This is a genomic window from Mesorhizobium sp. B2-3-10, from assembly GCF_006442275.1.
Taxonomy (GTDB): Bacteria; Pseudomonadota; Alphaproteobacteria; order Rhizobiales; family Rhizobiaceae; genus Mesorhizobium; species Mesorhizobium australicum.
In genome coordinates this window covers 1-57,671 of sequence record NZ_VFVT01000013.1, presented here as the reverse complement: position 1 = coordinate 57,671, position 57,671 = coordinate 1, and the positions used below count along the sequence as shown (strand labels likewise).

The 57,671-nt window shown below is 63.2% G+C and carries 47 protein-coding genes; 16 read left to right on the top strand and 31 right to left on the bottom strand.

Translation table 11 applies throughout. From position 1 onward, the window contains the following. Positions 1-2 precede the first annotated feature (2 nt). Positions 3-554 carry a hypothetical protein gene (locus FJ943_RS28230; RefSeq protein ID WP_015317684.1) on the top strand — a complete coding sequence of 184 codons (552 nt, stop codon included), beginning with the start codon at positions 3-5 and terminating at the stop codon, positions 552-554. A gap of 133 nt (positions 555-687) precedes the next feature. On the opposite strand, the gene FJ943_RS28225 is transcribed toward FJ943_RS28230, so the two are convergent. From FJ943_RS28225 to FJ943_RS28215, 3 genes are all read right to left on the bottom strand, one after another. Further along, complete coding sequence (locus FJ943_RS28225; RefSeq protein ID WP_015317683.1) at positions 688-954, bottom strand: hypothetical protein; 267 nt, start codon at positions 952-954, stop codon at positions 688-690. A 172-nt stretch (positions 955-1,126) separates the two neighbouring features. Continuing rightward, on the bottom strand, positions 1,127-2,335 hold the full coding sequence (locus FJ943_RS28220; RefSeq protein WP_140726821.1) for an MFS transporter: 1,209 nt from the start codon (positions 2,333-2,335) through the stop codon (positions 1,127-1,129). A gap of 59 nt (positions 2,336-2,394) precedes the next feature. Further along, complete coding sequence (locus FJ943_RS28215; RefSeq protein ID WP_181174665.1) at positions 2,395-3,384, bottom strand: AraC family transcriptional regulator; 990 nt, start codon at positions 3,382-3,384, stop codon at positions 2,395-2,397. A gap of 159 nt (positions 3,385-3,543) precedes the next feature. Between FJ943_RS28215 and FJ943_RS28210 the strand changes: the two genes are divergently transcribed. Next, positions 3,544-5,379, top strand: a complete 1,836-nt coding sequence (locus FJ943_RS28210; protein WP_140726815.1) for a monovalent cation:proton antiporter-2 (CPA2) family protein — start codon at positions 3,544-3,546, stop codon at positions 5,377-5,379. Positions 5,380-5,390: 11 nt separating this feature from the next. Beyond that, positions 5,391-5,936 (top strand): DUF924 family protein, encoded by a 546-nt coding sequence (locus tag FJ943_RS28205; protein WP_140716840.1) that lies wholly within the window; start codon positions 5,391-5,393, stop codon positions 5,934-5,936. Positions 5,937-5,944: 8 nt separating this feature from the next. On the opposite strand, the gene folK is transcribed toward FJ943_RS28205, so the two are convergent. Genes folK through folP form a run of 3 tightly spaced genes read right to left on the bottom strand, consistent with a single transcriptional unit; the run spans position 5,945 to position 7,652 of the window. Then, positions 5,945-6,457: a 2-amino-4-hydroxy-6-hydroxymethyldihydropteridine diphosphokinase gene (gene folK, locus FJ943_RS28200; RefSeq protein ID WP_140726813.1), complete on the bottom strand. Its 513-nt coding sequence runs from the start codon at positions 6,455-6,457 to the stop codon at positions 5,945-5,947. After that, entirely contained in the window at positions 6,441-6,800 is a 360-nt protein-coding gene (gene folB / locus FJ943_RS28195; protein ID WP_140616272.1) for a dihydroneopterin aldolase, read from the bottom strand. The genes folK and folB overlap by 17 nt, the downstream gene beginning before the upstream one ends. A 3-nt stretch (positions 6,801-6,803) precedes the next feature. Continuing rightward, complete coding sequence (gene folP, locus FJ943_RS28190) at positions 6,804-7,652, bottom strand: dihydropteroate synthase (RefSeq protein WP_140726810.1); 849 nt, start codon at positions 7,650-7,652, stop codon at positions 6,804-6,806. Between the two features lie 114 nt (positions 7,653-7,766). On the opposite strand from folP, the gene FJ943_RS28185 reads away from it, so the two are divergent. Together FJ943_RS28185 and FJ943_RS28180 are read left to right on the top strand one after the other, a co-directional pair. After that, positions 7,767-8,387 (top strand): DUF922 domain-containing protein, encoded by a 621-nt coding sequence (locus tag FJ943_RS28185; protein ID WP_140616268.1) that lies wholly within the window; start codon positions 7,767-7,769, stop codon positions 8,385-8,387. A gap of 231 nt (positions 8,388-8,618) precedes the next feature. Beyond that, complete coding sequence (locus FJ943_RS28180) at positions 8,619-10,100, top strand: MDR family MFS transporter (RefSeq protein WP_140726807.1); 1,482 nt, start codon at positions 8,619-8,621, stop codon at positions 10,098-10,100. Here the strand turns inward: FJ943_RS28180 and FJ943_RS28175 are convergent, their stop codons facing one another. The 3 genes from FJ943_RS28175 to FJ943_RS28165 all read right to left on the bottom strand — a co-directional run bounded on the left by FJ943_RS28175 (position 10,101) and on the right by FJ943_RS28165 (position 12,053). Beyond that, on the bottom strand, positions 10,101-11,132 hold the full coding sequence (locus tag FJ943_RS28175; RefSeq protein ID WP_140726804.1) for an NAD(P)/FAD-dependent oxidoreductase: 1,032 nt from the start codon (positions 11,130-11,132) through the stop codon (positions 10,101-10,103). Positions 11,133-11,220: 88 nt separating this feature from the next. Beyond that, complete coding sequence (locus FJ943_RS28170; protein ID WP_015317672.1) at positions 11,221-11,541, bottom strand: 2Fe-2S iron-sulfur cluster-binding protein; 321 nt, start codon at positions 11,539-11,541, stop codon at positions 11,221-11,223. Positions 11,542-11,684: 143 nt separating this feature from the next. Beyond that, on the bottom strand, positions 11,685-12,053 hold the full coding sequence (locus FJ943_RS28165) for an Hpt domain-containing protein (protein ID WP_015317671.1): 369 nt from the start codon (positions 12,051-12,053) through the stop codon (positions 11,685-11,687). Positions 12,054-12,327: 274 nt separating this feature from the next. On the opposite strand from FJ943_RS28165, the gene FJ943_RS28160 reads away from it, so the two are divergent. After that, positions 12,328-18,681, top strand: a complete 6,354-nt coding sequence (locus tag FJ943_RS28160; protein ID WP_140726801.1) for a kinesin — start codon at positions 12,328-12,330, stop codon at positions 18,679-18,681. A 263-nt stretch (positions 18,682-18,944) separates the two neighbouring features. Beyond that, entirely contained in the window at positions 18,945-19,418 is a 474-nt protein-coding gene (locus FJ943_RS28155) for an exonuclease (RefSeq protein WP_224599053.1), read from the top strand. 37 nt (positions 19,419-19,455) lie between these two features. On the opposite strand, the gene FJ943_RS28150 is transcribed toward FJ943_RS28155, so the two are convergent. The 4 genes from FJ943_RS28150 to FJ943_RS28135 form a co-directional block, all read right to left on the bottom strand. Continuing rightward, positions 19,456-20,034, bottom strand: a complete 579-nt coding sequence (locus FJ943_RS28150) for an ABC-type transport auxiliary lipoprotein family protein (RefSeq protein WP_181174664.1) — start codon at positions 20,032-20,034, stop codon at positions 19,456-19,458. A 110-nt stretch (positions 20,035-20,144) separates the two neighbouring features. Then, positions 20,145-21,518: an MlaD family protein gene (locus FJ943_RS28145; protein WP_140716826.1), complete on the bottom strand. Its 1,374-nt coding sequence runs from the start codon at positions 21,516-21,518 to the stop codon at positions 20,145-20,147. 14 nt (positions 21,519-21,532) lie between these two features. Beyond that, positions 21,533-22,342, bottom strand: a complete 810-nt coding sequence (locus tag FJ943_RS28140) for an ABC transporter ATP-binding protein (protein WP_023783273.1) — start codon at positions 22,340-22,342, stop codon at positions 21,533-21,535. 4 nt (positions 22,343-22,346) lie between these two features. Next, the gene (locus FJ943_RS28135) at positions 22,347-23,534 is read right to left on the bottom strand and encodes an ABC transporter permease (RefSeq protein WP_015317665.1); all 1,188 of its coding nucleotides are present in this window, start codon (positions 23,532-23,534) and stop codon (positions 22,347-22,349) included. 77 nt (positions 23,535-23,611) lie between these two features. On the opposite strand from FJ943_RS28135, the gene dgcA reads away from it, so the two are divergent. Further along, on the top strand, positions 23,612-24,595 hold the full coding sequence (dgcA, locus tag FJ943_RS28130; protein ID WP_140726797.1) for an N-acetyl-D-Glu racemase DgcA: 984 nt from the start codon (positions 23,612-23,614) through the stop codon (positions 24,593-24,595). On the opposite strand, the gene FJ943_RS28125 is transcribed toward dgcA, so the two are convergent. Continuing rightward, a complete protein-coding gene (locus FJ943_RS28125; RefSeq protein ID WP_140726794.1) occupies positions 24,566-25,780 on the bottom strand; it encodes an MFS transporter in 1,215 nt (404 codons plus the stop codon). The two genes, dgcA and FJ943_RS28125, sit on opposite strands and share 30 nt — an antisense overlap. A gap of 130 nt (positions 25,781-25,910) precedes the next feature. Continuing rightward, positions 25,911-26,693: a UDP-2,3-diacylglucosamine diphosphatase gene (locus FJ943_RS28120; RefSeq protein WP_181174663.1), complete on the bottom strand. Its 783-nt coding sequence runs from the start codon at positions 26,691-26,693 to the stop codon at positions 25,911-25,913. A gap of 153 nt (positions 26,694-26,846) precedes the next feature. Here FJ943_RS28120 and FJ943_RS28115 point away from each other — a divergent pair, with 153 nt between their 5' ends. From FJ943_RS28115 to FJ943_RS28100, 4 genes are all read left to right on the top strand, one after another. Continuing rightward, positions 26,847-27,626: an SDR family oxidoreductase gene (locus FJ943_RS28115; protein WP_140726788.1), complete on the top strand. Its 780-nt coding sequence runs from the start codon at positions 26,847-26,849 to the stop codon at positions 27,624-27,626. Between the two features lie 175 nt (positions 27,627-27,801). Then, positions 27,802-30,126, top strand: coding sequence for an NADP-dependent malic enzyme (locus tag FJ943_RS28110; protein ID WP_015317660.1), 2,325 nt, complete (start codon positions 27,802-27,804; stop codon positions 30,124-30,126). A gap of 193 nt (positions 30,127-30,319) precedes the next feature. Further along, on the top strand, positions 30,320-30,997 hold the full coding sequence (locus FJ943_RS28105; protein WP_140726785.1) for an outer membrane protein: 678 nt from the start codon (positions 30,320-30,322) through the stop codon (positions 30,995-30,997). A gap of 140 nt (positions 30,998-31,137) precedes the next feature. Continuing rightward, entirely contained in the window at positions 31,138-32,337 is a 1,200-nt protein-coding gene (locus tag FJ943_RS28100) for a DUF2865 domain-containing protein (protein ID WP_140726782.1), read from the top strand. Here the strand turns inward: FJ943_RS28100 and FJ943_RS28095 are convergent. The 6 genes from FJ943_RS28095 to FJ943_RS28070 all read right to left on the bottom strand — a co-directional run bounded on the left by FJ943_RS28095 (position 32,255) and on the right by FJ943_RS28070 (position 40,297). Next, positions 32,255-33,628 (bottom strand): glutamate--tRNA ligase, encoded by a 1,374-nt coding sequence (locus FJ943_RS28095; RefSeq protein WP_140726780.1) that lies wholly within the window; start codon positions 33,626-33,628, stop codon positions 32,255-32,257. The two genes, FJ943_RS28100 and FJ943_RS28095, sit on opposite strands and share 83 nt — an antisense overlap. 177 nt (positions 33,629-33,805) lie before the next feature. Then, entirely contained in the window at positions 33,806-35,116 is a 1,311-nt protein-coding gene (locus FJ943_RS28090; protein ID WP_246671952.1) for a hypothetical protein, read from the bottom strand. Between the two features lie 63 nt (positions 35,117-35,179). Next, the gene (locus tag FJ943_RS28085) at positions 35,180-36,985 is read right to left on the bottom strand and encodes an ABC transporter ATP-binding protein (RefSeq protein ID WP_140726777.1); all 1,806 of its coding nucleotides are present in this window, start codon (positions 36,983-36,985) and stop codon (positions 35,180-35,182) included. A 382-nt stretch (positions 36,986-37,367) separates the two neighbouring features. Next, positions 37,368-37,784 (bottom strand): GNAT family N-acetyltransferase, encoded by a 417-nt coding sequence (locus FJ943_RS28080; RefSeq protein WP_015317654.1) that lies wholly within the window; start codon positions 37,782-37,784, stop codon positions 37,368-37,370. A 56-nt stretch (positions 37,785-37,840) separates the two neighbouring features. Next, positions 37,841-39,517, bottom strand: a complete 1,677-nt coding sequence (locus FJ943_RS28075) for an NAD+ synthase (RefSeq protein WP_015317653.1) — start codon at positions 39,515-39,517, stop codon at positions 37,841-37,843. A gap of 63 nt (positions 39,518-39,580) precedes the next feature. Then, positions 39,581-40,297: a DNA-3-methyladenine glycosylase I gene (locus FJ943_RS28070; RefSeq protein ID WP_140664293.1), complete on the bottom strand. Its 717-nt coding sequence runs from the start codon at positions 40,295-40,297 to the stop codon at positions 39,581-39,583. Between the two features lie 190 nt (positions 40,298-40,487). Here FJ943_RS28070 and FJ943_RS28065 point away from each other — a divergent pair, with 190 nt between their 5' ends. Next, positions 40,488-41,048, top strand: coding sequence for a DUF1003 domain-containing protein (locus FJ943_RS28065; protein ID WP_140726774.1), 561 nt, complete (start codon positions 40,488-40,490; stop codon positions 41,046-41,048). Next, positions 41,045-41,632: a DedA family protein gene (locus FJ943_RS28060; protein WP_140726771.1), complete on the top strand. Its 588-nt coding sequence runs from the start codon at positions 41,045-41,047 to the stop codon at positions 41,630-41,632. The genes FJ943_RS28065 and FJ943_RS28060 overlap by 4 nt, the downstream gene beginning before the upstream one ends. A gap of 3 nt (positions 41,633-41,635) precedes the next feature. Here the strand turns inward: FJ943_RS28060 and FJ943_RS28055 are convergent, their stop codons facing one another. The 3 genes from FJ943_RS28055 to FJ943_RS28045 all read right to left on the bottom strand — a co-directional run bounded on the left by FJ943_RS28055 (position 41,636) and on the right by FJ943_RS28045 (position 43,118). Then, positions 41,636-42,223, bottom strand: coding sequence for a hemerythrin domain-containing protein (locus FJ943_RS28055; protein ID WP_140716800.1), 588 nt, complete (start codon positions 42,221-42,223; stop codon positions 41,636-41,638). Positions 42,224-42,263: 40 nt separating this feature from the next. After that, positions 42,264-42,623, bottom strand: coding sequence for a diacylglycerol kinase (locus FJ943_RS28050; RefSeq protein ID WP_015317648.1), 360 nt, complete (start codon positions 42,621-42,623; stop codon positions 42,264-42,266). Positions 42,624-42,701: 78 nt separating this feature from the next. Then, complete coding sequence (locus FJ943_RS28045) at positions 42,702-43,118, bottom strand: GFA family protein (protein WP_015317647.1); 417 nt, start codon at positions 43,116-43,118, stop codon at positions 42,702-42,704. A 397-nt stretch (positions 43,119-43,515) separates the two neighbouring features. Between FJ943_RS28045 and FJ943_RS28040 the strand changes: the two genes are divergently transcribed. Beyond that, positions 43,516-44,586 carry a diguanylate cyclase gene (locus FJ943_RS28040; RefSeq protein WP_140726768.1) on the top strand — a complete coding sequence of 357 codons (1,071 nt, stop codon included), beginning with the start codon at positions 43,516-43,518 and terminating at the stop codon, positions 44,584-44,586. A 114-nt stretch (positions 44,587-44,700) separates the two neighbouring features. On the opposite strand, the gene FJ943_RS28035 is transcribed toward FJ943_RS28040, so the two are convergent. The 3 genes from FJ943_RS28035 to FJ943_RS28025 all read right to left on the bottom strand — a co-directional run bounded on the left by FJ943_RS28035 (position 44,701) and on the right by FJ943_RS28025 (position 50,089). Beyond that, positions 44,701-46,074: a 3-deoxy-7-phosphoheptulonate synthase class II gene (locus FJ943_RS28035; protein ID WP_015317645.1), complete on the bottom strand. Its 1,374-nt coding sequence runs from the start codon at positions 46,072-46,074 to the stop codon at positions 44,701-44,703. A 158-nt stretch (positions 46,075-46,232) separates the two neighbouring features. Further along, positions 46,233-49,730: a transcription-repair coupling factor gene (gene mfd / locus FJ943_RS28030; RefSeq protein ID WP_140726766.1), complete on the bottom strand. Its 3,498-nt coding sequence runs from the start codon at positions 49,728-49,730 to the stop codon at positions 46,233-46,235. A 71-nt stretch (positions 49,731-49,801) separates the two neighbouring features. Beyond that, positions 49,802-50,089, bottom strand: coding sequence for a succinate dehydrogenase assembly factor 2 (locus FJ943_RS28025; protein ID WP_140616224.1), 288 nt, complete (start codon positions 50,087-50,089; stop codon positions 49,802-49,804). Between the two features lie 92 nt (positions 50,090-50,181). Between FJ943_RS28025 and recG the strand changes: the two genes are divergently transcribed. Next, entirely contained in the window at positions 50,182-52,290 is a 2,109-nt protein-coding gene (recG, locus tag FJ943_RS28020; protein ID WP_140726763.1) for an ATP-dependent DNA helicase RecG, read from the top strand. Here the strand turns inward: recG and FJ943_RS28015 are convergent. From FJ943_RS28015 to FJ943_RS28000, 4 genes are all read right to left on the bottom strand, one after another. Further along, on the bottom strand, positions 52,242-52,994 hold the full coding sequence (locus FJ943_RS28015; RefSeq protein ID WP_031240956.1) for a DUF502 domain-containing protein: 753 nt from the start codon (positions 52,992-52,994) through the stop codon (positions 52,242-52,244). The two genes, recG and FJ943_RS28015, sit on opposite strands and share 49 nt — an antisense overlap. Before the next feature lie 94 nt (positions 52,995-53,088). Beyond that, complete coding sequence (gene glmS / locus FJ943_RS28010) at positions 53,089-54,912, bottom strand: glutamine--fructose-6-phosphate transaminase (isomerizing) (protein WP_140726760.1); 1,824 nt, start codon at positions 54,910-54,912, stop codon at positions 53,089-53,091. Positions 54,913-55,114: 202 nt separating this feature from the next. After that, on the bottom strand, positions 55,115-56,491 hold the full coding sequence (glmU, locus tag FJ943_RS28005) for a bifunctional UDP-N-acetylglucosamine diphosphorylase/glucosamine-1-phosphate N-acetyltransferase GlmU (RefSeq protein ID WP_140726758.1): 1,377 nt from the start codon (positions 56,489-56,491) through the stop codon (positions 55,115-55,117). Between the two features lie 158 nt (positions 56,492-56,649). After that, positions 56,650-57,396 carry a cytochrome c biogenesis CcdA family protein gene (locus FJ943_RS28000; RefSeq protein ID WP_140726755.1) on the bottom strand — a complete coding sequence of 249 codons (747 nt, stop codon included), beginning with the start codon at positions 57,394-57,396 and terminating at the stop codon, positions 56,650-56,652. Positions 57,397-57,671: the final 275 nt, after the last annotated feature.

Genomic DNA, 57,671 nt, shown 5'->3' with positions numbered 1-57,671 from the left:
CGATGAAAAGCGTAATTCTGTCCAGCGTCCTGCCCCTGGCGGCGGTGATCACAGCTGTCGTCGGCATTGCCTCGGCGGCCTCTGCCACGGAACCGGACAAGCAGTTTTTCCAGTCGGCCGAAGGCAAATGGGTTGGCCCGGGCGAAATCGTCGCCGGCAAATACAAGGGCACGAAATTCAACTGCAGCTTCACCGGCTCCACGCCGGACGGCAAGATGGGCATGACACTGGACGGCGGTTGCCGGGTCGGCATGTTCACCCAGCCCATGTCGGCCAAGATCGAGCGCAAGGGCCGCGACTACAAGGGTTCCTTCATGGGTGGCGCTGCCGGCGCCGGCCTCGACATCATCGGCGGCAACGTCGTCGACGCCCACAAGGTGGTCTTCACCATCAACCGCAACCAATTGCGCGGTGTGATGCAGGCCCGCATTCCCGACGACAATTCCATGACCGTAACGGTTGCCGTGCGCGTTCAGGACCAGTTGGTGCCCGTCATCGGCATGAGCCTGAAGCGCGTCGATGCCGTGGAAGTCGGCTCCATCGCGCCGAACTGAGCGCACCTCACCTCTATTCTTTACGAATTCCGGACGGAAAAACACTTCTCCTGGGATTACTCGAATACACCCCACGAAACAAAGAGGCGGCGGCCCATCGCCACCGCCTCCTTGGAAACGGACGAACCAGGCGTTAGCCCTTGATCGCCTTGGTCAGCTCGTCATACGCCTTGCAGGCATCGGCCAGGGTCGTGGAACCCTGATACTTGGTTGTCACCGCCTGAACCTTGGCGGTCAGGTCAGCCGCCTTGGACGGATCCTTGGTGATCGCCTCCTGCAGCGCGGCGGCCATGTCCTGCGCCTTCTTGGTCGCGATCTCGGTCGTGCATTCCGGCGCCTTCGAACAGGCCGAGCCGGCAAGCACCGCCAGCCCGGCGGCAACGAGCAAAAACTTCTTCATGTCAGTCATCTCCTCAAAAGGGTGCGACTTGATCGCCGCTCACCCCCAATGGCCGAAGCCGAGCGTGCTTAGCCTTCGATTGCGGCAACAAGCAACGCGCCTATGGCGTAAACTTGTGTAAAGAGCCTGCAACATTGCGGCGGTTCGAGTTCGATGTCAGCTGGAGCAAAGTTCAGCCGCGAGGCTGCAGCAGAGCGAGCACAGCTGTCGATGCAGCAAGGATGACCGTAACGGTCAACGGCGCCGTGGCACCATAGGTGTCCACGACATAGCCACCGACAACCGCGCCGATCGTGATGGCAACCTGGAAAGAGACGACCATCAGGCTGCCCGCTGCTTCCAGCGCGTCAGGTGCCGCACGCGAGAGATTGGTTGGCAGCACCACCGGCCCCATGCCGAAGGCGAAGCCCCAAAGCGCGACGAACCCGAAGGCAACGCCAATGTGCACGCCCCAAAGCACCAAGGCGAGCGCCGCAACCGCCATTAACGCCGCGGTGACCACGAGAGCCATGTGAATATTGGCATCGGCCATGCGGCCGCCGGCAATGTTCCCGATCACAGCGGCGATGCCAAACCCAAGCAGAGCCAGGGCGATTGGACCGGTTGCAAGCAGCGTGACGTGTTCGAGGAAGGGGCGCACATAGACAGAACCAGCAAAATGCCCCGTCATCAGCAAGACAATAGCCAGCATGCCGATTTGAATGCCGCGCCGCCGTGTAAGCCGAAACACGTCTGCAAGACTGTTGCTTGCTGTCGCCGGCAAGGTCGGCAGGCTGAACAGCTGCGCCAACATGGCCAAAACGGCCAGCCCCGCTGTCATGGCCATGGCGCTGCGCCATCCCAGCCAGTCGCTGATCAACGCCCCCATGGACGGCGCGGCAATGGTAGCGAGCGAGACACCGAGGGTAACGATAGCCATGCCACGGCCTGTCGCTTTGGCGCCAACCAGCCTCGCCACGACGGCAACCGAAAGTGCCCAGAAAGCGCTGAGAGCGATCCCCAGCCCGGCGCGGCCTAACAACAACAGCCAGAAATTGGGTGCCAGCGCCGCAAGGATATTGGAAGCCACCGCCAAGGCCATGAGACCGACCAGCACCGTCTTGCGGTTCAGTCGGCCGATGAGAACATTGCTTAACATGGCCGTCACGGCGCCGACGGAAGCGGTGGCGGTGACGACCTGTCCGGCCGTTCCCTCACTGATACCGAGATCGCGCGCCATTGGCGTCAGCAGGCCTGCGGGCAGGAATTCGGCTGACACCAGGGCAAAGCTGGTGGCCGCCAGTGAAATGACCGCAAACCAGGTGGCTGCGCTCCACGCGGCCGGCGTGTCGGCATCAAGGCCAATCGCGGCGTCTTCAAGCTGTAATGTTGTGTCTGTCACGGAAAGATCTCCAAAGTTTGGAGATCTTGATAGACGAGTTCTGTCGGATGATATGTATCTTAAAATCCGAAATTCATGTCTATTCGTCCGGAATTTGTGCGACGCACAATTCCCGGCGAGACATTGGTGATGCGCTTGAACGCGCGAGCGAAGGATGCCTCGGAATCATAGCCCAAACGAGTAGCGACCTCGGCAACCGACAAACCGCTCTGCCCCAACAACTCGCGGGCAAGCTGCATGCGCAGGCGAGCGAGATAGCGTGCGGCACCCTCGCCCAATACAGCGCTGAAACGCGCGGCGAAAATCGATCGCGATTGGCCTGCCACGCTCGCAAGGCTTCCCAGCGTCCAGTCGTGGCCGGGGTCTCGATGCATGGCCGCCAGGGCGCGGCCGATATGGGGATCCCGGATGGCTGCGAGCCAACCTGTGGTCGAGGCTCCGTTGCAATTGACCCAACAGCGGATGAGCCGGGCTGTCAGCAAATCCGCCATACGCGACAAGATGGTGGCGCTGCCCATCTGCGGTTGCGCGGCCTCCGTCGTCATGGCCGCCAGCAAAGGACCAACGACCGGGTCATTGCCGGCCACGTCGCAACCCTTGATGACAGCCGGCATCAACGTGATCAATGGATTGAGCGCACAGGAGTCCAAGGCCATGGAGCCGCAGAAAAGGGTGCTTGTCGCGCCCGTTCCTTCCCGCACCACTTCGCAGACATTGCCCCCCAACTTGATCACCTGGCAGCCCTCGAGCGAGTCGCCCACCACGTCCGGCGCACTCGCCAGCCGATGGGCGATGCCCTGCGGCAGCAGCACCAGATCGCCATCGCGCAACTCTTGCCAGCCCTGCGCTTCGGTGTGAATCCAGCACGGACCCTGGCCGACAAAGTGAAAACGAAGCAGCGATTGTCGCGGAAATTCTATGCTCCATGGATGTCGGAGCTCGCAGCGGCCATAGTTGACGCCACTCAGGCGAAAATCTTGCAGGACCTCGCTGAGCGCATCCATCGGGATATGGGACGGCGAAGACGGCTGGGACGAACGGTCAAGCATGTAGCCGATATATACGCCGAACGTCCCGCAGACAAGGGGAGACCGTTGTTCCTCCGGGGGAGTCGCACCGACAGCACCCTACCTTTCCTGGCAGGCTTCCCGCCCTTGCCTCCCGCTCCCACTGCATGCAAGGAGTGCTATACGACAAAGGGACGGATCATGGCGGCAGAGGCAGCGGGCAGCGATCTCATTCAGGTGGTGGCATTGCTGGCGGCGGGCGTGGTGGCCGTCCCGATCTTCAAGCGCATGGGTCTCGGTTCGATTCTCGGTTACCTGGCCGCCGGCGTGGTGATCGGTCCGTTCGGCCTCGGCGTCTTTTCCGAATCGGGAGCCATCCTCCATGTCGCCGAACTCGGCGTGGTCATGTTCCTGTTCATCATCGGCCTGGAAATGCAGCCGTCGCGGCTTTGGGGCCTGCGCCTCGAGATCTTTGGGCTGGGCGCGCTTCAAGTCGGCGTCTGCGCGGTGCTCTTGACTGGTGTCGGCATGGCCGGAGGGTTTCCGATCGCGCAATCCTTCGTCGCCGGCGCCGGTTTCGTGCTGACCTCGACGGCCATCGTCATGCAGCTTCTGGAGGAGCGCGGCGAAATCGCCGCGCCCAAGGGCCAGCGCATCGTCTCCATCCTGCTGCTGGAGGACCTGGCCATCGTGCCGCTGCTCGCCTTGATCGCCTTCCTGGCGCCGGGCGGTGCCGGTACCAGCCTGTCGGAGCGGCTGACCGAGGTCGGCATCGGCCTCGCCGCGATCATCGGCCTGGTGGTGGCGGGACGCTACCTCCTCAACCCCTTCTTCCGCATCCTGGCGGATGCCCGTGCGCGCGAAGTGATGACGGCTGCGGCTCTGCTGGTCGTGCTCGGATCGGCGCTTGCCATGCAGCTCAGCGGCCTGTCGATGGCGATGGGCGCGTTCCTGGCCGGCGTGCTGCTCTCGGAATCGACCTTCCGCCATCAGCTTGAAGCCGACATCGAGCCGTTCCGCGGCATCCTGCTCGGCCTGTTCTTCCTGGCGGTCGGCATGTCGCTCGATCTGCATGTGGTGGCCGCGAACTGGAAGCTGATCGCCGTCTACGTCGTGGCCTACATGGTGATGAAGGCTTTCGGCATCTACATTGTCGCCCGCATCCTGAAATCAGGCCACCGCGAGGCACTGGAGCGCGCGGTCTTCATGGCGCAAGGCGGTGAATTCGCCTTTGTGCTCTATTCCGCGGCCGCCGCCGTCGGCATCATCGACGGCCAGGCAAACGCAACGCTGACCGCGATAGTCATCATCTCCATGGTGCTGACGCCGCTGGCGATCATCGCCTTGCGCTATTTCACGCCACGGGACGAGCAGTCGCTGGACGGCGTCGAAGTCGCCGACGGCCTGTCCGGCAGCGTGCTGATCATCGGCTTTGGCCGCTTCGGCCAGATCGCCAGCCAACCCCTGCTCTTGCGCGGCATCGACGTCTCGATCATCGACAACGATGTCGAGATGATCCAGGCGGCCGCCGATTTCGGCTTCAAGGTCTATTATGGCGACGGCACGCGGCTGGACATCCTGCACGCGGCCGGGGCCGGCCGGGCGCGGGCCGTGCTCATTTGTGTCGACAAGCCCGACGCCGCCATCCGCATCGCCGAACTCGTCAAGGCTGAGTTCCCCTTGCTTACGGTGCTGGCCCGTGCGTTCGACCGCGGCACGGCGCTGCAGCTCATTCGCGCCGGCGTCGATTATCAGCTGCGCGAAACCTTCGAATCGGCGCTCGTCTTTGGTGGCTCGACCCTCGAGGCGCTGGGCGTCGATCCCGAGGACGTCGCCGAAACGATCGAGGACGTCAGGCGCCGCGACACGGCCCGGTTCGAGACCCAGCTCGCCGAAGGCATCCGCTCGGGACAGCGTTTCCTGAAAGGCAATATCGGTACGCCGATCCCGACCCCGCTCTCCACGCCCCGCCGTCCTGGCCAGGCGCTCAACGAGGAAACGGCCGGCGTCCTGCATAAATCCGAATCGGCGGATTGAGGGAGTTAGGCATGGAATTGGACAGCAGAGCCCTGTCGATCACCAAATTCTGGCGCGACGCCGGCGAGGATGCTTGGTTCGAGAAGAACGACGCTTTCGATGCCGATTTCCGCGACCGCTTCCTCGATCTCCACTACGCCGCAGCGCGCCGTGAATGCGATGTCTGGTCAAGCCATGCCGAGGGCTCGCTGGCGCTGATGATCCTGCTCGACCAGTTCCCGCGCAATTGCTTTCGCGGCACCGGCCACATGTTTGCGACCGACCCACTGGCAAAGCATTTTGCGCAAAAAGCGGTCGATGCCGGCCACGATCTGGCATTGGAACCGGAAGTGCGTGTGTTCCTCTATTTGCCGTTCGAACATTCGGAAAATCTTGCGGACCAGGAGCGGTCGGTCGAACTTCATACCGCCAGGGCCGAGTTCAATCTGAAATACGCGCTGGAGCACCGCGACATCATCCAGCGCTTCGGCCGCTTTCCGCACCGCAACCGGATGCTTGGCCGCGAGACCACGGCTGAGGAAAAAGCATTCCTGGATGACGGTGGTTTCTCCGGCTGATCCGCGATTTAGCGCCGCCACCAGTCGCGGCCTGATGGCAGCCGCTCGATGCCGGCCGCATCGACCGCGCTCAGGCGATCGGCCACGCGTTTGCCGCCGACGGCAAGATCCGGCGCGATTTCGGCCAGCGGCGCCAGCACGAAGGCGCGCTCCAGCATGCGCGGGTGCGGCACTTCCAGGCCCATTTCATGGATGATGCGGTCGCCGAACACCAGGATGTCGATGTCGATGAGGCGCGGCCCCCACCTCTCCTCGCGCACGCGTTTGAGCTTTCGCTCGGCATCGAGGCAGAGGTCGAGCAATGCCCGCGGCGACAGCCGCGTCGACAATTCGGCGGCCGCGTTGAGGAAATCCGGCTGGTCGAGCTTGCCCCAGGGCGGTGTCCGGTAGAGCGAGGAGACGGCGGCCATGTCGGTATCGGGATCGGCGTCGAGGAGGCGCAACGCCGCTCCCATCGACGCCGCCGGATCGCCCAGATTGCCGCCGAGGCTCAGATAGACGGTGTTACTCGGGCCAGACAACGGTCACCTCGACGTAATCGAGCACGCCAGGCACCGGCGCATTGGGCTTGCGAACGGTGACCTCGGCTTTCCGGATCTGGGGAAAGCGCCCGGTGAGAGCCTTCGCGACTTCCAGGGCCAGCGCCTCGATCAGGCAGCGCCGGTGTCCCGTGATGATCTCCTCGATGACGGTGAAGGCGACGCCGTAATTGACGGTTTCCCCGATGGCGTCATCGACGAGCGCGCGTCCCGGCTCGACGGTGAGCGAGGCATCGACGTAGAAGCGCTGCCCCAGCGCTTCTTCCTCGTCCAGCACGCCGTGCCGGGCAAAGAAGGCGCAATTCTTCATGCGGATGACATACATGGCTCAGCGTTCCGATCCGGTTTCCCGCGCCAGCATAGCATCCGCCACCGCCAGCGCGTCCACGTTGATTGCGATATCATGGACGCGAAACAGATGCGCGCCCTTGAGCCGGAGAATGACGCTGGTCGCCGCCGTGCCGGCCGCCCGATCAGCGGCGTCGCGGCCGGTGACGGTGCCGATGAAACGCTTTCGCGACGTACCGGCCATCAGCGGGAAGCCGAGCGCGCCAAGCTCGGCAAACCGTGCCATCAGATCGAGGTTTTCCTCCGCCGTCTCCTTGGCGAAGCCGAAGCCGGGATCGAGCACGATATGGCCGTCGGCGACACCTTGCCCGCGCCCGATCTCAAGCGATTTTCCCAGGAACGCCAGCTGGTCGGCGATCACATCGGGCAGCTTGTCGCGATCCCGTCCAGTATGCATGATGACAAGCCCGGCGCCGGTTTCGGCCGCCACCCGCGCAATGTCGGGCTCACGCTGCAGACCCCAGACATCGTTGACGATATGCGCACCGGCCTTGACGGCGAGCCGCGCGGTGTCGGCACGATAGGTGTCGACGGAAATCAGCACGTCGCCGACCTGCGCCAACGCCTCGATCACGGGCAGGATACGGGCCTGCTCCTCGCTGGCCGATATCGCGGCGGCGCCCGGGCGCGTCGATTCTCCGCCGACATCGATGACGGCGGCTCCTTCCCCGATCATGCGGCGCGCCTGGACGAGCGCGGGTTCAGGAGCATCAAACAAGCCGCCATCGGAGAAGCTGTCGGGTGTGACATTGAGGATGCCGACGACCACGGCCTTGCCGCCAAGCTCGAGATGGCGTCCATGCGCCAATTGCCATCGCCCCGCCGTCATTGCGCTTCAACCATGGGCTCATCAACCAAGATGCCATCAACGATGTGTGATCCGCATTGGATCAATTCCGTTGCGCCGGCGAAGGCCGTAAAGCAAGGTGATTGAAGAGGCAACATGATGATACGATCCCTGCTCTGCGCACTGCTGCTTACCGCCGCCGTTCCGGCGAATGCGGCCAATCTGGTGAAGACATACAGCTATTTCGCCATTGGCGGCAGAACGCTGGAGGATATCGAGCAGCAACTTGCCAAACACGGGCCCCAGGTCAAAAGCACGGGGTCGCGCCACCCTGGCGCCACCCAGATGGCTTTCACGACACGCATCAGCTACGCCAGCCAGCCGGGCTCCTGCCGGATCGCCGACGCGGTCGTCACCGTCAAGGTCAAGGTGATCCTTCCGGAATGGCGCCGCCCGCGCAAAGCCGACGCCGATGTGCGGCTGTTCTGGGATACCTTGTCCGCCGACATCAAGCGCCATGAAGACCGCCATGTCGAGATCGCCCAGAACCACGGCCGCGCGCTGGAAGACGCCCTGAAGGCAGCTTATCCGCAGAAGGATTGCGATGCCGCAAAGGCCAAGGCCGCCGCGATCACTGCGGCCGAGCTTGCCAAACACGACAGGGACCAGGTGCGGTTCGACCGTGTCGAAGGCGCCAATTTCGAAAGCCGCATCCTGCGGCTGCTGCGTTACCGGATGGAGCGCATCGAGAGCGGCCAGTTGCGGCCGCCGGCCTGAATCTCCCCGCCGCCTCCGTTCGCCTGGATGCAAGCCAGCCGGGCGGAAGCGTAGTGCCAGCTTGGAATTTTTTTTCGAGCAACCGTCGAAATCGGCCTATACGGAACGACATATCCAGGGTTGCCAAGGGCACAATCCAGAAGCACGGGCATCACGATCGATCACGCCGCGGATGCACCAGACAAGCCCAATGGTGATGCGGCAGCGCAAAGCGCATGGACGAGAAGATTTATGGACCAGGCTGTCGACAAGCAGGCCGTGGCGGCCGTGAGCGCGCCGCTGAGCGAAAGCGAAAAGAACGCCATTATTGGCGGCGTTCTCCTGTCGATGCTGCTGGCAGCCCTCGACCAGACCATCGTCGCGCCCGCCATGCCGACCATCGGGCGCTTGCTCGGCCGTGCCGAATACCTGCCATGGATCGTCACCGGCTACCTCTTGACCGCAACCGCCGTGGCACCGCTCTACGGCAAGATTTCCGACGTCTATGGGCGTCGGCCAACCGTCTACGCGGCAATCCTCATCTTCCTTGCTGGATCGCTGGTCAGCGCACTGGCCCCCAACATGTTCGTCCTCATCCTGGGTCGCGCGATCCAGGGGGCCGGTGGCGGCGGTCTTTTCGCGCTGACGCAGACCGTGGTCGGAGACCTCGTCCCGCCGCGCGAGCGGGCGCGCTATGCGGCGTGGTTTTCCGGTACCTGGGCCGTTGCCAGCGTCGCCGGGCCGCTGCTGGGCGGCACCTTCGCTGAGCATCTGCACTGGTCTCTCATTTTCTGGATCAATATCCCGCTGGGCTTTCTTGCCATGGCGATCATCAACAAGCCGCTCAAGAAGCTGCCCATCGCGGCCAAGAACCACAGCATCGATGGCCTCGGCGCATTGCTGCTGATCGTGGCAACGGCGCTGTTGCTGCTGGCACTGAACTGGGGCGGCAGTGCCTATCCCTGGTTATCGCCGGAAGTCATCGGCGTCCTGGCGTGCTCCGCGCTGTTCTGGGGCGCCTTTGCCTTGCGGCTAATGCGGGCGGCCGAACCGCTCATCTCGCTCGAGGTGCTGGGCAACCCGATCGTCCTGGCCGGCACCCTGTCGATGTTCCTGCTCCAGGCCTCCAGCGTCGGCCTTGCCGTGTATCTGCCGGTCTATCTGCAGTCGATACTCGGCCTCACGGCCAGCGAGTCGGGCATTGCAATGCTTGGTCTTCTGCTTGGAACCGTGGGCGGCGCCGCTTCCAGCGGCCGCCTGATACCACGCTTCACCCACTACAAGCGCATCGCCATGGTCGGCGTCGTCTTCGCCATCCTGTGCACGGGCCTGCTGGCTTTTGTCGCCGGCCATGCATCGCTGCTTGTCGTCGAAGCCCTGACCATCTGTATCGGGCTGGGAACCGGCACGACATTTCCGGTAACCACCGTGTCCGTGCAGAACGCCGTCGACCGCATGCATCTTGGCGTGGCGACGGGGGTGCTTACCTTTCTGCGTTCGCTGGGCAGTGCATTGGGGGTGGCGATGCTCGGCGCGGTCGCCCTTGGCTTTGGGTTGCCGCTGGCCGGCGAAGGCGTTCAGGTGGCTGGACATGTCGTATCGGCCCAACCCTTCGTGATGATCTTTCTCGTCGCGGCCGGCACTCTGGGATTAGGCCTCGTCACGCTGACGCTGATGCCCGAGAAAGAACTTCGGGGCCACGTCGATGATCCGGCGCCGATCCTGGCGGAATAACTAGCCGGAAACGCCGAGCTTCTTTTGCAGGCTGGTGGACGAGGTCGTGTACTGGAACACGATACGCTCGCCGGGGCTGACGATGCGCTTGGCGGCCTGCGCCATCAGCGCCACCTCGTGAAAGCCCGATAGGATCAGCTTCAGCTTGCCCGGGTAACAGTTGATGTCGCCCACCGCGAAGATGCCGGGCACCGAGGTCTGGAACTTCTCGGTATCGACCGGGATCAGGTTCTCGTGGAGATTGAGCCCCCATTCCGCGATCGGGCCGAGCTTCATGGTCAGTCCGAAGAACGGCAGCATGCGGGTGCAAGGCACCTCGATGTCGCCATCCGGGCCGCCCTTGATGGTGGCCGATGACAACTGGCCATCGGCTCCGGTGAGCCCGGTCACCTGACCGACCCTGAATTCCAGCTGCTTCATCTCCTGCATGGCGTACATCTTGTTGACGCTGTCGGGCGCCGCGCGAAACTCGGCCCGCCGGTGAACCAGTGTCACGCTCTTTGCCATCGACTGCAGGTTCAGCGTCCAGTCGAGCGCCGAGTCGCCGCCGCCGACGATGACAAGGTCATGGCCGCGGAAGTCCTCCATCCGGCGCACCGAATAGAAGACGCTCTTGCCCTCATAGGGTTCGATGCCCGGGATCGGCGGGCGCTTCGGCTGGAATGAGCCGCCGCCGGCGGCGATGACCACCACCTTGGCCTCGAATACCTCGTTCTCGTCCGTGGTGACGCGAAAGCCGCCGTCTTCCAGCTTCTCAAGGCTGGAGACCATGCGGTTATAGGTGAATTCAGGCTGGAACGGCGCGACCTGCTCAAGCAGCTTGTCGACGAGCCCTTGCGCCGAGATCGAGGGCCAGCCGGGAATGTCGTAGATCGGCTTTTCCGGATAGAGTTCCGCGCATTGGCCGCCAGGCTTGTCGAGGATGTCGATCAGGTGGCATTTCAGGTCCAGCAGGCCGAGCTCGAACACGGCGAACAGGCCGACCGGCCCCGCCCCGACAATGAGGACGTCTGTGCTGATGATGCCGGTCATGATGCGCCTCGCTGCGAAAGTCCGGGCGAGACTGCATGACCAGCGGCCCGCTGCCAAGCGTCAGCGGCAAAAATCGCCCGTGCTGGCTTCAGCCCTGACGCTCGGGCACCCGGACGATCAGGCCGTCGAGCGCGTCGCGTACCTTGATCTGGCAGGACAGGCGCGAGTTCGGTTGGACGTCGTAGGCGAAGTCCAGCATGTCTTCCTCCATCGCCTCGGGCTCGCCGACTTCGGCCGTCCATGCCTCATCGACATAGACATGGCAGGTCGCGCAGGCGCAGGCGCCGCCGCACTCCGCCTCGATGCCCGGGACAGCGTTGCGGATGGCGTTCTCCATGACCGTCGAGCCGTTTTCGGCGTCCACGTCGAAATGTGTGCCGTCATGGGCGATGAAGGTCAGTTTGGTCATTTGTCACCTGAAGGGAGTTTCGCCCCGGACGAAGGGAGTTCGCCCGAGGGGAAAGCGAGTTTCGCCCGAGATAATCACTCCGGCAAACAAGTCAACTGCCGTGCGAAAGCGGCGCTCCGTGACGTTTTTGTCGCAAACCTGGATCAGCGATTGATGGCGGCGATGAAGTCGCGCACTTCGTCGATCAGCCTGCCTAGCCGCTTGAGCGTCTGGGCGTCCTCCGGGCGATGCTCGATATCGGTGACGCAATCGGCGATGGCGAAGGCACCCACGCCACGGGCCGACCCTTTCAAACCATGAGCCAGCAGGAGCCGGTCCTTGATGTCGGCATCGACTATTTTGTCGCGTACCGACAGTGCCTGCTGTACAAATAGCGCCAGCACCTCTTGCTCGAGGGCGCGGTCGCCCATCGTTTGCCGGGCAAGGTGTGCCAAATCGACCGGTCGGGACTGCCTCGTTCCCGATACGTCGCCCCCCGGCATTGAGAAGGCAATGCCGCTTTCGCCACGCATGAACTCGAACTCCATTTTCTTCGGTCGCCTGAAAACCTAGGCGAATCCAGTGGACAACGGGTTAATGGATGGCCCGGAAAAATGTTGCGAAAGCGGCGCCCAAATCACGCTTCCGTTAACCTTATATTTAAAGTTTTACGTATCCCGCGGAATGCATGTTTTCTTTACCCCCCTGTGTCATTACGATACGAGGGTCCATTTTCAGCCTCCTGCGCGGGGGTAAGACAAGCACAATTATAAGCCCCCGCGGCAGCTAGTACAGGGTAGCGAAGGCATGGCGAAGAAACCAACAACGACCAGAACTCTCGACAGCGACGTAGCCAGGGAACTCGAAAAAGCGCTCGATCTTGACCTGAGCGGCGATACCGATAGCGGCGACCTCGATATCGCGGCCTCGATGGAAGATCTGGAAGCGCAGATATCACAGGCCGCCGACGAACTGGCACGCGAGGGACGCAATCAGCAGCCGGCGCCCGTCGTCAATCAGCCCCAGGCCGCGAAGCCCGCGCCAAACGCCAAGCCGGCCGAACTTCGCCCGGTTGAGACGCGCAATGGTGGCCAGCCCGCCGGCTTCGCGCCAGCCAACGACGATCGTCAGAAAGATTACAAGACCCTTCTGCACAGCCTGAACAGGCGCGCCTCCAACACCATTTACTGGGTTATCGCCTTTGTCTCGCTTGCCTGGATCGCGGGCGCCGGCGGACTGGCGAACCTGCTTTTTGGACCGAGCATCTGGCGGATCCGCACGCTGGACCAGTTCTTCGCCCGCCCCGAACTGATCGGCCTTGCCGTCGCGGCTATCGTGCCTGTCATCCTGTTCTGGGCCTTCGCGACGATGATTCGCCGCGCTCAGGACATGCGCATCGCCGCGCAATCGATGACGGAAGTGGCCTTTCGCCTGACCGAGCCGGAAAACATGGCCCAGGATCGCGTCATGATGATCGGCCAGGCCGTCCGCCGCGAGGTGGCTGCCATGGGCGAAGGCATCGAACGCACCCTTGCCCGTGCCGTCGAACTGGAGACGCTGGTCCACAGCGAGGTCAACCAGATCGAGCGCTCCTATTCGGAAAACGAAACCCGCATCAGGTCGCTGGTCGACGGATTGGGCAGCGAACGCGAAGCAGTGGTCACCCATGCCGAACGCGTCCGCGCCTCGATCTCCGGCGCGCACGAGACGCTGCGCGATGAAATCGGCGCGGCAAGCGACATCATCCGTGACAGCATCCTCAACGCGTCGACCAAACTGTCGATGACGATCACCAATTCCGGCGACACGCTGATCGACCGCATCAACGAAAGTTCGATGTCGATCTTCGATTCGGTGGAGGGCCGGCTCGACAACATTACCGACAGGCTTTCAACCTCCGGCGAGGCTTTCGCCAGCCTGCTCGACACCCGTATCGCCAAGCTGACGGACACCACGGACGGCTTGACCCGTTCGTTGACGGACCTGCTCGACGATCGCACCACCGGCATGGTGTCGCTGCTCGGCGGCGCCGCGCGCACCCTCAATTCCGAGTTCGAGGCCAGCCTCAACGGCATCGAACGCACCTTGGCCGAACGCGGCCAGGCGCTGATCAGTGAATTTCAGACCCGCGCCGAAGCGCTGGACACCGGCACCCAGAAGCTCAATGCCGCGCTGGAAGCCCGCGCCCGCCAGATCAACGAAACGCTAGTCGAGCGCGCGCGCGAAATCGCCCACACCTTCGCCGAGAGCAAGGACACGCTGTCGGCCATGATCGATCAGGGCAAGACCCAGATCGGCGCCGACATGGCCGACATCGTCACCTCGACCTCTTCCATGCTCGAAGCGCGCGCCAGCGATTTCGCCGGCCGCATGGAGGCAGCCCGCCACGTCGTGTCGCGCTCCTTCGACGCCGACATCCAGCGGCTCGCCGACGCGCGCGTCGGTATCGAAGAAGCCGTCGAAAACCATAGCCGCAAGCTCTCCGAGAGCCGCGAGCGCATGGCGGCAGCCATGCAGGCGGACCTGGAGAAATTCGACGAAGGCCGCGCCGGCATCGATGCGGCGGTGACCAACCAGGTGCAGAGGCTGGCCGAAGGCCGCAGCCTGATAGCGCGTGCGCTCGAAGAAGACCTGCGCAAGGTCAACGAATCGCGTGCGGCCATCGATGCGTCGCTCGGCAGCCACCTCGAAAGGCTGGAAGAAGGCCGCAACCGGCTCTCACTGGCTCTCAACGAAGACTCCGGAAAATTGGTGCAAGCTCGTACCATCATTGATGAAATGGTGGCCGGGCATGTTGGAAAACTGGCCGAAGGCCGCAACATTTTGTCGCGCGCCTTGGAGGCCGATCTCGGCAAATTGTCCGAGAGCCGCGCCGACATTGACGGCCTTGTCGCCGGCCAGGTCGAGAAAATCGCCGAGGGCCGCGCGGTGCTCGCCAAGGCGCTGGAAAACGACATTGCTGGTATCAAGAACCTCATCGAGGCGCATTCGGCGAAACTGGCCGAGGACCGCACGCAGCTTGGCCGTTCGCTCGAAAGCGACCTGTCGGGGATACGCGGGCTGATCGACAGCCATTCGGGACGCCTGGCGGAAGACCGCAGCCTGCTGTCGCAGACGCTCGAAGCCGACCTCGCCAAGCTGGCCGAAAGCCGCTCCAGCATCGACGGTCTGGTCGCCGGCCAGGTCGAGAAGCTCGCCGAGGGCCGCGACATCCTCAAGCGTGCGCTGGAATCCGACCTCAATACGATCAAGAACGTCATATCGAGCCAGTCGGACAGGCTGGCCGAGGATCGCGGGCAGCTCTCACGTGTTCTGGAAGCCGATCTGCAGAATGTGAACAGCGTCATCGCCGACCACATGAACAGGCTGGTTCAGGATCGCTCGACCTTGTCGAAGGCGCTGGAGGACGATCTCGCCAAGCTGGCCGAAAGCCGCTCCGGCATCGACGGTCTGGTCGCCGGCCAGGTCGAGAAGCTCGCCGAAGGGCGCGATATCCTGCGCCGCGCATTGGAAGCCGACCTCAGCACGGTCAGAAACACCGTTGCCGACCAGTCCCAGAAGCTGGTCGACGACCGCGCCCAGTTCGCCCGCGCGCTGGAGGCCGATCTCGAAACCGTCAACAGACTTGTCAACAGCCACTCGGACCGACTTGCCCAAGAGCGATCGACACTGTCAAAGGCGCTTGAGGCCGATCTCGAGGCTGTCGGCAGCCACGTCAGCAGTCACGCGGAACGGCTTGTGCAGGAGCGTTCGACCTTGTCGAAGGCACTTGAGGCCGACCTTGAGACTGTCGGCACCCACGTCAACAATCATGCGGAACGGCTTGTGCAGGAGCGTTCGACCTTGTCGAAGGCTCTCGAGGACGATCTTGCCAAGCTGGCCGAAAGCCGCTCCAGCATCGACGGTCTGGTCGCCGGCCAGGTCGAGAAGCTTGCCGAAGGCCGCGATGTCCTCAAGCGTGCGCTGGAGGCAGACCTTGCCAAGCTGGCCGAAAGCCGCTCCAGCATCGACGGTCTGGTCGCCGGCCAGGTCGAGAAGCTCGCCGAAGGCCGCGACATTCTCAAGCGTGCTCTCGAAGCCGACCTCCAGAAGCTGACCGAAAGCCGCGGCGATATCGACGATATCATCGCCGGACATGTCGGCAAGTTGTCCGAAGGCCGCAACATGCTCAGCCGCGCGCTGGAAGATGATCTCGGCAAGCTCGCCGAAAGCCGCAAGGAGGTCGATCGTTCGCTGTCCGGCCACATCGACCAGATCGCGGCCAGGAGCACGGACATTTCCGCCGCGATCGCCGCCGATGTCGACAAGATCGAGCAGGCGTTCAGCCGCCAGACCGGCATCATCGAGGAACGCGCCGGCACCATGGAGCGCGCGCTCTCGACTGGTGTCGACAACGTCCGCAACGTGCTCGAGAAGAGCGCTGTCTTCGTCGCCGGCGCATTGCGCGAAAAGGTGCTGGAAGTCACCAGCACGCTGCACGAACAGGCCGGTGCGGCCTTCAGCGACGCCGATCGCAAGATCGCCGAGCGTGCCGAGCAGACGTCCGCCGCGCTGCTGGCCCGGGCTGAAGACATCGCCCGCACTTTCGAGGAGGCCGATCGTCGCCTCCACGCCCGTGCGGAGGATACGTCGAACGCCCTGCTCGCCCGCGCCGATGACACCTCCAGCTCGCTGCTGGCCCGTGCCCACGAAACCGCCGATCAACTCGCTGCCCGCGCCGGCGAGATCGCCGGCACATTCGACATGGCCGACCAGAAGCTCGCCGCCCGTGCCCAGGAAACCGCCGATCAGCTGGCCGCCCGCGCAAGCGAGATTGCCGGCACGTTCGACGCGGCCGACCAGAAGCTGGTCGCCCGTGCCGTGGAAACGGCGCAGTCGCTGGCCGCTCGCGCCGGCGACATCCTGCGGAACTTCGAAAGCGCCGACCAGCGGCTCGGCATGCGCATCGGCGAATCCGCCGAGGCGCTCGCCGCCCGCGCGTCGGACCTCGGTCGTATCTTCGATGCCGCCGACCAGCATTTGGTCTCGCGCATCGCCGAGGGTTCGGACGCGCTGTCCAGCCGGGCATCCGAAATCGCCCGCATCTTCGACGACGCCGACCAGCGCCTGGTTTCGCGTATCGCCGACAGCACCTCGACGATCGGCGAGCATGCGCAGACCATTGTCGGCGCCTTTGCAAGCACCGAGCAGCGGGTCGCCGATCGCGCCCGCCAGACCGGTCAGGAGCTGGCCGTGCACGCCCGCGAAATCGAGCAGGCGCTTGCCGGCGCCGACGAGCGTCTTGCATCGAGCGCGGCGGCAGCGGCCGCCCGTGTCGAAGAACAGATCGCTGGGGTCGAAAACCGGCTCGCCTACACCACCGAGACGATGGGCCAGAAGCTCAATGAGCAGGTGTCGAGTGCCGAGGCACAACTCGTATCGCGTGCCAATGTGATCGCGGAAACCTTCACCGCGGTCGGACAACATATCGGCCAGAGCACCAATGACGCGGCCAAGACGATCGGCGCCAACACCCGCGAGCTCAACACCATGCTCGCGGCGCGGTCGGCCGAGATGTCGAAGATCCTCGACGAAACCGCGCGGCCTTTGGTCGAGCGCTTCGCCCAGGGCGGCTCGGAACTGCAGAAGAGCATGGAAGAGGTCACGGAACGCGCGACCGAGAAGCTGCGCAGCGAGAATGCAGCCCTGGTCAACGCACTGGCCAGCCGCACCGCCGAAACCTTGTCGGCGGTCGAAGGCGCCCGCTCGTCGCTGTCCGACAGCGTCGCCGATCTGATCGGCCGCATGACCAAGTCCAGCTCGCAGCTCGGTCAGCTGATCGAGCAGGCCGCGGTCAACCTCGGCGAGGTCGACGAACGTCTGACCGGCAGCACGCAAAGCTTCGCGGCGACCACCGAAAAGGCGGCGCAGACCTTTGCCAGCTCGGCGCGTCTGGTCGATTCCAACACGACGAGGCTGACGGAACTGTCGTCGTCGACCTTGCGCGAAGTCGCCTCAATCGCCACCAAGTTCGATGAACACAGCCGCTTGCTGGCCAGCGCCTCGGACCTGTTGAGCTCGGCCCAGAGCAACCTCGAACACACGCTGGAAAGGCAGTCCTCACTTGAGGACCTCGCCGTCGGCCTGGTCAAGAAGTCGGAAGATCTCGAACGGGTCATGCGCTCGTTCGAAAATCTCGTCGGCCAGACCCTGCAGAACGCCGAGGGCAAGACGATGGAGTCCGCCGACAAGATCCGCAACGCCATCACCGACGTCGTCGATTCGGCAACCAAGCGTTTCGCCGATGCGACCGAGGAGATGCGGCGCACCGCGGGCTCGATCAAGAGTGAACTCGACCTCACCCGCGCCGAGCTCAAGAAGGGCGTCATCGAGATGCCGGAAGAGGCAAAGGAGTCGACATCGGCCATCCGCCGCGCGGTTTCCGAGCAGATCAACGCCTTGAAGGAGCTTTCGGACATCGTGGCGAAGTCCGGTCGTGGCAGCGACACTTCAGAACCGCGCCCCTTGCGTCCTGCGCCGCAGGCGCCGGCCGCACGAGCCGCCGAGCCGCCCCGTCGCGCCCCCGCACCGCAGGCGGACCTGCGCCCGCCACAGGCACCGCTGGGCGGCGCGGGACTGCGCGGCACGCTCGATCTGGAGCGCCCGGCTGAGGCAGCATCGCGCCAGCGTGCCACCGACGCCACTGCCCGCGCGCCGCAAGGCGGCTGGGTGCGCGATCTCTTGACCGCCGCGTCGAACGATGCCGAGCTCAGGCCGGCGGCTCCCCAGGCGCCAGCGGAAGCCCCGCGCGCGGCCCCTGCCCAGCGTTCGCCGGCACATGTCGTGGAATCGCTGAACTCGCTGTCCGTCGATATCGCGCGGGCCATCGACCACGATGCCTCGATCGAGCTGTGGAACCGCTACCGGCGCGGCGAGCGTGACGTGTTCACGCGCAGGCTCTACACGCTCAAGGGCCAGCAGACGTTCGATGAAATCCGCCGCAAGTACCAGGCGGAGGCCGAATTCCGCACCGCCGTCGACCGCTATTGCGACGATTTCGAGAAGCTGCTGAAAGATGTCTCGCGCAACGACCGCGACAACATCATGGCGCAGACCTATCTCACGTCGGACACCGGCAAGGTCTACACCATGCTGGCCCATGCAAGCGGCCGCCTGCATTAGGTGGTCGACAAGCCAAACCGAAAAAGGCGGGGGATTGTCTCCCGCCTTTTTCTTGAAGGAACTGACTCGCCACCCGGAGACGCATCCGGGTTTGATCTCGCTTTCCGGAACCGGATCCTGAGTTGTGAAGACGGCAATCATCTTCGACTGCGAATTTCTCTGCCTTGAGGGATCACAACGCCGATTCTGGTGCGCGGCCCATGATCTCGATCCGATCATCGCGCAGATCGGCGCGGCAGGCTCGGCCTCGAAGGTGATTCCCCGTGCTGGGCACGCACAAGGCCTATATCAGACCGGTCGACCGGTTTGGCGAGCGGTACACGCTCGATCCGTTCTTCACTGGACTGACCGGCATCACCGAAGAAATCATCGAGGCCGAGGGCGTCGTGCTGGAAGATGCTCTTGCGGGCGTCGATCGTTTCTCCGATGGGGCTCGGTTCTGGTCCTGGGGCAAGGACAAACTGAACATGATCGCCATCAGTTGCTATGTCGCGGGCATCAGGCCGCCTATCCCGGCCACCCGGTTCGACAATGCGGTCAAGCTGCTGGTCGCGGCCGGCATGCCGATCGAGGACCTGGCAAGGACGCCGAGCAACAAGCTTGCGGATTATTACGGCGTCGAACATCCGCCACTGCAGGGGCATGACGCGCTCGACGATGCGCTGTCCGTAACCTACACCCTGCAGCACCTGATGAAGACTGGAAAGCTGCGGCCGGACACCTTCGACCGTCCGTAACCCGGAAGCGTTGGTGGAATCCCGGCGCGCCTGGCGCTCAGATTACCGAATCGGTCCAGCGAACGACCTGCTTGGCCGCATCACCGAAGGCGGCGTCGAGCGCGCCGACATAGGCCGGGTTGCCGCTGCCTGAAACGGGTGCCGATGCGGTGAAGCTCTTGGAAGCCTTCACTTCCCCGTTGCGGTCGTTGAGCAAGCGCACGAACAGGTTGACCTCGGCATGTTCGCCGCCATTGACGCGCACTTCGAAGGAGCGAACCTCGACGATCACCTGATAGTCGATCGCCAGCCCCTCGCCCGGCTTGCCGACGCCGGCAAAGCTGCCCGAGCGCTGGAACGTCTCGGCCAGCCGCGCCTGCACGATCAGCGGCAGGCGGTCGGCCCATTGCGCGCCCTTCAGATACTGGATCGAGCCGTCGGAGGGTTTGATGACGATGTTCTGGCTGTCCAGTGCCTTCAGCGCCGAAGGCTGGGCGATCAGGATTTGCTTGCGGCTGTGGCCATGCGCGTCGACCGAGGGCGCCGACAATTCGAACGTGTCGAGCGGTGCCGGCTTGCCGCCGAGCGCCGCGCAGCCGGCAACCGCCAGGACAAGCAGCGCCGCAGCCGATTTCAACCCGCCCGTTCCAAGCCTACTCAATCTCACGCGTGATCCCCGTTATCCCCTGATCGCAAGATCAACCCGCATTTCACGAGCACTGTTCTTGCGGCGGGCCGATGCCGAAGTCAACGCCGCGCCCTGCCGTCGAACTGCCGAACCTCGCCGTCGCCGCCCGAAAGGATGCGCTGCGGATTGCGGCTGAGATCGGTCACCGCCTCCTCGATGCGGTTGATCGAGCGGCGGCTATCCTGCACCAGCGCCTCGACATTCTGCAGTCCCTGGCCCGAGAAGCGCGCCAGATTGTCGGTGATGACCCCAAGCCGGGCATTCAGCGTATCGGCGACCTGCTTGAACGATTTCAGCGTATCCCTGGCGTCGGCCATCACGCCGTCGGCCTGGCCCGAGCCGAGCAGCTTGTCGACCTTGGCGAGAATGCCGTCGACCCGCACCGAGGCGTCGTTGAGCCGTTGCGCCAGCTGCCTGGCGTCCTTGATCGTCTGGTCGATGTCGTCAGCCCGATTGGCGATCTTGCCGGTCACCTCCGCGATATCGGCAGCCGCCTTGTTGGCGCTGTCGCTGGCCTTCTGGATGTTGGCGAGCGCTTGGCGCACCTGCGCCGGATCGATGCCGTCGAGCACGCCGTCCACCTTGGCCAGCGTGCCTTGCGTCTGCTTGGCGAAATCGTTGACCGATCCCACCGCCGTATCGACGTTCCTGATCACACCGTCCAGCTGCTGCGAGGTTTCCTTGAGGTTCCCCGTTACCGCATCGACATTGGCAACGATGCTCTTGATCTTGTCCTTGTCGACGGCATTGAGCAGGCCTTCCGCTGCCTTCAACGTGCCGTCGAGCTTGCCTGAAACGCCTTTCAGCTCATCGGACAGCGCGCTGACGGCGGACAGGAATTTGTCGATGCCGTCGGAATTCCTGGCCAATGCATCGGAAAACGTCTGCACGTTGTGCACGGTCTGCGTCAGCGGCCCGCGTACGTCCTTGGTGAAGCCTTCCAGCTCCGACAGCACCTTGTCGGCGCGGGTGAAGATGTTTTGCGCCGTCTGCAGCAGATTGGTCACGGCGGAAGGATTGGCGACGATCTCGGCGACCTTGCCTTCCTTCTCGGCCTGGTCGAGCAGCTTGACTTCCTTGGGGTCGGCGCCCTTGAGTTCGATATTGGCCTGCCCGGTGAGGCCGGCGAGGCCGATATCGGCCTGCGTCGACTTGGTGATCGGCGTCATCCGGTCGATCTCGGTGTCGGCGATGGCGACAGTCGGATTGTCGACGTCGATATAGACGCGCTTGACGTCGCCGACCTTGACGCCGTTGAACAGCACGAAGCTGCCGCGGCCGAGACCAGAGGCCGAGCCCGGAATGCGCACCCGCAGCAGCGTCGTCTCGCCCCTGTCGCCGATCGCCGCCGTCCAATAGACGAAGGCGAACGCCGCCAGGATCGCAACCAGCGTGAAAATGCCGACAATGACGTAGTTGGCTCTGGTTTCCATTGCTTCACTTATGGCTATGCACGTGCGGCAAGATCAAGTTGCCGTGCGCGTTTTCCGCGGAAATAGGATTTTACCCACGGCTCCTCGCTCTTCAGCATGTCGTCGATCGTGCCTTCGACCAGCACCTTTTTCTTGCCGAGCACCGCCACGTGGTCGCAGGCGGTAAACAGCGTGTCGAGGTCGTGGGTCACCATGTAGACGGTCAGATCCATGGTGTCGCGCAGCTTGACCACCAGTTCGTCGAACTCGGCCGCGCTGATCGGATCGAGACCTGACGTCGGCTCGTCGAGAAAAACGATGTCGGGATCGAGCGCCAGGGCGCGGGCAAGTGCCGCACGCTTGATCATGCCGCCGGAGAGTTCGGAGGGAAACTTCTGCGCCGCATCCGGCGGCAGTCCGACCAGCTCGATTTTCAGCAGTGCCAGTTCGTCCATCAGCTTTCTTGGCAGATCGAGATATTCGCGCATCGGCACCTGCACGTTCTCCATCACGGTCAGCGCCGAAAACAGCGCCCCATGCTGGAACAGAACGCCAAGACGCATGTCGATGCGCAGCCGCTCGAGATCGCTTGCCTTGTCGACGTCGACGCCAAACAGTTTGATTGTTCCCGACTGCTTGGGCATCAGTCCGAGAATGGTTCGCAACAGCACGGACTTGCCGGCGCCCGAGGCACCGACGAACCCCAGTATCTCGCCGCGCTTGATGTCGAGCGACAGTTTGTCGAGGATCAGCTTGTCGTCGATGGCAACGGTGACGTCGTGCACCGAAAGCACGATTTCGCTCTCGTCCGGCGCCTCAGTCGTGATTCCGTTTCCCTTTGCCATGTTACTAGAACTGGATCGCTGCGTAGAACATGGCGAAAAGTCCGTCGAGAATGATGACGACGAAGATCGACTTCACCACCGAAGCGGTCACGTGCTGACCGAGCGATTCGGCACTGCCGCCGACCTTCATGCCCTCGACTGAAGCGATCGTGCCGATGATCATGGCCATGAACGGCGCCTTGATCAGCCCGGCGAAAATCGTGCTGAGATCGATTGCGACACGCAACCGGTCGATGAAGGCAGCGGGGGGGATATCGGAGTAGAGCCAGGCCGCGACAATGCCGCCGCCGAGCGCGGCGAAATTGGCGATGATCGTCAGGCAGGGCAAGGCGATCACCAGGGCAACCAGACGCGGAAAAACCAGGACGCCGATCGGATTGAGGCCGATGACCTTCAGCGCGTCGACCTCCTCGCGCATCTTCATCGAGCCGATTTCGGCGGTGATCGCGCTGCCGGAGCGGCCGGCGATCATGATTGCCGTCATCAGCACGCCGAGTTCGCGCAGGATCAGCACGCCGACTAGGTCGACGACGAAGATGTCGGCGCCGAAATAGCTCAGCTGATAGGCACCCTGCTGGGCGACGATGGCGCCGACGATCGCCGACATCAGCACCACCACGGGGATAGCGCCGACGCCCATGCGATCGATCTGGTTGAAAATCGCCGCCGGGTTCACGGCATGGCCACGGCCGAGCTTCATCTGCGCGCCGCGGATGGTGGCGCCCAATATGTTCATCGAGGCGAGGAAATCGTCGCGCATCTCGTAGACGCGCCGGCCCACCGCCTCCAGTGCCCGAATGACAATGTTGGGCGGTCCCGCCGGTCCGGCTTCGGGTTCGCGCCGGACGGCCTCGCTCACCGCTTCGAGCAGGATGGAAGCGACGTCACTTTGGCCTTGCAGTCTTACCTCGACATTCTTCTTCTCGAAGACGCTGACCAAGCGGTCGATCAGCCAGGCGCCGGCGGTGTCGATCTTCTCGATTTTCGAAAGATCGAGCGCCAACATCTTGAAACCGCTTCGTTTCTCGATCTTGCGCATCTCGGCGTCGATCAGCGCCACCGTCCGCGTCGTCCAGATCCCGGAGAACGCACAGCCGAGGACCCCATCCTCCTCGCCGACCGCGACGCGCGGGTCGTGGTCAGCCCCCGAGGCGGTCGTGCCGCTTGCGTCGCGTTTGCCGATGGTCAACATGGCGTCCTGTTTAGCCTGATGGGTTCGACCTTGTCGATTTGCCGACAACCCTTCTCGCATAGCCGGAGCAGAAAAATATGGCGCGTGTCATTTCGGTCGAGGCCGAACGTTTTCCCATCGCCGGGACCTTCACCATTTCGCGCGGCTCCAAGACTGAGGCCGAGGTCATCACCTGCACGATCAGCGACAACGGCCATGTCGGTCGCGGCGAATGCGTTCCCTACAAGCGCTATGGCGAGACCATGGACGGCGTGAGCGGCGCGATCGCGGCGATGCGCGACCGGATCGCCGGCGGAATGGACCGTGCCGCCCTGCTCGACGCAATGCCTGCCGGAGCGGCGCGTAACGCCATAGACTGTGCCCTGTGGGACCTTGAAGCCAAGATCAGCGGCAATCCGGTGGCGAACGCAATCTGGCCGGCCCCTTTGCATCAGCTCGAAACCGCCTACACGCTGTCGCTCGGCGAACCGGAGGCGATGGCGGCGCAGGCCCGCGCCAATGCCGGCAGGCCGCTGCTGAAGGTCAAGATCGGCGGCGACAACGACGCCGCCCGCATCCAGGCGGTGAGGCAGGCGGCGCCTGGGAGCCGATTGATCCTCGATGCGAATGAAGGCTGGACCGACGACAACATCGTCGCGAATCTCGCTTTTGCCGCGAAGCAAGATATCGCCTTGATCGAGCAGCCGCTGCCGGCGGGCCGTGACGGCATCCTGCGCCACATAGCCCATCCGGTGCCGATCTGCGCTGACGAGAGCGTCCATGAAGCAGGGAACCTCGAGGCGCTTGTCGGCCTCTACGACGCCGTCAACATCAAGCTCGACAAGTCCGGCGGGCTGACAGCGGCGCTCACCTTGCGCGACCGCGCCCGTGAGCTGGGTTTTGGCATCATGGTCGGCTGCATGGTCGGCACGTCGCTGGCAATGGCGCCGGCGGTGCTGCTCGCGCAAGGAGCGGATTTCGTCGACCTCGACGGCCCGCTGCTGCTTGCCCGGGATCGTGTGCCGGGTCTCGTTTACCAGGGATCGCTCGTCTCACCCCCGGACCGGGCTCTGTGGGGCTGAGCGCGCGGCAAACCCGATCAGCATAAGGCCGACGATCGCGATCGGGATCATCGCCAGGAATCCATCGACACCGAGACGGTCATAGAGCGGGCCGGAAACAAGCGTAACGGCGGCCATGAAGAAGCCGTTGAAGAAATAGGCGATGCCTTGCGCGGCACCCGTGCGCTCATCGGAGACGGTCTCGCCGATCATTTTCTGCAGGCCAATCAGCACCATTGCGACAGACACCGAATGCAGCGACTGCACGGCAAAGAAGCCGGCGGTGCCGAGGCCGAGCGGCCATATCAGTGGAAAGATGATCCAGCGCACAACGGAGCCGACGCCAGCAATCACCATCACCTTGACGACAGACACGGAGGCGAAAATGCGATTGAAAAACAAAAACATGCAGACTTCCGACACCACGCCCCACGCCCACAGCAGGCCGACAACGGAATCGCTGATGCCGATTGATTTCCAGTAAATGGAAACGAAACCGTAGAGGAAGGCGTGGCTGGCTGTAATGATGCCGACGCCAAGGGTGAAGGAGAGGAAATAAGCGTTGAACAGGCTTGGCGCCGCATGCTGGATTTCCACTGCCGACAGCGGCGAGGCCTTTCGCGGCCGTCCCATGCGCGGTGCCAGCAGGCCTGCGATGAGTGCCGCGCCAAGGGCAAGGAATATGATCACCGGGACGGCTCCAGGCCCACTGGCCGCCAGGATGAAACCGCCGGCGACATTGGCCAGGAGATAACAGATCGACCCCCATTTGCGCATGCTCGCATAATTGGCCCCGAAGCGGCGCACGCCCGAGAGCGCCAGCGAATCGGCGATCGGCGAATGTGGCGTCCAGACAATGGTCAGCACCAGCGACACCGCCAGCACCGTCGCGTATGTCGGGGTCAGGAAGTATCCCGCGGACAGCAGCAGCGATGCGGCGACGAGCACGACATAGACATCGGCGCGGTCCCTGGCTCGATCGGCAAGTGTGGTCAGCAGCGGCGTCGTTACGACGCGCAGGAACATCGGCGCCGCCAGGATGACCGCGATCTGCTCGGCATGAAACCCCTTGGCCTGCAACCAAAGCGGGAAATAGGGCAAATGGGTGCCAAGCGATATGAACAACGTGCCGAAGATCAGGCTCATGCGCAGTTCAAAACGGCTCGGCTTCACGAGTTGTTCGGGTGAAAGCGGTGGCAGCGGCATGAATCGATCCAATGACGCTGCGCTCAACGACCGGCGAGCAGCGCAAGCCGATCCTTAACATGAGCAAAAACCGGACGAAACCGGCTGGACCAGTCGATTAACACCAGAAATTGCAGGGCCGGCTTCCGCCTCAGGCCGCCTGCACCACCCTGTCCTCGATCAGCAGCGGGATGAAGGGCTCGTCAAGCGCTTCAGGCAATACATGCGCCCAGGTCAGGATTTCCATGCGGCCGTCGAAATGCTCGACCACGGCGGTGCAGCTCTCCACCCAGTCGCCGGTGTTGATATATTGTACTTCCCCATAGCTTTCGATGGCGGCATGGTGGATATGCCCGCAGATGACGCCGTCGACATGCGAGCGTCGCGCTTCCTCGCTGAGCACTGTCTGGAACGAGCCGATGAAGTTCACCGCCTTCTTGACCTTGACCTTGGCCCAGGACGAAAACGACCAGTAAGGCAGGCCGAGCAGCTGGCGCAACCGCGTGATCACCCGATTGACTTGCATGGCGGCGTCATAGGCATGGTCGCCGAGATAAGCGAGCCAACGCTGGTTGTGGACTACAGTGTCGAACTGGTCGCCATGGATGACCAGCAGCCGCCGGCCATCGGCGGTTTCATGGATGGCGCGGTCGGCAACGACGATGCCGCCGAAATGCACGCCCTGGAACTGGCGGGCGAATTCGTCGTGATTGCCGGCGATATAGGTGATCGAGGCGCCCTTGCGCGCCTTGCGCAGCAGTTTCTGCACGACGTCATTGTGGCTTTGCGGCCAATGCCAGCTGCGCCTCAGGCGCCAGCCGTCGACGATATCGCCGACCAGATAGATGATGTCGGCGTCGTGGTAGCGCAGGAAGTCGATCAGGAAATCGGCCTTCGCCGCCTTCGAGCCCAGATGGACATCGGAAATAAACATGCTGCGGAAAGTGCGGGGCTCTTGGCCTGACATCGCGGATTCACCCTTGCTTTCGAGCAGCCTATGCCCCGATTCATGCAACAACCGTATGACGGTTGCGATTGGTCCAGCGCTGGCGCTAGCCTGCCGGGCAAATCAAAGGAGAAAATCGTCATGGATCTCGGTATCCGCGGAAAGAAGGCCATCGTCTGCGCTTCGAGCAAGGGGCTTGGCCGTGGCTGCGCCATGGCGCTGGCCGAGGCGGGCTGCGACATCGTCGTCAATGGGCGCAATGCGGAGCTGGTCGCGAAAACCGCCGCGGAACTGCGCCAGCGCCATGGCGTGACGGTGACGGAAGTGGTCGGCGACGTTTCTAAGCCGGAGATACAGAAAGCGCTGCTCGCCGCCTGTCCGGAACCCGACATCCTCGTCAACAACAATGGCGGACCGCCATTGCGCGATTTCCGCGAACTCGATCGCGGAAAAATCCTCGAAGGCGTGACCCAGAACATGGTGACGCCGATCGAACTGGTTCAGGCGGTCATTGACGGCATGGCTGCGCGCGGCTTCGGCCGCATCGTCAACATCACCTCGCTATCGGTCTACGTCCCCATACCCGGCCTCGACCTGTCGTCGGGCGCGCGCGCCGGCCTGACCTCGTTTCTCGCCGGCGTGGCGCGCACGGTGATCGAGCGCAACGTGACCATCAACAGTCTCTTGCCCGGCAAGCTCGACACTGACCGACTGAGCGGCCCGCATGAGGCTGGCACGCCGGAGGATCCCAAGGCGGCCGCGGCGCGCAAGACCCGCATCAGTGCCGACGTGCCGGCCAAACGGCTCGGCACGCCGGAGGAATTCGGCCAGATCTGCGCCTTCCTCAGCTCGGTCCATGCCGGCTACCTGACCGGGCAGAATATACTCGTCGATGGCGGTCTCTACGTCAGCGCTTTCTGACCGAAATGTCGGCAAAGCGGCGCGAAACATCCGGCATGTAACAGCCGTAAGTGTCTGACATCTAAAGATTTTCGATGCGCTGGCGCTTAAAGATGCCGGCGCGTCAATTAGCGTCGCGAAAAACCTTGGCCTCATGCTAAAAGGACTCCCGAAGCAGGTTTCGAGGAGCGGCCGCATGGAAGGCGAGAACAAGAAAACGGCACGTTCGGACCTCGACGAAGCCGCGCTCTATTTCCACAAGCACCCGACGCCGGGAAAGCTCGAGATCCAGGCGACCAAGCCGCTCGGCAACCAGCGCGACCTGGCGCTCGCTTATTCGCCCGGCGTCGCCGCCCCTTGCCTCGAAATCCGCGACAATCCGGCGACGGCCGCCGACTACACGGCGCGCGCCAACCTGGTCGGTGTCGTATCAAACGGCTCGGCCGTGCTCGGCCTCGGCAATATCGGGCCGCTCGCCTCCAAGCCGGTGATGGAGGGCAAGGCGGTCCTGTTCAAGAAGTTCGCCGGCATCGACGTCTTCGACATCGAGATCGACGCGCCGGAAATCGAGCGCATGGTCGAAACCGTCGCCGCTCTGGAGCCGACCTTCGGCGGCATCAACCTCGAGGACATTAAGGCGCCGGAGTGTTTCGAGGTCGAGGAACGCCTGAAGGCTCGCATGAGCATACCGGTGTTCCATGACGATCAGCACGGGACCGCCATCATCGTTGCCGCTGCCGTGCTCAACGGGCTGGAATTCGCCGGCAAGACCATTTCGGACATCAAGGTCGTCACCTCCGGCGCGGGTGCTGCCGCACTAGCCTGTCTCAATCTTCTCGTTTCCCTCGGCGTGCGCGTCGAAAACATCTGGGTCACCGACCGGTTCGGCGTCGCTTACAAGGGCCGTGTCGACGAGATGGACCGTTGGAAAGACCCTTATGTGAAGGACACCGACGCGCGCACCCTGGCCGACGTCATAACGGGCGCCGATGTTTTCCTCGGTCTCTCCGCCGCCGGCGTGCTGAAGCCGGAACTGCTGCAACACATGGCACCGAAGCCGCTGATCCTGGCGCTGGCCAATCCCAATCCGGAGATCATGCCGGAAGTGGCGCGCGCGGCCCGTCCAGACGCCATGATCTGCACCGGACGGTCCGATTTTCCCAATCAGGTCAACAACGTGCTTTGCTTCCCCTACATCTTCAGGGGTGCGCTCGACTGCGGCGCCAGCGCCATCAACGAGGAGATGAAGATGGCGGCGGTGCGGGCCATCGCCGCCCTTGCCCGCGAAGAGCCTTCCGATGTCGCCGCGCGCGCCTATTCCAGCGAGACGCCGGTCTTCGGACCCGAATTCCTGATCCCCTCGCCCTTCGATCCGCGCCTCATCCTGCGCATTGCGCCGGCGGTGGCCAAGGCAGCCTGCGACACCGGTGTGGCGACACGGCCGATCACCGACTTCGCCGCCTATATCGACAAGCTCAACCGCTTCGTCTTCCGCTCCGGCCTGGTGATGAAGCCGGTGTTCTCTTCCGCCAAGGCCTCCAGCGCCAAGCGCGTCATCTACGCCGACGGCGAGGACGAGCGCGTACTGCGTGCCGCCCAGGTTGTGCTTGAGGAAGGCATCGCCGAGCCGATCCTGATCGGCCGCCCGCACGTCATCGAGGTCAGGCTGAAGCGCTATGGCCTGCGTATCAAGCCCGGGGTCGATTTCGGCCTGATCAACCCGGAGGACGATCCGCGCTACCGCCACTATGTCGACCTCCTGATCGAACTCGCCGGCCGCCGCGGCGTGACGACGGAGGCCGCACGCACCATGGTGCGCACCGACAACACGGTGATCGCCGCACTTGCGCTGAAGCGCGGCGATGCCGACGCCATGGTCTGCGGCCTCGAAGGCCGTTTCGAGCGGCATCTGCGCAATGTGACGCTGATCATTGGGCCGCGCACCGGCATCAAGGACCGAGACCTGTCGACGCTATCCATGCTGATCTCGCAACGCGGCATCATCTTCCTCACCGACACCCACGTCTCCGTCGACCCGACGGCCGACGAGATCGCCGAGATGACCGTGCTGGCGGCGGAAGAAATCCAGCGTTTCGGCATCGAGCCGAAGGCGGCGCTCTTGTCGCATTCGGATTTCGGCTCGCGCGATTCGCCGAGCGCCCTGAAGATGCGTCAGGCCGCGGCGATCCTGGCGCGCATCGCGCCGGAGCTGCAATGCGACGGCGAAATGCACGCCGATTCCGCTTTGTCGGAGCATCTGCGCCAGCGCGTCTATCCGCATTCGCGCCTGAAGGGCGAAGCCAATCTCCTGGTGTTCCCGAACCTCGATTCGGCCAACATCACGCTGACGGCGCTGCGGGCCATGATGGATGCCTTGCATGTCGGCCCCATCCTGCTCGGCACCGACAAGCCGGCGCACATATTGACTCCCTCGGTGACCTCGCGCGGTGTGGTCAACATGACGGCGCTGGCGGTGGTCGAAGCCGCGCATAAGGCCCAGGCGATCGCCAATCTGGACTGAACCGGCGGTCGCGATCGGATTGATCCGGCCCCGATTGAGGTGTGGTGGCGACGCGCCACGGACCGCATTGGCGGGATCGAATGTTGCGAACCGACAACTCTTAACCGAGTAATCCGGCATCGGACGAATGCGGATTTCTCGGACCGGGTCAATTTGATATGGTCACACCGTCTGATCGGGCGGTGAAAATGTCATGAGAGCCCTGTTGCTCGCTTCGGCAATGCTGACTGTGATTGGCGGACAGGCGTTCGCCGCCGACGCCGTCGGGCTGGGCCCGGCCGCGCATGACTGGTCCGGCGTCTATGTCGGCGGGCATCTCGGCTATGGTTTCGGCAAAACCGACGCGACCTACAACCTGCCAGATACGCCAGCGATCCGGGGCACGCAGGACTACGACATGGACGGCTTTCTGGGCGGTGTCCAGATCGGCTACAATTACCAGGTCAATTCCGCGGTTCTGGGGATCGAGGCCGATATTTCGGGCGCCGATATCAAGGGGCATTCCGACGAGGTCAATGTCGGCGGAGGCGATGTCTACGACACCAAGGTGGATTGGTTCGGATCGATCAGCGCCAGGGCAGGCTATGCGTTCGGCAGCACCCTTGTCTACGGGACCGGCGGCCTCGCTATCGGAGGTGTCGAGAACCGGTATCTCGATGGCCCCGCCGACAGCTATTCCGAAAAGAACACCAAAACTGGCTGGACGATTGGCGCCGGGCTGGAGCAGGCAATCACCGATCATTGGTCGGCAAATGCCGAATACCGATATGTCGACCTGCGGGATCAGACGATCAATTACGCGCCCAACTCCAATACGACTTTCGACAACACGTTCAGTACGGTCAGGATCGGGATGAACTACAAGTTCTGACGGCCCACCCTGCCATTGCCGGACTGATTGGCACATAGAATGCGCGCGGCTTTCAGCCGGCAACTAAGCAACTTCCGAAATGGACGATTAACCGCGAACGGGGTAGCCTTGGCGACCACAGGCAAGCGGGATCGAGGCGGATGGCGAGCGGAGGTTCGAAGCAGGCGCATGCTGCCGTGCTGCTTGGCCTTCTGCTGTCCGGCACGGTGGTCAGCGAGCCGCGGGCCGCTTCGCGGGTCTGCCGTCAACTGGAGGCCGAGCTCGCCGCGGCTTCGCGTGGCGGCGGCGGTCCGGCAATGATCCGCAAATACGATGCGGCCATCTACCGGCAGCGCGAACAGATCTCCAAGGCCCGCAGCCAGGCGGACAATGCCGGTTGCGGGTTTTCACTATTTTCCCGCAACATCAACCGGTGTGCCGGGCTCAACGCCACCATCGAGCGCATGAGCGCCAATCTCGACAGTCTGCAGGCCAAGCGCGCCCAACTCGCCGGCGGCAGTTCACGCCGCGACCGGGGCCGTATCCTGGCGGCGCTCGATGCCAATGACTGCCGTGACGATGCGGTGTCCTCCCGCCGCGAGCCTCCGCTGGAAGCGAATCGTGAAGATGGAGGCAATGCCAATCTCTTCGACCAGCTTTTCGGCGGCGACGACCGCCAGATCGATACATTGGACCAGCCTGACGATTCCGGGGAGGAACGCGATGTCGGCCGCGTCCTGAACCAGCCCGGCAGTCCGGACGTTGCGAGCAGCGGCGGCGAATTCCACACCAGTTGCGTGCGCACTTGCGACGGCTATTTCTTCCCCATGTCGAACGCCGCCTCGGCCGGCGATTTCGAGCGCGACCAGAAGAATTGCGAATCCGCCTGCCCCGGCACCGAGATGCAGGTCTTCTATTCGCGCGGCATGGACGATGATTCGGCATCGATGATGTCATCGGTCACCGGCAGGCCCTACGGCGAATTGCCGACCGCCTATCTCTACAAACAGCCCGACATGTCGCGGCCGCCCGCTTGCGGCTGCAACGCCGCGCAGAATTTCCAGATCATTGGCGGCAACTCGCCAAGCCCCCAACAGTCACAGCCCGAACCGGAAGCGGCGCCGCTCGTTCCGGTGCCGGCCTTAAAGCCCGATCCGGGTGCCGACCCGGAGACCCTGGCCAACAGGGACGGCGGGCTCGACCGCGAGGCCATCAAGCGCCTCTCGGCCAAGCCTGTGACATCGCCGGTTTCGGCCGTGCCTCCGGACCAGCGCAAGGTCAGGGTCGTCGGGCCAACGTTCCTTCCCGACCCATCAGGGGCAATAGATCTGCAAGCTCCGGCCCCGAAGGCAGTCCAGTAAGGGCAAGCCTGAGCGGCATGAACAGCGCCTTGCCCTTGCGGCCGGTCGCTTCCCTGATCTTGCCGGTCCAATCCTTCCAGATCGTCCCGTTCCACGGCTCCTCAGGCAGGAGATCGAGCGCCTGGTGCAGAAAATCGCGGTCGTCGTCGGAAAAGTCAGGCTTCTCCCGCGGCCCTTCGCGCAGGACGCGCCACCAGGCAACCGCATCCGCCAGCCGGTCGAGATTGCCGCGCACCGCCAGCCAGAATGGTTCGGCCTGTTCGCCGGAAATACCCAGCACCATCAGCCGGTCCCGCGCCTCGTCGAACGGCATGTGATGCAGCAGCACCCGGTTGAGCACGAACAGTTCGGCCGGATCGAACTTGGACGACGATTTCGAGGTCGCGGCCGGGTCGAAATGGCCGGCGAGTTCGGTCAGGTCATGCGCGGCCGCGACGTTCTCCGACGTGCCGACCAGTACGGCCAGCGAAGCGACGGCCATCGGCTCGATGCCGTCTTCACGCAGGCTCTCGATGGAAAGTGCGCCGGTGCGCTTCGACAGCCCCTCGCCCGAGACGGTGGTCAGGAGATTGTGGTGGCCGAAGACGGGCGGCTCGGCACCCAGCGCCTTGAACAGGGCGATTTGCACGCCGGTGTTGGTGACATGATCGTCGCCGCGGATGACATGGCTGACACCCATCTCCATGTCGTCGACGACGGAGGGCAGCGTGTAGAGATAGGTGCCGTCCTCACGCACCAGCACCGGATCGGACAGCGAGGCCAGATCCACCGTCTCCTCGCCACGCACCAAATCGTCCCATCGGATCTCGGTGCGCTCCGGCTGCAGCGGATCGCCGGAGAAATTGGGCAGCAGGAAACGCCAGTGGGGCCGGCGTCCATCGGCCTGATATTCGGCCACCTGCTCTGTCGTCAGCGCCAATGCCTCGCGGCCATAGACCGGCGGCAGGCCCCGCGTGCGGCGCACCTTGCGCCTGAGATCGAGTTCTTCCGGCGTTTCGTAGCAGGCGTAAAGAACGCCCGCCGCCTTCAGCCGCTCCACCGCCGCGTCATAGATTTCGAAGCGCCGCGACTGATACTCGGTGGCATCCGGGAAAATGCCCAGCCAGTGCAGGTCGTAAAGGATGGCGTCGGCGAATTCCTGCTTCGAGCGGGCGATGTCGGTGTCGTCGAAGCGCTGGATGAAGCGGCCCTTGTTGTTGAGAGCAAACAGCCAGTTGAACAGAGCGGTGCGCGCATTGCCGATATGGATGCGGCCGGTCGGTGACGGGGCGAAACGAACGGTAACTGTCATGAGCGGGGCGTACCGGATGCCTTTATGATTGACAAGATGCGCCCCCGCACCGTGCCGCAGACATAGAACATGGCGGCTGGAATGAAAAGACCGGGCCGGCACGCCTCAGCTGGCGCAAGACCCCGCCGTGAGAGGGCAAGCGGCCAGCGGAGCCGACGAACAGGTGGTTGACGACGATCAGCGGCCGAAGTCGTCTGAACTCAGGCGGGTCCAGCGGTCGCCCATCAAGCCGCCGATAGCGATGTCGCCGGAGCGGACCGCTTGCGTGACCTCGGCGATTCGCGAGCGGACCATCGTTCCGCCGGCATAGCGGAAGAAGACATTCCTGTAGCCGAAGAGGTGAGGCATGAACTTGTCCTGGGTCTGCCCGGTGATGCCTGCGCAGCCCATATCCCGCGCTGCCGCGACGAGGCCGTCCAGCGTCGCGCCCCAGTGGTGTCCGGAAGCCTGGATTTGCAGCAGGACCGCCATGTCTCCGACCCGGCCGTAAAAGGCATAGCAACCGAGCATTTTGCCTGTCTCATCGTAAGTCCCGCCGAAATGAAGTGGTCCGTCGGCCCGCTTCTCGGCCGCCAGCGCGAGCAGCCGCGGCAGTTCGCCGTCCTTCCAACTCGGCCGAAGAGCGTAATCGGAGAGAAGGGTCGGCAACCGCTCGGCAAACTGCGCGGCATTGATCGGCTCGGCATGGACCCGATGCGACGATGAAGCCTGGAAAGGCGATCTGAACCTTCGCTTCGCGACAGCGTCGAATGCTCTCGCACAGGGATCGAGTGCCAAGCGAGGCAGGCCGGGCCATTTACGGTGCAGCGCGGCGGCGGCCATCGCGGCTGGCCGGAAGATGCAGGTCCATCCCAGGCAATGGACCGGCAGGAGCTGGTATTTCATCGGTCGCGCGAAGGCCAGGGAGACCCGGTTGGCCGAATCCGTCAGTTGCAGATCGAATTCGCCTTGGTGCAAGGCGCGCAGCAATTGCGGTCCTGCCGAGCCATCGTCGGCGCCAGTGTCGGCCATGAACGGACCGATGATCGCCGCATTCAATCCAGCGCCGTTGAACTCGTAACGGGCTTTCAGGACGCCGAGGAACCCGCCCAGATCCCCCTGCCGGTTGATCTGGACAAGAGCGCTCGCACCGGGCTGGCCGGCGGGGTCAAGATAGATCTTTCTCATGTATTCGGCCGTCTCCTCGATAGCGCGATCGAGGAGGTGACGCCGGCGGCGGCGAAACTTCGTCAGGAAGAGTGCCGCGACGCGCTCGAGATCTTCGGCGGCGAGTGGCCGAACCGAGCCGTGCTGGGAATCCAGCACCGACGGGGCCGTCACCTTTTGCGCGCCGGCATTTGCGGAAACGAGATGCATCGTAAACACCAAACAGGTTGCTTTTACAGAGTACAGCAACCAAAAGTGGAAACAACGAATCTCGGCCGGTAACGTAAACAGACGTCCCGCACTCGGGACTTTGGCTTCGCGCTGCGATTGCGAGCGCCACATGGCTCGCCGGCTTATGGCAACCGATAGAGGTGGCCCCCGGCAGGAGCCGGAGGCCACCTCGGATCACATCACGAGGCCCTTGGTAAGTTCCAGCGCCTGGCGCTCGAACAGGCGGCGGTAGATACCGCCCTTCAGCCGGATCAACTCGTCATGCGAGCCTTCCTCGACGATCTTGCCGCGATCGAAGACCAGCAGCCTGTCGAGCGCCCGCACCGTCGAAAGCCGATGCGCGATGACCAGTGTCGTGCGGCCGACCATCAGCCGTTCCATCGCCTGCTGGATGAGCACCTCCGATTCCGAATCGAGGCTCGACGTCGCCTCGTCCAGGATCAGGATCCGCGCATCGGCCAGGAAAGCGCGGGCGATCGCCACCCGCTGGCGCTCGCCGCCCGACAGTTTCACGCCACGTTCGCCGACCAGCGTCCCATAGCCCTTCGGCAGGCTGGTGATGAAGTCATGCGCGCTCGCCAGCCTGGCGGCATGCTCGATCTCCCCCTGCGTCGCGCTTGGCCTGGCATAGGCGATATTTTCGGCCAGCGACCGGTGGAACAGAATCGGTTCCTGCTGAACGATGGCGATCTGGGCGCGCAGCGACGCCTGGGCGACCTGTGAGATATCCTGGCCATCGATCACGATCTTTCCCGCATTCACGTCATAGAGCCGCTGGATGAGCTTGACGAATGTGGTCTTGCCCGAACCCGAGTGACCGACGAGCCCGACACGTTCGCCCGGCGCGATATCCACCGAAAAGTCACGGTAGAGCGGCGACCGGTGATTGCCGTAGTGAAAGGTGACGTTGTCGAAGGCGATGTGGCCCTGCGTGATTGCAATCGGTTCGGCGCCGGGCCTGTCTTCGATGCCGAGCGGTTCGGACTGGAAATCGACCAGTTCCTCCATGTCGTTGATCGAACGCTGCAAATTGCGGATATGCGTGCCGATATCGCGCAAATAGCCTTGCAGCACGAAGAATGATGTCAGCACGAAAGCGACATCGCCGGCGCTCGCCTGCCCCCACGACCACAGCATCAGCGCCAAGCCGATCACGGCGGCCCGCATGACCAGCAGCAGCGCCCCTTGCGTGGTGCCGTTGATGGTGCCGCGCACCCAGGTGCGCCGTGTGCGGTCGCGCCATTTGGCGACCACCCTGGCGAGGCGGCGCTCTTCGCGCGCCTCGGCGCCAAAGCCCTTGACCACGGCATTGCAGCTGACCGCGTCGGCCAGCGAGCCGCCGAGGCGCGTGTCCCAGGTGTTCGCAAGCCTTGCCGCGGGCGCGACATAGCCAAGCGACAACATGGCCGTCACCGTGATGAACAGCAGGGAGCCGGCCGCGACGACCACGCCCATCAGCGGCCAGAACCAGCCGAGCAGCAGCGTCGAGCCGGCGAGCATGACCACCGACGGCAGCAGCGCGATCAGGATCGTGTCGTTGAGCAGGTCGAGCGCCCACATGCCGCGCGTCACCTTGCGCACCGTCGAGCCGGCAAACGAGTTGGCATGCCAGTCGGTCGAAAAGCGCTGAACGCGATGGAAGGCGCCGGCCGCGATGTCGGCCATCATCTTGAGTGTCAGCTCCACGATGCCCATGAAGGCAAGATTGCGCAACACGACGCCAGTCAGCGCCAGCGCCATCAAGAAGAAAAATGCCGTCATCGCGGCGTTCCAGGCAATGGCATCCGCTCCGGCGCTGCTGGCGACAGCATCGACCAGCCGACCGGAGTAGAGCGGCGTCAGCACGTCGGCCAGCGTCGACAGCAGGAAACCGCCCATGATGAGCGAGAGCCGCCAAGGCTGACGCCGCCAATGGGTAAGTGTGAAGCCAAGAACGCTGCGAAAGGCGCTCGCGCGCAAATCGATCTTGAAACGAGCCATGATGTCATTCGGGCGCAAAACGAGCCCGATCCCAAATAAAGGTCGAAGGTTGAAAAACCGCGCCGGGGCGAATTGCCCATGAATGCGGAGGTTCGGCGTTGGTCGCCTGCCCATGGGCGGCGACCGGCAGCGGCAAATGCCTTTTCTACGCCCGGTATGGTTCCGATACTTCGGAACACCGGCGCAGACCTAGGCCTCGCGGCCTCGCATAACGATGTCAAATCCTGGCATTCGGTCCTCCCTGAAGGGAATCGCGGAAAGGCTCTTATAGGGGTGCTTCGATTGCGCGCCAAGGCAAGCCATGGCCAAAAGCATCTCTGGCCCAGCCGATGAGGCGATTTTGCAACAGTCGCTATCCCCGCCTATCGCCGTCGCACGTCGTTCACCCGGCATGCGGCGCACGATCGAGGCGCATGTATCGCCCATCCATCGATGCCTTGAAACCCAGCTTTTCATAGACCCCATGCGCGTCGCTGGTCGACAGGCTCCAATGCGAGACGGTGCTGAGTTCAGGATGGTCGATGAGTGCCCGCACCAGCCGCAAGCCGACGCCCTGCCCGCGATGCACGGGCCAGACGATGATATCCGCGAGATAGGCGAATACCGTGCGGTCGGTGATCGCCCTGCCGAAACCGACCTGTTTGCCAGCGATGTAGGCGGCGGCGCAGAACGAGTTGGCAAAGGCCCGGCGATGGAACTCGTCGCTGCGTCCAGCTCCCCAGTAGCTTTCCATCAACAGGTCGGAGGTCGCACGAAAGTCGATCCGTGAGAGGTCGAAGCTGATTTCACAGTCGGGCATGCTGGTATCCCTATCCCGCCATGCCGCGTATTTTCGTCCAGCAGACGAACTGCGCTTCAGCCACGATCCCTGAAACGATTGGTGATGGGATAGCGGCGGTCGCGGCCAAAATTCTTCCTGGTGATCTTCACACCCGGTGCCGCCTGCCTGCGCTTGTACTCGGCGATGTAGAGCAGATGTTCGATGCGAGCCACCGTCGCCCGGTCATGGCCGCGCGAGACGATGTCGTCGACGCCCATCTCGTTCTCGACCAGGCATTCGAGGATGTCGTCCAGCACCGGATAGGGCGGCAGCGAATCCTGGTCGGTCTGGTTCTCGCGCAATTCGGCCGATGGCGCCTTGTCGATGATGTTCTTCGGGATCACCTCGCCCGAAGGCCCGAGCGCACCCGGCGGCACATGGCTGTTGCGCCAGCGCGAGAGCGCGTAGACCTGCATCTTGTAAAGGTCCTTGATCGGATTGAAGCCGCCATTCATGTCGCCGTAGAGCGTGGCGTAGCCGACCGACATCTCGCTCTTGTTGCCCGTAGTGACGACCATCGAGCCGAATTTGTTGGAGATCGCCATCAGGATGGTGCCGCGCGCGCGGCTCTGCAAATTCTCCTCGGTGATGCCTTCCTTAGTGCCTTCGAACAATTGCGTCAGCGCATGCAAAAAGCCTTCGACGGGCTCGAAGATCGGGACGATGTCATAGCGGCAGCCGAGGGCGCGGGCGCAGTCCTCGGCGTCCTTGAGGGAATCCTTCGAAGTGTAGCGATAAGGCATCATGACGGCACGCAGCCGTTCCTCGCCCAGCGCATCGACGGCCAATGCGGCACAGATCGCGGAATCGATGCCGCCGGAAAGGCCAAGCACCACATTCTTGAAGCCGTTCTTGTTGACGTAATCGCGCAGGCCGAGCATGCAGGCGCGGTAGTCGGCCTCCTCCTTGTCCGGGATTTTCGACATCGGTCCTTCCGAACAGACCCAGCCATCATCGGTACGTTTCCAGGTGGTGACGTCGACCGCATCCTCGAACTGACTCATCTGGAAGGCGAGCGTCTTGTCCGCCCCGATGGCGAAGGAGGCGCCGTCGAAGATCAGCTCGTCCTGGCCGCCGAGCTGGTTGGCATAGATCATCGGCAGGCCGCATTCGATGACTTGCTTGATCACGACCTGATGGCGAACGTCGATCTTGGCGCGATAATAGGGCGACCCGTTCGGCACCAGCAGGATTTCCGCGCCGCTTTCGGCCAGCGTCTCGCAGACCGCGACGTCGCCCCAGATGTCCTCGCAGATCGGTATGCCGATGCGCACGCCGCGGAAGTTGACCGGTCCCTGGATCTCGGGTCCGGCCTGGAAGACGCGCTTCTCGTCGAATTCGCCGTAATTGGGCAGGTCGAGCTTGTAGCGTTCGGCGATGATCTTGCCGCCATCGGCGAAGACGATGGAATTATGCGTGCCGCTCTTGCGCTTCAGCGGCGTGCCGATGATGACGCCGGGACCGCCATCGGCGGTGTCCGCGGCAAAATCCTGTGCTGCCCGCTCGCATGCCTTGAGGAAGGCCGGCTTGAGCACCAGATCCTCCGGCGGATAGCCGGCGAGGAAAAGCTCGGTATAGAGCACGAGATCGGCGCCCTGGCGGGCGGCATCCGCCCTCGCCTCGCGCGCCTTGGCGAGGTTGCCGGCGACGTCGCCGACAGTCGGGTTGAGCTGGGCGATGGCGATACGCAGTATGTCGAGCTTCTTGGTCATGCTGCTGACTTAGCGCGGCGGAATTCACCTCGCAATGGCGTTCGTTTGGACCAATTCAGCCCGTCAATCGTCGCCCATATACTCGCGCAGCGATTGCGGAGAGTGGTTTTCGCCGATCGACATGGCCAGGATGCGCGAGAGATGCCGGCGCGGCAGCCCTGTCTCGTCGGCCCATCGGTTGATCTGGACCTGGATCTTGTCGAGGTCCTTCTTCGATGTCGGGTTGTCCGCGATGTCGAGGCCCGCGTCGCGAAGGGCTGCCGCCATGTCGGCCGAAATGACGAAAGCATCCCAGCCCAGCCAGCGCAAAAAATACTGGCCGGTGTTGCCGCCGAGCCGGCTGCCATGCTTGCCGAGATAGGCCATCAGCCCGACCTGGTCATCGGCGGGCCATTCGGCGAGAAAATTGCCGAAGCCGCCATGTTCCCGGGACACGCGCTCGACGAAGGCGGCGTTGTCGCGAACGGACCTGATCTTCTGCGGATTGCGCACGATGCGCTGGTCCGAGGCCAGATCGTGCCAGAAATCGTCGGGTTGGAACAAAAGCCGCTTCGGCTCGAAGCGCAGGAACGCTTCCTCGAAACCGGGCCATTTCTGCTCGATGACGCGCCAGACGAAACCGGCGGCAAAGACGCGCTCGGCCATGGTCGAAAGGATGCGGGCGTCGGCAATGTCGGCGACGGCGGCATTGTCGGGTATCGGACCCAACAGCGAGGTCAGTTCCGCCTCACCGCCCTTGCGATTTGCCGCGCGAGCGCGAATTTTCTTGAAGTCGGCCATCGGTCACCTCGGTTCGCCTCAATCTAGCACTTCCCGCCCGGGCCGGCAGCCTCTACCTCTAATGCATGTCGCCCAAAAGTGACCTCGGTTTTGGGAAGACGACATGCATAAAAGCAAAAACCTAAAGCGCGTCGCCTCAATCCGCTTCGACGCGACGCGCTTTAGCGCAGCAAAGCGCTTGGAGACGGCCATGAACAAGACCATCGACGACCTGGCGAACCGTTGGCTGAAGCGGAAGCCGGATGGGCTGAGCCAGTTGGAAAACCGGGTGCTGCAAAGCACCATCGAGCGTACCACCATCACCAGGGACACCAACAAGGCCGTCGCTTTCCACCAGACTTTTGGCGACCGCCTTGCCGATACGATCGCCCGCATCGGCGGCTCCTGGTCGTTCATCCTGACCTTCATCGCCTTCCTGATCGTGTGGACATCAGCCAATGTCTGGCTGTTGTCGCGCGATGCATTCGACCCCTACCCCTTCATCTTCCTCAACCTCGTCCTGTCGATGGTCGCCGCATTGCAGGCGCCGGTGATCATGATGGCGCAGAACCGCCAGACCGAACGCGACCGCATCGATGCCGCCCATGATTACGAGGTCAATCTGAAGGCCGAGATCGAGATCATGGCGCTGCATGAGAAGCTGGACGAACTGCGCCACAGCCAGATCATCGGCATGCGCGACGAGATCGTGCGACTGGCGGAAGTGGTCAAGCGGATCGACGAAAGACTGTCACAGCAGTCGGCGTCATGACCGAAGCGATCCACCATTTCATCGAGCAATACGGGTTGCTGGCGGTTTTTCTCGGCTGCGTGGCCGAAGGCGAAAGTGCCGCGATCCTGGGCGGCTTCTTCGCCCACCAGCATGTTTTCGTGCTGTGGCATGCCTTCGTCGCGGCAGCGCTGGGCGCCTTCGCTGGCGACACCTTTTTCTTCATCCTCGGCAGGAGTTTCGCCGATAATCGCCATGTCGTCAGGCTGCGCCGGCGGCCCGGCTTTCGCCGCGCCTACCGCCTGCTCAACACCCATCCCAACATCTTCGTGCTGTCGAACCGCTATGTCTACGGCATGCGCCTGGTCGGCGGCATCGCGGCCGGCCTTTCGACCATAGCGGCGCCGCGCTTCATCATCCTCAACGCCATTTCCTCGGTCATCTGGGCGGTCCTGTTCAGCACGATCGGCTATGTCTTCGGATTGGGAGCCGAGCAGTTGATCGGCCAGGCCCTGATGCAGCACAAGCGGCTGTTCGTCGGGCTCGGCATCGGCCTTGCCGTGGCCGTGCTTGCCTGGCTTGTCGCCCGCCATGTCGCCAAGCGGGAGCGCGACAAGGAGTTTTGACCGTCAGTCGATGCCGAGCGCCTGGTCCCCCCGATCGAGGATGAGCGGGATGATCAGGTCCTCCTCATCGGCCAGATGCCGGGTCAGCATCGCGATCAGACGGTTGTTTTCGTCGGCATAGGCATCGGCGGCGAAGCGCTGCTTGTCCTCACTCTCCTGAAGTGTACGGATGAACGCGTTCGCCGCCTCGGCGTTGCGCTCCAATCCTTCATGGATGGTGTGGTGGTCGGCATCGAGAATCTCGAACCCGCGCTTCAGACGGGGCTCCGCCTTGGTGAAGGCCGGGAAATACTGGTAATCCTCGACATTGTGGTGGCCGTCGAGATGCCCGAGAAAATGGTTGAGGCGCGGCGCGAACCAGCGCGCGAAATCGGGGGCCGTCAGTCTGCCTTCGCGATAGTTGCCAATGCCGCCGGTGAGCATGCCGCCGAGTTCGCGGAACATGTCGTGCCGCTGCAGCCACATATTGGCCATGCCGTGAATGTTGGCGTGAGCCTGCCAGTTTTCGCGGGGATATTTGTCGGCCAGCCAGCGCAGGTCGTCCGGCAGGCCCAGGCGTTCGAGAAGCGATGAATTCGTGACCTCTGCCATGACGGTCTCCTTTGGTGACCGTCATATAGGCATCAAAGCTTCAGATCGGCACCCCCGTTATGCGCTCGATGAGAGCGATGCCCCAGACGCCGCCGGCAATCACCACAGAAATCAGCACCGCCAGCGAGCCGCAATCCTTGGCGAGCTGGATATCGATATGGAATTCACGAGAAATTGCGTCGCACGCCGCCTCGATGCCCGTGTTCAGCACTTCGACCATGATCAAGAGGAGCACCGCGCCGATCAGCAGCGCGTAACCGCGCCAAGACACCGAAACGAACCAGCCAGCGGGCAAGGCCAGCACCAGCAGCATCAGTTCCTGCTGGAAAGCCTTCTCGCTAACCGCAAGCTTGCGAAATGCCCGCACCGAATTGATAAAAGCATCGATCAGCCGCTGCATGCCAAGGCCCCTCTCGGAATCACCGGCCCGGGATAAAGCAATGCCCCGATCAATGGAATAAGGCGGATCGTCCAAATTTCATTCAGCGACCGGTATGGCCGGTGTCGACTTTTCAAACTGCGGCAGCCCATCGTCGATCGAATAATAGTCGCCCTTGTCGCCGACGAAGATATGACATTCGCCCTCGAGCGCTGTCGGCTTGTCGAACGATCCCGCCATGACCGAGATATGGTCTTGGTCCATTGCCTTCCAGAACAGCAGCGACCCGCATGTCTTGCAAAAGCCGCGCCTGGCGAAGCCGGACGCTTCATACCAGGTGATGCTTTCCGTGCCTTCGATCACGATGTCGGTATCGGCAACATTGGTCGCGGCATAGAAATGCCCGCTCTGTTTGCGGCATTGCGAACAATGGCAGTAGACGACGCCACGCAGTGCCCCACTTGTCCGGAAGCGGACCGCTCCGCACAGGCATGATCCCTGGTGACTCTCCCGCACTGGGTTTCTCCCCTAAACTGTAGTCTGACGAAGGCACCAGCATTCCAGCTTTGCGGCCGTCATGCGTAAGCAATTGCGACATCTGTTGTTGTGGAAAATCCGAAGTTCAGTTTCGCTCAGCCAGATCGGTACGCGAATTTGCATGCAACGCCGCCAATCAGCGCTGCCTGGAGGTTGATAGTCTGGTGGGACGCATGCAGCCTGATGTAGCGAAAAGGCGTGAGTTCTGCCGATTAAGGAAACTTTAGCGCTACTGCATCTATGGTGGTCTCCATCGAAGGTCGCGTGTGGGGACGCGCCTTTTCGTGTGTCGGCTTCGAATGGGTGGCGTCCCCGCGTCAGCGATGATGGATATGCGCCAAGTTCAGGCGCGTTCCCAAGGGAAGAGCGAACAACCATGCAGCCGGCGGCCACCCAGACCGAACGAAACACTGAGATCGCAAGCACAGTCGTGGCCACCATGCGCCAGCTTGGCGTGCTCGGCCTGCCGCGCAACTACGAGATCTTCTATGAGGCCCTGAGCGGCACCAACCGCGAGCTCGGTCTTGCCGTCTTGTCGCTGAGCAGCCGGCCGACGCAGGATGAGCTGGATCAGATCGGGCGCGCTTTCTTTGCCCATAATCATGGCCCCGGCATCATCGAGCATGCCCGGGACGTCATCGCCAAGGAGCTTGAGGAGGTCGCGTCGCTTCTGCGCAGCGAGCGCAGCCATATCGAAAAATACGGCAGGATCCTCGACGAGACATCCAGTGGCCTGAGCAACCGCAGCCTTCTCTCCCAGGATCTTCTGCAAAAGATCGCCAACGCAATGACGATCGCAACCAATTCGACGATCGACCACGGCCGGCAGATCGCCTCGACGCTCAGCGACAAGACGGCGGAGCTTGAGAGCGTCAAGTCGAAGCTCGAGGAATACAAGCGGCTGGCCGATACGGATCCGTTGACCCAGATCTGGAATCGTCGCGCTTTCGACAAGGAAATCACCAGGATCTACAACAGCAACAAGGGTATTCTGTTCAATGCCCTTGTCCTTGTCGACATCGACCGGTTCAAGGACATCAATGACCGCTATGGCCATCCTGTCGGCGACAAGATCATCCAGATCATCGCCGAGATTTTCCAGACCAGCATCCGCAGCGACATGTTCGTCGCCCGAACCGGCGGCGAGGAGTTCGCGCTGATCATCGAGGGCGCCAGCGAGGACGCAACCTACGAGATCGCGGAACGCATTCGCGCCCTGATCGAGCAGACGCCGTTCACCAGCAGCCAGACCGGCATGAATTACGGCACCGTGACGGTATCGATGGGCATCTGCATGGCATCAGAGGCCGAAGGCCCCGAAGACCTCTACACCAAGGCGGATCGGGCGCTCTACCGCTCCAAGGTCAGCGGGCGCAACCGCGTCACCAGGCATTCAGCCATGGCAGGGCGCGCCAGCAAAAGCTGGCTGCTTTACAAGAAAGACTGAGGCTTTCGCTTTTGCCGGTTGCGCCGACACGGTCGGAAGCACAAACCGAAGTTGCAATAAAAAAGGCGCCGGTTTCCCAGGCGCCTTTCCTTTATCGGTTCCAATTGGCCGAGATCAGCCGTTCGCGACCTGCTTGTGCTGCACCGGATGGCTCTTCTTCAACAGGTCCGAGACCAGGAAGGCCAGTTCGATCGCCTGGTCGGCGTTGAGGCGCGGATCGCAATGGGTGTGGTAGCGGTCCTGCAACTCCTCGGCGGTGATGGCACGGGCGCCACCGGTGCATTCGGTGACGTTCTTGCCGGTCATCTCGACATGGATGCCGCCCGGATGCGTGCCTTCGGCGCGGTGCACCTCGAAGAAGGTCTGAACTTCCTTCAGGATGCGGTCGAAGGGCCGTGTCTTGTAGCCGGCGGCCTCGATCGTGTTGCCATGCATCGGATCCGACGACCAGACCACGCTGCGGCCCTCCTTCTGCACAGCGCGCACCAGCTTCGGCAAATGGTCGGCAACCTTGTCCGAACCGAAGCGGGCGATCAGCGTCAGCCGCCCCGGCTCGTTCTCGGGGTTCAGCAGGTCGATCAGTTCCAGGAGGCCGTCCGGCGTCAGCGACGGACCGCATTTCAGGCCGAGCGGGTTCTTGATGCCGCGGCAATATTCGACATGGGCGTGGTCGGGTTGACGCGTGCGGTCGCCGATCCAGATCATGTGACCCGACGTGGCGTACCAGTCGCCCGAGGTGGAATCAACACGGGTCAGCGCCTCCTCGTAGCCGAGCAGCAGGGCCTCGTGGCTGGTGTAGAAGTCGGTTTCGCGCAGCGCGAAATTGGTTTCGGACGTAATGCCGACCGCGCGCATGAAATCCATCGTCTCGGTGATGCGGTTGGCAAGCGACTCGTATTTCTCGCCCTGCGGGCTGTCGGAGACGAAGCCGAGCATCCAGCGATGCACATTCTCCAGGCTGGCATAACCGCCCTGCGCGAAGGCACGCAGGAGGTTGAGCGTGGCCGCCGACTGGCGGTAGGCCATTTCCTGGCGGGCGGGATCGGGAATGCGCGACTTCTGGTCGAACTCGATGCCGTTGATGATGTCGCCGCGATAGCTCGGCAGCGTCACTTCGCCCTTGGTCTCGTTGTCGGACGAGCGCGGCTTGGCGAACTGGCCGGCGACACGGCCAACCTTCACCACCGGCTGCGCACCGGCGAAGGTCAGCACCACGGACATCTGCAGGAAGACGCGGAAGAAGTCGCGGATGTTGTCGGCGCCATGCTCGGCAAAACTCTCCGCGCAATCACCACCCTGGAGCAGGAAGGCTTCGCCGGCGGCAACCGCTGCCAACTGCTTCTTCAGCTTGCGCGCTTCGCCGGCAAAGACCAGCGGCGGGAAGGTGGCGAGTTGGGCTTCCGTGTTCTTCAGCGCGGCAAGGTCCGGATAGGCGGGAACTTGCTTGATCGGCTTTGCTCTCCACGAATTCGGCGACCATTTCGTCATCGCTGCACCCAACGCTCTTTCCGGCGGACACCCTCGCCCGCCATTTCCCGCCCCAAACTGGGGTGGCGGCTCCATACACGAAGCCGATTTCCTATTCTAGACCGGAATTTCGGTGCTGGCGAATGGCTGACGCGCCCAGGACGGCCCGAAAGGCGAGATCAGGCTGCCTTATCCACCAGTCGCGCCAGTTGCGTCATGACCACAGCCGAGCCCGCCAGACGCTTCTCCGCCGTCGGCCAGTCGCGGATGAAGACCACGCTATGGTCGGCCCTGATCTTGGCCAGCGAACCCTGCTCGCCAATATACTTGACCAGCCCGACCGGGTTCGAGAACTCGCGCTTGCGGAAATGGATGACGATACCCTTCGGCCCGGCATCGAGCTTCTCGACATTGGCCTTGCGGCACAGCGCCTTGATGAAGACGATCTTGAGGAGATGTTTCACTTCCTCCGGCAACGGGCCGAAACGGTCGATCAGTTCGGCGCCGAAGGCGTCGATCTCCTCGGTGTTTTCGAGATCGCCGAGACGGCGGTACAGCGCCAGCCTGAGCTGCAGGTCCGGCACGTAGCCTTCCGGGATCATCACCGCCGTGCCGACGGCGATCTGCGGCGACCATCCGCCATCCTGCACCTCGCCGGAATCCTTCACCTCGGCGACCGCTTCCTCCAGCATCTGCTGGTAGAGCTCGAAACCGACCTCCTTGATGTGCCCGGACTGCTCCTCCCCCAGCAGGTTGCCGGCGCCCCTGATATCCAGGTCATGGCTGGCGAGCTGGAAGCCGGCGCCGAGCGTGTCGAGCGACTGCAGTACCTTCAGACGGCGCTCGGCAGTGTCGGTGAGCTTGCGGTTGGCCGGCAGTGTGAACAGCGCATAGGCGCGCACCTTCGAGCGCCCGACGCGGCCGCGCAACTGGTAGAGCTGCGACAGGCCGAACATGTCGGCGCGGTGGATGATCAGCGTGTTTGCGGTCGGGATGTCGAGTCCGGATTCGACGATGGTCGTCGACAAAAGCACATCATACTGGCCGTCATAGAACGCGTTCATGATGTCGTCGAGTTCGCCCGGTGGCATCTGCCCATGCGCCACCGCTACCTTCAGCTCAGGAACAGATTCCTTCAGGAAATCATGGATTTCCACCAGATCGCTGATACGCGGAACGACATAGAAGGAATGGCCGCCTCGGTAGCGCTCGCGCAACAACGTCTCGCGAATGACCAGCGGGTCGAAGGGCGAGATGAAGGTGCGCACCGCCATGCGGTCGACCGGTGGCGTGGCGATCAGCGACAGTTCGCGCACGCCCGTCAGCGCCAGTTGCAGCGTGCGCGGGATCGGCGTCGCCGACAGGGTCAGAACATGGACGTCGGTCTTCAGGTCCTTCAGCCGTTCCTTATGCTTGACGCCAAAATGCTGCTCCTCGTCGATGATCAGCAGGCCGAGATTCTTGAACGAAATCGCGGAGCCCAGCAGCGCATGGGTGCCGATAACGATATCGACCTGCCCTTCGGCAATGCCCTTCTTGGTCTCGGCTAATTCCTTTGAGCCCACCAGCCGCGACGCCTGTGCGACACGGATCGGCAGTCCGGAAAAGCGCTGCGAGAATGTCTTGAAATGCTGGCGCGACAACAGTGTCGTCGGCACCACCACCGCGACCTGAAACCCTTCCATCGCCGCGATAAAGGCGGCGCGCAGCGCCACTTCGGTCTTGCCGAAGCCGACATCGCCGCAGATCAGCCGGTCCATCGGCCTGCCCGCGCCGAGATCGTCACGTACCGAGTCGATGGCCGTCTGCTGGTCGTCGGTTTCCTCGTAAGGGAACCGGGCTGCGAACTCGTCATAGAGGCCTTCGGCCGGCACCAGGGCCGGTGCGGCCCGCATCTGCCGCTCGGCGGCGATGCGGATCAGTTGTCCGGCCATATCGAGCAGGCGCCGCTTCAGCTTCGCCTTGCGCGACTGCCAGGCGCCGCCGCCGAGCTTGTCGAGCGTCGCCTCGGCCGTGTCGGAGCCGTAGCGCGACAGCAGCTCGATGTTTTCCACCGGCAGGAACAGCCGGTCGTCGCCGGCATAGTGGATTTCCAGGCAGTCATGCGGCGCGCCGACCGCCTCAATGGTGCGCAGGCCGATGAAACGGCCAATGCCATGGTCGGCATGGACGACAATATCGCCGGCCGACAAGGCCGAGGCTTCGGCAATGAAGTCGGACGCGCGCTTCTTGCGCTTCGAACGCCGGATCAGCCGGTCGCCCAGAATGTCCTGTTCGGCGACGACAACCAGCTTTTCAGTCTCGAAGCCGGATTCCAGTGGCAAAACCGCCAATGCGGCCTGTCCCGGCTCGAGCTGTTCGGCCTCCGCTAGCGTCTCGACCTGCTTGAGATTGCCGAGATGGTGCTCGGCCAGGATCTGGCCAAGCCGGTCGAGCGAGCCTTCGGTCCAGCCCGCAATAATGACGCGGCGGCGCGCCGCGCGCTCGTCGGCTATGTGCCGGACGACGACGTCGAAGACATTGACGTTCGGATCGGCTCGCTCCTCGACGAAGCTGCGGCCATGGCGCGAGCCGGCGTGGAAGACTTTCTTGCTCCCCAGGTCCGGCGCGTCGAACACGCTAAAGTCGATGTCTTCGCGCTCGCCAAGCGAAGCCTTCAAATTCTCCGGCGAGAGATAGAGCAGATCCGGCGCCACCGGCTTGTAGGGGACCGCATCCTTGAGCGCCGCGTCAGCCTGCTTTTTGCGCGCCTCGTAGTGATCGAGGATCAGCGTATGGCGCTCGGCCAGCGCCTCATGTGCCAGATGGTCGAAAACCACGGGTGCGTCGGGCAGGTAATCGAACACCGTCTCCAGTCGCTCGTAGAAGAACGGCAGCCAATGCTCCATGCCCGCGAAGCGCCGGCCCTCGCTGACCGCCGCATAGAGGCCGTCGTCACGCTGGGGCGCGCCGAAAGCCTCGATATAGGAGCGGCGGAAGCGGCTGATGGTTTCGGGCGTCAGCGCCACCTCGCTCATCGCCTGAAGCGCCATCGACTTGCGCTGGCCGGTGGTGCGCTGCGTGGCGGCATCGAAGACGCGGATCGATTCCAGCGTGTCACCGAAGAAATCAAGCCTCAGCGCCTCGCTCCAGCCGGGCGCAAAGAGGTCGAGAATGCCGCCGCGCACCGCGAATTCGCCGATGCCGCGCACGGTCGGCACCCGCTCGAATCCCGACGTCTCCAGCCGGGCGATCAGCGCATTCATGTCGATCTGGTTGCCGGGCCTGGCGTGGAAGGTTTGGGCCTCGATAAGCTCCGCGGGCGGAATGCGCTGCAGCAGCGCATTTGCGGTGGTGAGAATTACGGCACGGTGCGGCTTCTTCGCCAGTGCGATCATGGCGGTCAGCGCATCGAGGCGCTTGGCGGCGGCATCCGAACCGGGCGACACACGGTCGTATGGCAGGCAGTCCCAGGCAGGCAGTTCCAGCACAGGCAGGCCCGGCGCGACGAAGGACAGCGCCTCGATGATCGAAGGCAGGCGCTGGCCGTCGCGGGCCACGAACAGCACCGGCTTGTCGGGCGCGATCTCGAGCGCCGTCTGCACCAGCGCGAAAGCCTCGTAGCCGTCCGCGACACCGTCGACGATGAACTGGCCGGCGCGGCCCTTCGGCAAGCCAATGGTGGGAATGAGAGCCATCAAATCACGGTCTTGTTTGTCGCAATTCCCATGGGAAAACCGCTGCGCACTTTTCCTGGAATTGCTTGTGTTCAGAAAGTCATGGTCCGGCGGGACGCCAGGATTTTTTGCAGGACGGCACAGTCGATCTCCGCCGGCACCGGGCGTTCGCCCGTAACCAGCGGCAGGAATTCCGTGTCGGCAATATCGAGGAGCCTCTCATATTGGTCGATTTCCTCGGTGGTCAAGGTGCCGATCTCGGCATCGGCGAAGGTGCCGAGGATGAGGTCCATCTCGCGCATGCCGCGATGCCAGGAACGGAACAACAGCTTGCGGCGATGGGCGTCCAGCCCCTCGCTTGATCGTTTCGTTCCGGTCATTGTGCCGCATCCTCGCTTCAAGCGGCGCATATAGCGTGGATAGTGGGCGCTGTCAGCCTTGCGCTGCGGCCGTCGCGACATAAGCTGACATCATGCGTCCTTCCATCCTCGATCCCCTGTTTGTCCCGATCACCTCGCTTGCCGGCGTCGGGCCGAAGGTTGGCGCGCTGATCGAGAAGGTCGTTGCCGCCGATCTCGGCGACCGCGCCGCACGCGCCGGCGACCTCCTGTTCGTGCTGCCGCACACCGTCATCGACCGCCGAAACCGGCCGGGCATCGCACTCGCGGCCGAAGGCGCCATCGTCACGCTTGAGCTGCGCATAGACCGTCACCAGCCGCCACCGCGCGGCAACAGGTCGGTGCCCTACCGGGTCTACGCCCATGACGACACGGGCGAAATCGGCCTGACCTTCTTCCATGCCCATGCCGCCTATCTCGAAAAGGCAATGCCTGTGGGCGAGCATGTCGTGGTGTCAGGCCGGATGGAATGGTTCAACGGCCGCCCGACCATGGTCCACCCCGACCATATCGCGCTCGCCAGCGAAGCGGAAAACCTGCCGCTGGTCGAACCGGTTTATCCGCTGACCGCCGGCCTCTCGGGCAAGGTGCTGCGCCGGGCGATCGGCCACGCGCTCGGCCGCCTGCCGGAGCTGCCGGAATGGCAGGATAATGCCTTCATGCGCCGCCAGAGCTTTGCGTCCTTCGGCGACGCGCTGACGCGCGTCCATTATCCCGCTGATCCGATCGATGTCGCGGTCGAAGGGGCTGCATGGCGCCGCCTCGCCTATGATGAATTGCTCGCCGGCCAGGTCTCGCTGGCTCTGGTGCGGGCAAAGGTGCGGCGCCTGTCAGGCCGCCCTCTCGTCGGCGATGGGCGCATCGTCGAGAAGCTGCGTACAGCCCTTCCCTATTCGCTTACGCCCTCGCAGGAATTCGCGCTCGCCGAAATCAACGCTGATCTCGCCGATCCGGAGCGCATGCTGCGGCTGCTGCAAGGTGACGTCGGCTCGGGCAAGACGGTGGTGGCGCTGCTTGCCATGGCACGCGCTGTCGAGGCCGGCGGCCAGGCGGCGCTGATGGCGCCGACCGAAATCCTCGCGCGCCAGCATCTGGCGACGATCACCCCGCTTGCCGCCAAGGTCGGCTTGCGCATCGCCATCCTGACCGGCCGTGAAAAGGGCCGCGAGCGAGCCGAAACGCTGGCGGGTCTTGCCAGCGGCGAGATCGACATCGTCGTCGGCACCCATGCGCTGTTTCAGGAAACGGTCAGCTTCCACGACCTGGTCCTGGCCGTTATCGATGAGCAGCATCGCTTCGGCGTCCACCAGCGGCTTGCCATCACCGCGAAGGGCGACGCCCCCGACATGCTGGTCATGACCGCGACCCCCATCCCGCGCACGCTGGTGCTGACCGCCTTCGGCGACATGGACGTGTCGAAGCTGACGGAAAAACCCGCCGGCCGCCAGCCGATCCGCACCGTCACGCTGCCGCTGGAGCGGCTCGACGAGCTGGTCGGCCGCATGCTCGATGCCGTCGCGGATGGCCAGAAGATCTACTGGATTTGCCCGCTGGTCGAGGAATCCGAAGAAATAAAACTGATGTCGGCCGAGGATCGCTTTGCCTCGCTGAAGCCGCTGTTCGGCGATCGCATCGGCCTTGTCCACGGCCGCATGAAGGGTGTCGAGAAGGACGAGGCGATGCGCGCCTTCAAGCAAGGCGAGACGCGCATCCTGATCGCCACCACGGTGATCGAGGTCGGCGTCGACGTTCCTGACGCCACGATCATGGTCATCGAGCATGCCGAACGCTTCGGCCTCGCTCAGTTGCACCAGCTGCGCGGCCGGGTCGGACGCGGCGACAAGCCCTCGTCCTGCGTGCTGCTGTACAAGGATCCGCTTGGCGAGACCGCAAAACGCCGGCTGTCGGTGATGCGCGAGACCGAGGACGGTTTCCTGATCGCCGAGGAGGACCTGAAATTGCGCGGCGAAGGCGAACTGCTGGGCACCCGCCAGTCCGGCACGCCGGGTTTCCAGGTGGCGCGCATCGAGGTGCATGCCGACCTACTGGAGGCCGCCCGTGACGACGCCAGGCTGATCCTGTCGCGCGACCCAGAACTGCAATCGGACCGCGGCGAGGCGCTGCGGCTCCTGCTCTACTTGTTCGGCCGCGACGAGGCCGTGCGGCTCCTGCGCGCCGGGTGAGGCCCTAGCGGCGGATTGGCCAGGGTTCCGTTGATCGGCTCGCCGTTCAGCGTCACCAGTTTCGTCTTCACCTCGGGAGCCACCAACCCAGCTGATACGATCAGCTTGGCGCCGTCCTCGATCGTCATGTCGAGCGGCACGATGTCCGACTTCAGCACATACATCAGGAAACCGGTCGTCGGGTTCGGCGTGCACGGCATGAACACGGCAATCAGCGGATCACCTTCCTGGTCGAGCTTCTGGTTGATCTCGGTTTCCTTTTCGCTGGCGACGAACACCAGCGACCACACGCCCTTGCGTGGATATTCGACCAGCCCAACCTGGCGGAACATGTCGCCCTTGTTCGACAGCACGGTCTCGAAAATCTGCTTCAGCGAGCCGTATATGCCGCGCACCAGCGGCATGCGGCCAAGCAAGCGCTCGCCAAAGCCGACTATGGCGCGGCCGACAATGTTGGCGGTCAGAAAACCGATCAGCGTGATCAGGATGAGCGCAACGATGAGCCCGAACCCTGGAACCGGAAACGGCAGATAGGTGTCGGGGCTGTAGCGCGCCGGAATATACGGTTTCACCCAGGAATCGACCCAGCCGATGAACGACCAGGCGATATAGGCGGTGATCGCCAGCGGCGCGCAGACGATGAAGCCCGTGAGGAAATAGTTCCTCAGCCGTGTCATGCCGGAAGTCTTGGGAGCGTCTGACATGGTTCACCGGAGGCGCTATTGCGACGCGACATTAGTGAACCGGAAGGCGCTTTGGAACTGCGAAGTTTTTAAAGGCGCCTGTTTACAAGCGCCTCTATTCCACCGTCACCGACTTCGCCAGATTGCGCGGCTGGTCGACGTCGGTGCCCATGAACACGGCAGCGAAGTAGGCGAGCATCTGGATCGGTAGCGCATAAATGATGGGCGAGATGATTTCCGGCACATCCGGAAGCACGATCGTCTCCATCGTCTTCAGGCTCACCTGTGCCGCGCCCTTGGCGTCGGTGATCAGGATGATCTTGCCGCCACGCGCCGCCACTTCCTGCATGTTGGACACGGTCTTTTCGAAGATGCGGTCGTGCGGCGCGATCACGATCACCGGCATGTTCTCGTCGATGAGCGCGATCGGCCCATGCTTCAGCTCGCCGGCGGCATAGCCTTCGGCGTGGATGTAGGAAATCTCCTTGAGCTTCAGCGCGCCTTCCATGGCGAGCGGGAAATTGGTGTCCCGTCCGAGATAGAGCACGTCCTTGTAACGCGACAGTTCCCGCGCGATCCGTTCGATCTGCTCTTCGAGCTTCAGCACCTGGTTGGCATAGCGCGGCGCTTCCGAAAGCGCTCGCACCAGCGTTTTCTCTTGCTCATTCGAGATCGCTCCGCGCGCCACGCCAGCGCGCACGGCAAGCGACGCGAGCACGGACAGCTGGCAGGTGAAAGCCTTGGTCGAAGCGACGCCAATCTCTGGCCCGGCCAGCGTCGGCAGCACGACGTCGGATTCGCGCGCCATGGTCGATTCCCGCACGTTGACGACGGCGCCGATCTTCATCCCGGCCTTGCGGCAATAGCGCAACGAGGCCAGTGTATCGGCGGTCTCGCCCGATTGCGAGATGAAGAAGGCGGCGTCGTTGGCCGACAACGGCATCTCGCGATAACGGAATTCCGACGCGACATCGATATCGACCGGGAGCCGCGCATAGCGCTCGAACCAGTATTTGCCGATCAGGCCGGCGAGATAGGCGGTGCCACAGGCGGAGATCGCCAGCCGGCCGATCTTGGCAAAGTCGAATGGCAGATCGAGCGGCTTGGAGACGCCGGAGACGAAATCCACATAATGAGCTAGCGTGTGCGAGATCACCTCGGGCTGCTCATGGATCTCCTTCTCCATGAAATGGCGGCGGTTGCCCTTGTCGACCATGAAGCTGGTCGAGAGCGACTGCTGGCGCTTGCGGTCGACTTTTTTGCCGTCGATGTCGAAGATGGCGACGCCGTCGCGACGCACCACCGCCCAGTCGCCGTCCTCGAGATAGGTGATCGAATTGGTGAACGGAGCGAGCGCGATGGCGTCGGACCCCAAAAACATCTCGCCGTCGCCATGGCCAACGGCCAAAGGCGGGCCATTGCGCGCGCCGACGATCAGGTCCTCGTCACCCTTGAACATGATGGCTAGCGCAAAGGCGCCTTCCAGCCGCTTCAGCGCCTTATGCGCGGCTTCGACCGGCTTTAGCCCCCTGGCGAGTTCGCGCGCCACCAGATGCGCCACGACCTCGGTGTCGGTCTGTGACGAGAAGGAATAGCCGTCGCGGATCAGCTCCTCGCGCAGTTCGGCGAAATTCTCGATGATGCCGTTGTGGACGATGGCGACGCCGTCCGAAAAATGCGGGTGCGCATTGGTCTCGTTGGGCACGCCGTGGGTTGCCCAGCGCGTATGGCCGATACCGATCATGCCGTCGAGCGGCTCATCCTTGAGCCGGCGTTCGAGGTTGACCAGCTTGCCCTCGGCACGGCGGCGGCCGAGCGCGCCCTTCTCGATGGTGGCGACGCCAGCGGAGTCATAGCCGCGATATTCGAGCCGCTTCAGTGCGTCGACGATGAGCGGCGCAACCTGCGAGTGGCCGACGATTCCAACGATACCGCACATGCAGACAGTCCCCGATTGCCCACGGAAAACCAGCGATATTTAGGCGTGGCCGGCCTGCCGCGAAAGTCACATTGCATTTCGTCCGCTGTAACGGACGCTTCAGCAGGCATGCACCATGACAGCCCGCTCTTGCAATCCGGTTACGGCAATCGTTCGGTTTTTTCGATTGCTTCGGCGGAAAAGCAGACCGTCGACCCAATCGCTAATGGTCGGCGCCAGCCGCTTTCTTCTTCGCGGCCGCCGCGGAAGCAAAGCGTTCGCGCAATTCCTTGCCCTTGCCGGGGATCGTCTTCTGGCGGGCGCGGCCGAAGGCCAGCGCATCGTCGGGCACGCTTTCGGTGATGACGCTGCCCGAGGCGATATAGCCGCCATTGCCGATGGTGACCGGGGCCACGAGCGAGGAATTGGAGCCGATGAAGGCGCCCGCGCCGATGTCCGTGAAGAACTTTGAGTAGCCGTCGTAGTTGCAGGTGATGGTGCCCGCCCCGATATTGGCGCCCGCGCCGACACGCGCGTCGCCAATATAGGTCAAATGGTTGACCTTGGCGCCGTCCTCGATAACGGCTTGCTTGACCTCGCAGAAATTGCCGACCTTGGCCTTGTTCCTGAGATCGGCGCCTGGCCGCAGCCGGGCGAACGGCCCGACATCGCAATTGGAAGCGATGGTGGCGCCCTCGACGTGGCTGAAGGCGTGGATTTTGGCGCCGCTGGCGATCCTCACGCCCGGACCAAACCAGACGTTGGGTTCGACGATGGTGTCGGCGCCAATTTCGGTGTCGTGCGAGAAAAACACGGTTTCCGGGGCGATCAGAGTCACGCCCGACAGCATCGCGTCATGGCGCCGGCGCTGTTGCCAGATGGCTTCGGCTTGCGCCAATTCGGCGCGATTGTTGATGCCGAGCGCGCTTTCGAAGCTGGCTTCGGTGGCAACGACATCGAGATTTTGTGCACTGGCGATCTCGACGATATCGGTCAGATAATACTCGCCCTTGGCATTCTCGTTGCCGACCGCGTCGAGCAGTTTCATCGCGTGCGCGCCGGCCACCGCCATCATGCCGGCATTGCAGAAGCCGATTTTCTTCTCCTCTTCGGAGCAGTCTTTTTCCTCGCGGATAGCTGTGAGCTTGCCATCCCTTTCGATCAACCGGCCATAGCCGGCCGGATTGGGTGGGCGGAATCCGATCACCACGACGGCAGCACCTTCCGCCAATCTCCGCCGCGCCACCGTGAGCGCATCCGCATCGATCAGTGGCGTGTCGCCAAACATCACGAGGACGTCGTCATAACCCCTTGATATCGCTGCGCGGGCAGCGATAACGGCATGCGCCGTACCCAAGCGCTTTTCCTGCTCGAAGGTTTCCGCCTTCGGTGCAAACTTCGCCGCCGCCTTGCGCATCTCGTCGGCGCCATGGCCAATCACCAGCGCCAGCCCGCTCGCACCCGCGGCTTCGGCCGCCTTGACCACATGGGCCACCATCGGCAACCCGGCGATCTGATGCAGCACCTTCGGCTGCGCGCTCTTCATGCGCGTGCCTTCGCCGGCTGCGAGGATGACGGACAGGCAGGATCTCTGGCTCATGGACGGGCAACCGTATGAAAGGGTTGGGAATCAATACAGGATAGCAGTGGCGCCATGCTGCACCAATGCGGTTAAATTCCGGTGAGATGATAGAGCAGCTGACTCTTAATCAACGGGTCCTCAGTTGAGTCCCATAGCTCGCCCCAAGTCGACAATCGTCAGCCCAGCCGCCCCAGCACCGGGAAATTCTCCAGCAGCCAGTACGACACCGTCTGCACGCCGCCGGTGAGGAAAAACACGCCGGCGACCACCAGCAGCGCGCCGATCGCCTTTTCGACGCGGCCGAGATGGACGCGGAATTTGCCGAGGAAGCGCATGAAAGCGCCGGAGAACAGCGCGGCAATCAGGAACGGGATACCGAGGCCGAGCGAATAGGCGGCGAGCAGAAGAGCCCCCTCGCCGACCGTCTCGCGGCCACCGGCCAGCGTCAGGATCGGCCCCAGCACCGGGCCGATGCAGGGCGTCCAGCCGAAGGCGAAGGCAAGGCCCATGACATAGGCGGCGACGGCGCTGGCCGGCTTGCCCTGCGACTGGAAGCGCGCCTCGCGTGACAGAAGCGGGATGCGCAGGATGCCCAAAAAGTTCAGGCCCATCAGGATGATCAGCACGCCGGCGCCCATCGCCAGCGGCTCCTGCCAGACGCGCAGCAGCCGGCCGATGGTCGACGCGCCGGCGCCTAGCGCGACGAACACGGTGGAAAAACCGAGCACGAAGGCGATCGAGGAATAGAGCAGCGCGCCGCGCGCGCCCTCGCGTGCCGTCGCACCTGCATTGCCGCGGAAATCGTCGACGGAGACGCCGGCCATGTAGCAGAGATAAGGCGGCACGAGCGGCAGCACGCATGGCGACAGGAACGAGATGGCCCCCGCCCCGACCGCGCTGACATAGCCGATATCCACTGCCATTCCAAAACTCCACCTTTGGCGTCCGATATAGCGGCACGCCGGTTTGTCCGCCAATCACCATCGTGTGGCAAGTCATCGCGGGCGGGGAAGAAAGCATCGGCGCAAGGCGTTGACACGACGAGGCCGCGATTTGCCGCGCGCCTTCGAATATCAGCCACGGAGATTTCCATGAAAACGATAACCGCGGCGCTGGCCGCGCTCCTGCTCAGCACCGCCGCATCCTTTGCCGCCGAAGCGTGGAAGGAAGCCGAGGTCAACGGCACCAAGATCTACAC

Excerpts from the sequence above, each read along its gene's own strand:
- FJ943_RS28080 (WP_015317654.1), bottom strand. The coding sequence starts at position 37,784 with ATGCCCGACTGTGAAATCAGCTTCGACCTCTCACGGATCGACTTTCGT.
- FJ943_RS28145 (WP_140716826.1), bottom strand. The coding sequence starts at position 21,518 with ATGGAAACCAGAGCCAACTACGTCATTGTCGGCATTTTCACGCTGGTT.
- FJ943_RS28050 (WP_015317648.1), bottom strand. The coding sequence starts at position 42,623 with ATGCAGCGGCTGATCGATGCTTTTATCAATTCGGTGCGGGCATTTCGC.
- FJ943_RS28035 (WP_015317645.1), bottom strand. The coding sequence starts at position 46,074 with ATGACGAAATGGTCGCCGAATTCGTGGAGAGCAAAGCCGATCAAGCAA.
- FJ943_RS28140 (WP_023783273.1), bottom strand. The coding sequence starts at position 22,342 with ATGGCAAAGGGAAACGGAATCACGACTGAGGCGCCGGACGAGAGCGAA.
- FJ943_RS28125 (WP_140726794.1), bottom strand. The coding sequence starts at position 25,780 with ATGCCGCTGCCACCGCTTTCACCCGAACAACTCGTGAAGCCGAGCCGT.
- dgcA (WP_140726797.1), top strand. The coding sequence starts at position 23,612 with ATGGCGCGTGTCATTTCGGTCGAGGCCGAACGTTTTCCCATCGCCGGG.
- glmU (WP_140726758.1), bottom strand. The coding sequence starts at position 56,491 with ATGAGCCAGAGATCCTGCCTGTCCGTCATCCTCGCAGCCGGCGAAGGC.
- FJ943_RS28090 (WP_246671952.1), bottom strand. The coding sequence starts at position 35,116 with ATGTGGCGCTCGCAATCGCAGCGCGAAGCCAAAGTCCCGAGTGCGGGA.
- FJ943_RS28100 (WP_140726782.1), top strand. The coding sequence starts at position 31,138 with ATGGCGAGCGGAGGTTCGAAGCAGGCGCATGCTGCCGTGCTGCTTGGC.
- FJ943_RS28120 (WP_181174663.1), bottom strand. The coding sequence starts at position 26,693 with ATGTTTATTTCCGATGTCCATCTGGGCTCGAAGGCGGCGAAGGCCGAT.
- FJ943_RS28185 (WP_140616268.1), top strand. The coding sequence starts at position 7,767 with ATGATGATACGATCCCTGCTCTGCGCACTGCTGCTTACCGCCGCCGTT.
- mfd (WP_140726766.1), bottom strand. The coding sequence starts at position 49,730 with ATGGCTCTCATTCCCACCATTGGCTTGCCGAAGGGCCGCGCCGGCCAG.
- FJ943_RS28065 (WP_140726774.1), top strand. The coding sequence starts at position 40,488 with ATGAACAAGACCATCGACGACCTGGCGAACCGTTGGCTGAAGCGGAAG.
- FJ943_RS28135 (WP_015317665.1), bottom strand. The coding sequence starts at position 23,534 with ATGTTGACCATCGGCAAACGCGACGCAAGCGGCACGACCGCCTCGGGG.
- FJ943_RS28085 (WP_140726777.1), bottom strand. The coding sequence starts at position 36,985 with ATGGCTCGTTTCAAGATCGATTTGCGCGCGAGCGCCTTTCGCAGCGTT.
- FJ943_RS28025 (WP_140616224.1), bottom strand. The coding sequence starts at position 50,089 with ATGACCGGAACGAAACGATCAAGCGAGGGGCTGGACGCCCATCGCCGC.
- FJ943_RS28040 (WP_140726768.1), top strand. The coding sequence starts at position 43,516 with ATGCAGCCGGCGGCCACCCAGACCGAACGAAACACTGAGATCGCAAGC.
- FJ943_RS28160 (WP_140726801.1), top strand. The coding sequence starts at position 12,328 with ATGGCGAAGAAACCAACAACGACCAGAACTCTCGACAGCGACGTAGCC.
- FJ943_RS28070 (WP_140664293.1), bottom strand. The coding sequence starts at position 40,297 with ATGGCCGACTTCAAGAAAATTCGCGCTCGCGCGGCAAATCGCAAGGGC.
- FJ943_RS28180 (WP_140726807.1), top strand. The coding sequence starts at position 8,619 with ATGGACCAGGCTGTCGACAAGCAGGCCGTGGCGGCCGTGAGCGCGCCG.
- glmS (WP_140726760.1), bottom strand. The coding sequence starts at position 54,912 with ATGTGCGGTATCGTTGGAATCGTCGGCCACTCGCAGGTTGCGCCGCTC.
- FJ943_RS28215 (WP_181174665.1), bottom strand. The coding sequence starts at position 3,384 with ATGCTTGACCGTTCGTCCCAGCCGTCTTCGCCGTCCCATATCCCGATG.
- FJ943_RS28105 (WP_140726785.1), top strand. The coding sequence starts at position 30,320 with ATGAGAGCCCTGTTGCTCGCTTCGGCAATGCTGACTGTGATTGGCGGA.
- FJ943_RS28170 (WP_015317672.1), bottom strand. The coding sequence starts at position 11,541 with ATGACCAAACTGACCTTCATCGCCCATGACGGCACACATTTCGACGTG.
- FJ943_RS28205 (WP_140716840.1), top strand. The coding sequence starts at position 5,391 with ATGGAATTGGACAGCAGAGCCCTGTCGATCACCAAATTCTGGCGCGAC.
- folB (WP_140616272.1), bottom strand. The coding sequence starts at position 6,800 with ATGTATGTCATCCGCATGAAGAATTGCGCCTTCTTTGCCCGGCACGGC.
- recG (WP_140726763.1), top strand. The coding sequence starts at position 50,182 with ATGCGTCCTTCCATCCTCGATCCCCTGTTTGTCCCGATCACCTCGCTT.
- FJ943_RS28060 (WP_140726771.1), top strand. The coding sequence starts at position 41,045 with ATGACCGAAGCGATCCACCATTTCATCGAGCAATACGGGTTGCTGGCG.
- FJ943_RS28115 (WP_140726788.1), top strand. The coding sequence starts at position 26,847 with ATGGATCTCGGTATCCGCGGAAAGAAGGCCATCGTCTGCGCTTCGAGC.
- FJ943_RS28165 (WP_015317671.1), bottom strand. The coding sequence starts at position 12,053 with ATGCGTGGCGAAAGCGGCATTGCCTTCTCAATGCCGGGGGGCGACGTA.
- FJ943_RS28015 (WP_031240956.1), bottom strand. The coding sequence starts at position 52,994 with ATGTCAGACGCTCCCAAGACTTCCGGCATGACACGGCTGAGGAACTAT.
- FJ943_RS28095 (WP_140726780.1), bottom strand. The coding sequence starts at position 33,628 with ATGACAGTTACCGTTCGTTTCGCCCCGTCACCGACCGGCCGCATCCAT.
- FJ943_RS28210 (WP_140726815.1), top strand. The coding sequence starts at position 3,544 with ATGGCGGCAGAGGCAGCGGGCAGCGATCTCATTCAGGTGGTGGCATTG.
- FJ943_RS28225 (WP_015317683.1), bottom strand. The coding sequence starts at position 954 with ATGAAGAAGTTTTTGCTCGTTGCCGCCGGGCTGGCGGTGCTTGCCGGC.
- folP (WP_140726810.1), bottom strand. The coding sequence starts at position 7,652 with ATGACGGCGGGGCGATGGCAATTGGCGCATGGACGCCATCTCGAGCTT.
- FJ943_RS28075 (WP_015317653.1), bottom strand. The coding sequence starts at position 39,517 with ATGACCAAGAAGCTCGACATACTGCGTATCGCCATCGCCCAGCTCAAC.
- FJ943_RS28175 (WP_140726804.1), bottom strand. The coding sequence starts at position 11,132 with ATGACCGGCATCATCAGCACAGACGTCCTCATTGTCGGGGCGGGGCCG.
- FJ943_RS28110 (WP_015317660.1), top strand. The coding sequence starts at position 27,802 with ATGGAAGGCGAGAACAAGAAAACGGCACGTTCGGACCTCGACGAAGCC.
- FJ943_RS28055 (WP_140716800.1), bottom strand. The coding sequence starts at position 42,223 with ATGGCAGAGGTCACGAATTCATCGCTTCTCGAACGCCTGGGCCTGCCG.
- FJ943_RS28230 (WP_015317684.1), top strand. The coding sequence starts at position 3 with ATGAAAAGCGTAATTCTGTCCAGCGTCCTGCCCCTGGCGGCGGTGATC.
- FJ943_RS28000 (WP_140726755.1), bottom strand. The coding sequence starts at position 57,396 with ATGGCAGTGGATATCGGCTATGTCAGCGCGGTCGGGGCGGGGGCCATC.